Source organism: Novosphingobium sp. KA1 (assembly GCF_017309955.1).
Lineage (GTDB): Bacteria > Pseudomonadota > Alphaproteobacteria > Sphingomonadales > Sphingomonadaceae > Novosphingobium.
The window spans coordinates 1,082,736-1,140,406 of sequence record NZ_CP021247.1 but is presented as its reverse complement, the minus strand read 5'-3'; the positions used below and the strand labels follow the sequence as shown (position 1 = coordinate 1,140,406).

Here is a 57,671-nt window from a genome sequence, read left to right as displayed (position 1 = left end):
CTTGAAGCGTTCTTTCATGCCCTCGACGTCGCCCTGCTTGGTGGGGATCGCTTCGGTCAGCGCGGCGTAGAGCGGCTGCTTGGCTTCGCCGGTGACGTCCGCCTTGGTGAAGAGCGGGAACGAGACTCCGTAGTTGAGCTGGCAGAACTCGACGATCTCCTCGTCGCTGCCGGGTTCCTGGGCGCCGAAGTCGTTGGCCGGGAAGCCCAGCACTTCGAAACCCCTGGCCTTGTAGTCTTCGTAGAGCTTTTCGAGGCCTTCGTACTGCGGCGTTAGCCCGCACTTGGAGGCGACGTTGACCACCAGCAGCACTTTGCCTGCGTGGTTGGCGAGCGTGTCGGCGCTGCCGTCGATGCGGGTGAGGGGAATGGCGGCGATATCGGTCATCGGGAGCAGTCTCCTTGTGAATCGGGGCGGAGACTGCCCCTGCTTGCCGGTGCGGGCAAGGCGGCGCGATCAGATGGTTTGTCCCAGAACGGGTGAACTCCATTCGGGATCATGGGCATAGGGCAGCGGATCGCCCTGGCGAAGGGCGGCGAGAACGGCCGCGAAGTCGCTCCGGGCGCGCCAGCCCAGCAAGCGCTCGGCCTTGGCCGGATCGTAGACGCGCTCGATCCGCTCGGGAAGCACCCAGCCTTGCCGGGGGTAGAGTTCGTTCGCGTCGGGGAAATGGCGCAGGATCACACTGCGGGCATCGCGGGCCAGTTCCGCTGCATCCTCGCGCGTGAAGGGCGGCGGGGCGGAGAGCACGAACGTCTCGCAGCCCTCGATCCGTTCCAGCGCGGCGAGATGGGCAAGCGCGGCGTCTTCCACGGTCAGGCGGCGATGGAGCAGTTCGTTGGCCTTGAGATTGGGGCCGGACGGCACCGCAAGGCTATCGTCGTCCTCCGGGAAGAATCGGCCGGTGGGCAGGATCGCCGCCGCCATGCCGCTGCCGCGCGAGACAACGCGGCAGAGGTTTTCGGCGGCGAGCTTGGTGGCGCCATAGATGTTGCGCGGCTCCAGCGGGCCGAATGCCTCGTCCATCCACCAAGCCCCCTTGTCGCCTGCCCCGGCCCGCACATCGGCGCGCACCATCAGCGAAGTGGTGGAGGTGAACAGAAACCGTGCGTGGCCCGCCAGCGCCGCGGCTTCCAGCAGGTTGAGCGTGCCGGTGACGTTGGTGTCGATGAAGGCCTGTCGCGGGAAACGGACGATGTCGGGCTTGTGCAGCGCGCCTGCGTGGATGACCGCCTCGATGCCGTAATGGGCAACCGTCTGGAACACGAGGCTGCGGTTCGCCACCGAGCCGAGTACGCGGGTATGCGCGCCGGGCGCGACATCGAGCCCGGTCACGTCATGCCCGCGCGAGGCTAGCAGCGGAGCGAGATGGCGGCCGAGCCAGCCCGAGGAGCCGGTCAGCAGCACCCGCATCGGGTCAGTCCTGCGAGCGGTAGTCGGCGATCACGTCGCCGCACTCGGCGAGTTCCGCCTCGTGGCCTTCCTCGCGCCAGGTTTCGGCCAACGCTTCGGTTTCCCACTGCTTCATGGCCGGGTGGTCCAGTACGGTGTCGACCCAGACCTGGCAGGTGCCGACGTCGAGACCATACGTGCGGATGCGGAAGGCGACCGGGGCAAAGAAGGCGTCGATCGCGGTGAACTTTTCGCCCGCCAGCCAGGGACCGCCGAAACGGGAGAGGCCTTCGCTGAAGATCTCCCTCAGACGGGCAACGTCGCGTACCAGCGCAGGCCGCATGGCCCTCGGTCGTACGCGCGTGCCGACGTTCATCGTGCAGTCGTTGCGCAAGGCGGAGAAGCCGCCATGCATTTCGGTGACCGCGCATTGTGCAAAGGCACGGGCGGCTTCGTCGCTGGGCCATACGCCGGGGTGACGGTCGGCCAGATAGAGCGTGATGCCCAGCGAATCCCAGACCGTCCGCTCTCCGTCGATCAGGGCAGGGACTTGCCCGGTGGGGGAAAAGCTGCGGAACGCGTCGTAATTGGCAGGCGCCGTGAAGGGCTCGATCCGATCGGCAAAATCGATGCCGAGCGCCTTCATCAGCATCCAGGGCCTGAGCGACCAGCTGGAGTAGTTCCGATTGGCGGTGATCAAAGAGTAGGCCATCCGGAACTCTCCTTTGTTTGAAAATCCGCCGCAGGCGGATTTTGCTGCACCGGCCCACTCCCCACCCGACCTCCCATCAGGATACACTCGTGGGAGGTCGGCCCCCTCAGCGAAAAGGTCCCCCGGACCTTTTCGTGTTCTTCGGGACGGGAGTGGGCCGGTGCGGCGACTCTCACGTCAAATAATGCGCCGTGGTCTTAGCGGCGACTTCTTCCGCCGTCACGCCCGGAGCCAGTTCGATCAGCTTGAACGGGCTTTGGTGGTCGGGGCGCTGGAACACGGCAAGGTCGGTGACGATCATGTCGACCACGTTCTTGCCGGTGAGCGGCAGGGTGCAGGCCGGGATGAACTTGGGATCGCCGTTCTTGGCGTTGTGCTCCATGACCACGATGATCTTCTTCACGCCGGCCACGAGGTCCATCGCGCCGCCCATGCCCTTGATCATCTTGCCGGGGATCATCCAGTTGGCGATGTCGCCGTTCTCGGCGATCTCCATGGCGCCCAGCACGGCCAGGTCGATGTGGCCGCCGCGGATCATGCCGAAGCTGGTGGCGCTGTCGAAATAGGCCGATTGCGGCAGTTCGCTGACGGTCTGCTTGCCGGCGTTGATGAGGTCGGCGTCGACTTCGTCGGGATAAGGGAAGGGCCCGATGCCGAGCATGCCGTTTTCCGACTGGAGCGTCACCGTCATGCCGCCGGGAACATGGTTGGCGACCAGCGTCGGGATGCCGATGCCGAGGTTCACGTAGAACCCGTCCTGAAGCTCCTTTGCCGCGCGGGCGGCCATTTCGTCACGAGTCCAGCTCATCAGGCGGTCTCCCTTTCGCGGGTAGTCGTGAATTCGATCTTCTTGTCGTATGGCGCGCCCAGCACCAGACGCTGGACAAAGACACCCGGCAGATGGATGCCATCCGGGTCGAGCGAGCCGGTGGGGACGATCTCTTCCACTTCGACGACGCAGATCTTACCGCACGTGGCGGCAGGCACGTTGAAGTTGCGCGCGGTCTTGCGGAACACGACGTTGCCGCTTTCGTCCGCCTTCCATGCCTTCACCAGCGACAGGTCGGCGAAAATGCCTTCCTCGAGGATATATTCCTCGCCCCGGAAGACTTTCACTTCCTTGCCCTCGGCGATCTGCGTGCCGACGCCGGTCTTGGTATAGAAGCCGGGGATGCCGGCGCCGCCGGCGCGCATGCGTTCGGCCAGCGTGCCTTGCGGGCAGAATTCGACTTCGAGTTCGCCCGAGAGGAACTGGCGTTCGAACTCCTTGTTCTCGCCCACGTAGGACGAGATCATCTTGGCCACCTGCTTGGTGCGCAGCAGCTTGCCGATGCCTTCGTTATCGATGCCGGCGTTGTTGGAAGCGAACGTCAGGCCCTTGACGCCCGAATCGCGCACCGCGTCCAGCAGGCGTTCGGGGATGCCGCAAAGGCCGAAGCCCCCGGCGACGATGAGCAGGCCATCCTTCAGCAGTCCGTCCAGCGCGGCAGAAGCGCTGGGGTAGATCTTGTTCATGCTGTTCTCCCGTTTGGAGCGAACCTAGACAGCCAATCCCATTACGAATAGCGATTGTTTTTTATCGGAATCGATAAGTCAAAATTATGAAGCGCATCGCCCTTTTCCATCTCGAAACGTTGATGTGGATCGACCGGCTCGGCACGTTCGCAGCTGCGGCACAAAGACTCAATACCACCCAGCCCGCGATCTCGGCGCGCGTGCGCGAGATCGAGGACCAACTCGGCGTGCCGCTGTTCCAGCGCGACGGACGGCGCATGGTGTTGACGGCGCGCGGGCGGCGGCTGGTGGAGACGGCGGAACCCCTGCGGCAGGGGCTGGAGCAGGTCCTGCTGGAAGCCAGCGACTTTGCCGGGGCTACCGGCAACGTGCGCATCGGTTCTGGCGAGATCGCGGCGGCAACCTGCCTGCCCGGCTACATCGCGGCTATCGAGCGCGAGCGGCCGGGGGTGACGGTGGAGATCGAAATCGACCTCACGGCGCGTCTGCTCCAGCACTTGCTGGCGGGAACTTGCGATATCGTTTTCCTGGCCGGGCCGGTGGTGAGCCCGGGCATCCGCACGGCGCCGATCGGCGCGGTCGAACTGGTCTGGGCGGCCAGCCCTGCTGTGGCCGCCGCCGGGGGCTTCGCGAGACCGCTTCCGGTCTGGTCACTGCCGGACCATTCGCCGCTGCATGCCGTGACGCTCGATGCCTTCGAGGGTGGCGCCCTTGCGGCGCGCTCGCTTGGCACCTGCAACAATGTGCGGACCCTGATCGAAATCGTAGCCTGCGGGCAGGGGGCGGCGGTATTGCCCGAGACGATGGTGCGCGGTGAACTGGCGGCAGGGGCGCTGGTCGAAGTCCTGCCCCGACCATCCCGGCGTATTCATTTCGAGGCGGCGATCCGCTCTCGCGAGCGCGAGGCGGTTGTGCTCGACCTGTTTGAACGCGCGGGGCAACTCTCCATCGACCAGGGGAGTGCCTGAAAGCCGGCAGCATGCCGGAAAGCGCCCGCGCCAATCGGCGCTTTGATCTCGGTCATGGTGGCGGCATACCCATGGGCTATGCAGGACCGGAAAAACGGAGAAATGCCATGCGCTCGATACTCGTGAACGCCGACCGCAAGCCCGCCAGCGATGCCCGTCTCGATACGGCGCTGGAACTGGCGCGCCATCTTGATGGCCACGTCACCGTGCTCGTCGATACACCGGTGTCGCGCTACATCGCGATGGACCCGATGGGCGGCAGCTATGTGATCAGCGAAGCGCTCGACCGTGCCCGGTCCGACGATGATGCTGCAGCGGATGCGGTGGAAACCCGCCTTGCCCGCGGCGACGTGCCTTTCGAAGTGGTTCGCAGCGAAGACGATCCGGTGCCCGCGCTGGCGGCCGCCGCGCGGCTGGCGGATCTTGTCGTGCTCACGCGGTCGGGCGGAATGGTGGGCCCGGTGGCGCTGTCTGCCCGCGCTCCCGTGCTGGCGCTGCCCGATGATGGCCGTCTCAGCCTGCCGATCCGCCGAGCAGTGATCGCCTGGGACGGTGGAGAGCAGTCCGCTGCCGCGCTCAAGGCTGCGATTCCGCTGCTGGGAAGCTGTGAACTGGTCAAGGTCGTCTCGGTGATCGAGAAGGTGGGCGGTTTCCCCGCGACCGATGCACTGCGTTATCTGTCGCGCAACGGCATCCACGCCGAGTTCGAGGAACTGGAGCGTCGGGGATCGACGGAGGAGACATTGGCCGTCGCGGTGGGCCAGGCCCAGGCAGACCTGCTGGTCATGGGCGCTTACGGCAAGAGCCGCATGCGCGAATTCCTGTTCGGCGGGGTCACTGCCTATTTCCTGAGCGACAAGGGCGCGCCGGCACTGCTTTTTGCGCATTGAGCGCACGGGGATGGCCGGAGAAGGCCGGGCTCGCGACTGCGAGCCCGGCCTTTCGTGTTTCCGGTTGATGGCGTTTGGTGTCCAGTCTGGAGCGGCGTCTGGCGTGGCATTGCCGCCGAATCGGTTCCTACCCGTTCTTTCGCGGAACTGTTGGGTGGGGAAGTGCTAAATAAGGTTAGGAAATTTCGCGTCGCAGCAGACAACGCTGGTCAGCGGGCACGAATCCATCGCCCTGCCGATTGCGCTGCGTTCAATCATGAGGCGTGATTCACTTTTCAATGCACTGGATTTGCACGATCTTTGCCGAATTACGCGGTGTAGTTCGATACTTCGCAACTTAAATTGCATATATTGCAACATTGCGCTGGCTATTTCGCACTTGCACAATTGGTCGCCGGGAGGCATACAGATCCTGCCTTTCAGGCATCCTCTCCCAAAACTTCCACGGCCCGGTCGGTAACGTCCGGGCCTTTTTTTGTGCCCGCGAGACGCGCCCTAATCCGGCAAAATGGATGTGCTTTGCATCGCGCGCCCGGCCCGTTCGGAGCAATCCGGCCTTTCGTCCGTTTGAAATCCCTCAGGCGCATACCTAGTTCCTTGAGCACGTTCCCATCGTCTCTGCCTTGCCCGTTCGGGGAGGCCGAAGCGCAGAACCAGCATCGGGAACTTGAAAGGACAGTCATGGCGGAAGTCCCAACCCAGGTGGACGAACGGGTGGTCAAGCTGCAGGTCGCGGCGGCCCGGCAGGAAGAAAGCGGACAGGGCATTGCCCGCCTGTCGCGCGCCTCGCTCTCGGCGATCGGCGCGATGGAAGGCGACGTGCTGGAAGTGACCGGAAAAACCGTGACGGTGGCCCGTGCCGTGTTGGCCTATCCGGAAGACGAAGGGCTCTCGGTGATCCGGCTCGATGGTCTTCAGCGCGTCAATGCCGAAGTCGGCTCGGGCGAGCATGTCAGCGTGCGCAAGGCGGAATCGCGCCCCGCGCAGCGGGTGGTCTTTGCACCCGCGCAGAAGGACATGCGCCTGCAAGGGCCGTCCGGCGCGCTCAAGCGCAACTTCTTCGGCCGTCCGATGGTGCAGGGCGATATCGTCGCGACCACCGGCCAGCAGCAGGTTGCCGACATTCCGCCCGAACTGCGCCGCATGTTTAATGCGCCGGCCTTCGCGCTGACCCAGATCCGCCTCAATGTCGTCTCGACGACGCCGCGCGGCATCGTCCATATCGACGAGAATACCGAAGTCGAACTGCGCGAGCTGTTCGAGGAAGCTGATACCACCCGCGGTGACGTCAACTACGACGACGTTGGCGGCATGGCCGACACCATCCGCCAGTTGCGCGAGATGGTGGAACTGCCGCTGCGCTATCCCGAACTGTTCACCCGTCTGGGTGTCGCGCCGCCCAAGGGCGTGCTGCTGCATGGCCCGCCGGGCACCGGCAAGACGCGTCTTGCCCAGGCCGTCGCCAACGAGAGCGAGGCGAGCTTCTTCTCGATCAACGGGCCCGAGATCATGGGCTCGGGCTATGGCGAGAGCGAGAAGGCGCTGCGCGAAGTGTTCGAGGAAGCGGCGAAGGCGGCGCCCGCGATCATTTTCATCGACGAGATCGATTCCATCGCCCCCAAGCGCGACCAGGTCCACGGGGAGGCGGAAAAGCGCCTTGTCGCGCAGCTGCTAACGCTGATGGACGGGCTCAACAGCCGTGCCCATGTGGTGGTCATCGCCGCGACCAACCGGCCCGATGCGATCGACGAGGCACTGCGCCGTCCCGGCCGGTTCGACCGCGAGATCGTGATCGGGGTGCCGGACGAGAACGGACGCCGCGAAATCCTCGGCATCCACACCCGCGGCATGCCGCTGGGCGACCAGGTGGACCTCAAGGAACTCGCCCGCACGACGCATGGCTTTGTCGGCGCCGATATCGCCGCGCTCGCGCGGGAAGCTGCGATCGAGGCGGTGCGCCGGATCATGCCGCAGCTCGATCTGGAAGCGCGCACGATCCCGGCCGAAGTGCTCGAAAGCCTGCAGGTGATCCGTGAGGACTTTGTCGAGGCGCTGCGGCGCGTCCAGCCTTCGGCCATGCGCGAGGTCATGGTCCAGGTACCCGACATCGGCTGGTCCGACATCGGCGGGCTCGACGAGGCGCAGCAGAAGCTGCAGGAAGGCATTGAACTGCCGCTGAAGAACCCCGAGGCGTTCCGCAAGCTGGGGATCCGGCCAGCCAAGGGATTCCTGCTCTATGGGCCGCCCGGAACCGGCAAGACACTGCTCGCCAAGGCCGTGGCCAAGGAGGCGGAGGCGAACTTCATCTCGATCAAGTCGTCCGATCTCCTGTCCAAGTGGTACGGCGAGAGCGAGCAGCAGATCGCCCGCCTCTTTGCCCGCGCGCGGCAAGTGGCACCCTGCGTGATCTTCATCGACGAGATCGACAGCCTCGTGCCCGCACGCGGCGGCAGCGCTATGGGCGAACCGCAAGTGACGGCGCGGGTGGTCAACACCATCCTTGCCGAGATGGACGGCATGGAGGAACTTCAGTCGGTGGTGCTGGTCGGCGCGACCAACCGGCCGACGCTGGTCGATCCGGCGCTGCTGCGTCCCGGCCGGTTCGATGAACTGGTCTACGTCGGCACGCCGGACGAGGGCGGGCGCGCGCATATCCTCGGTATCCATACCGCGAAGATGCCGCTGGCGGACGACGTATCGCTGGCGGATATCGCCGCGCGGACGGCGCGCTTCACCGGTGCCGATCTCGAGGACGTGGTGCGCCGGGCCGGCCTCATTGCCATCCGCAAGCGCGGGGCCGATGTGGAAACCGTTACGATGGCGGATTTCGACGAGGCGCTGGAAGACAGCCGCGCCACGGTGACCGAGGAAATGGAATCCGAATATGCGCGGATGAAGGGCGAACTGAAGAAGCGCGCCTTGGAAGTCGCGCCGCTCGGTTTCATTGCCCCGGGCATGGTCGAACCGACCCGGCCGAAAAAGCACGGCGAGTAATCACGGTTGAGAGCCGTGCCTGCCCTCCCTGGAAAGGGGGGCAGGCGCGGCTTCACGGACAGACCGGGGTTATCTGGTAGATCCCGAACCAGTTCTTGCCGGTCACGAAGATGCGCTTGCCCTTGGCATCCCAGGCAATGCCGTTGAGCACCGCGTCCATGCCCGAGGCCCCGTCGCCCCGGCGCAGGCCCGAAAGATCGAGCCAGGCCTTCACCTTTCCGCTGGCCGGATCGATCCGGGCGATGCGCTCGGTGAGCCAGACGTTGGCCCAGATCTCGCCGTCGATCCATTCCAGCTCGTTGAGATTGTCCACCGGCTTGCCCTCGGCGGTTACGGCGAGACTGCCGGTCTGGCGCATGGTGGCGGGATCACGCAGGCGCAGGCTGGTGCTGCCGTCGCTCTGGTAGATCACCTCGCCGCTGCGCGTCATGCCCCAGCCTTCGCCTTCGTAGTGGAAGCTGCCGACGGGCTTCAGCGTCTTGCGGTCCCAGCGAAAGCCCTGGCCGCCGCGCCAGGTGAGGCTGATGATCTGGTCCTTCCAGTCGATGATGCCTTCCCCGAACAGGCTGGGATCGATCTCGGCCTGGGTCAGCGGGGTGGGATCTTCCAGCTTGCGCACCACGATGCGCGAGGCGCCTTCGCGGCCGGTGCTCTCGTAGAGCAGGCCGTTCGCGTAGAAGAGCCCCTCGGTGAAGGCGGTGGGATCGTGGGGGAAGCTTGCTTCGACGCGGTAGCTGCAGACCGGGATCCCGGCATGGGCGGGGACCGCTGCGGCAGGCGCGAGCAGCAGGGCGAGGACGGCGGCACAAGCACGGATCATGCGCCTGCGAGTGCCGCAGTCGGGCGCCGGCCGCAAGTGCTTTAGCGGGAGGCGCGCCGCGCGCCAAGATCGGCGACGGCTTCGGAGATCGAGGGCCCGGCGGCCAGTTCGACTGGTGCCACTTGCAGCGTGCGGCGCCGCACCAGGGCTTCAGGCATCTCGCGGCGGATCCAGTCGAGCATGTGTTCACGCATCGCGCAGCGCAAGTCAAACAGCGTCGGCCCGTCGCGCGCGCTCATCAGCAGGCGTACTTCCATGGCCTGGGCGCTGTGGTCGGTGACCTGCAGCACCTGTGCGCGGCCGTCGAACAGCCTATGGGCGGTGACGGCGCGGGTATATTCTTCTCGCAGCGGCGTGATGTCTGTGGCGGGATCGAGATAGAGCATCACCGTGCCGAGCAACTGGGAGGTCGTCTTGGTCCAGTTCTGGAAGGTATCCTCGAGGAAGCGCGTGGTGGGCACGACCAGCCGGCGCTGGTCCCAGAGATTGACGACGACGTAGGTCGTGCGGATTTCCTCGATCCGGCCCCATTCGCCGTCGATGATGACGACGTCGTCGATCGAGATCGGTTCGGTCAATGCCATCTGGAAACCGCCGATCAGCGCCTTCAGGGCAGGCTGGGCGGCGGCACCGACGGCAAGCGCGGCAAGACCGGCCGAGGCCATCAACGTGGCGCCCACCTTCATCACGCCGGGAATCGAGAACAGCATCAGCGAGACCACCAGGAACACGATCACGAAAGTCGCGATGCGGCTGAGGATGGCAAGGCGGGTGCGGCGGCGGCGGGCGCTGCGGTTGTCCTCCACCGATATGTCGGCGCGCAGGGTCATGGCATCGACCAGCGCGTGGAGGATGGCAATGGCGATCCAGCCGGTCAGCAGCGGCATCACGAAACCGGCGACGCGTTCCCAGAAATCACTGAGCGCCGGGGTCTGCCGGGCGGCCAGCACGATACCCATGGCCATGAAGGCCCAGCGCGTCGGGCGGGCGAGACGGGCGACGAGAATGTCGTCGGACTGGCTGGTACTGGACGTGACGATGCGGCGCAGTATGCGGAACAGCACGAAGTGTGCCGCAAGGGCGATGGCCGCGCCCAAGGCGCCTGCAATCACCGCGATAAGGACTTGCGCGGCCCAGTCTGGCAGCACGCCGACGTAGCGTTCGATCAGCTTGGTCATGAGGGGGGAACGATGCTGCGGCGCAGCAAGTTCCCCTTGGTCCTCGTTTTAGCGGAGTTTACGACCTAGTGCGCCGCGCCCCAGCTCAGCCCGTGGCCGATCTCCACGCCCAGCGGCACGTCCAGCTTCACCGCCGGTTCCGCCGCCGTCGCCATGACCCTGCGGATCACTTCTGAGGCGGCAGCCACGTCGGCTTCGGGCAATTCGAACACGAGTTCGTCGTGCACCTGCAGCAGCATGCGGACATGGCCGAGCCCGGCCTCGGCCAGTGCCGGGTTCATGCGGGCCATCGCGCGCTTGATGATGTCGGCGCTGGTGCCCTGGATCGGCGCGTTGATTGCCGCGCGTTCGCTGCCCTGACGCTCGGCGCCGTTCTTGGAATTGATGCGCGGGAACCAGGTCTTGCGGCCGAACAGGGTCTCCGAATAGCCCTTGGCGCGCACGGTCTCGAGCGTTTCGTGGATATAGCGCTGGATACCCGGGAAGCGTTCGAAATAGCGGTCGATCATCGCTTGCGCCTCGTCGGCCTCGGTGCCGAGACGGCCGGCAAGGCCCCAGCGCGAGATGCCGTAGAGGATCGCGAAGTTGATCGTCTTGGCCCGCCCGCGGGTGTCGCGGTCGACGTGGCCGAACATCTCCATCGCCGTGCGGGCGTGGATGTCCTCGCCATTGGCGAAGGCTTCCTTGAGGCTGGGCACGTCGGCCATGTGCGCGGCAAGGCGCAGTTCGATCTGCGAATAGTCGGCAGCGAGCAGGACATGGCCGGGCTCGGCCACGAAGCAGTCGCGGATCTGGCGGCCGATCTCGGTGCGGATGGGGATGTTCTGCAGGTTCGGATCGGTCGAGGACAGGCGTCCGGTCTGGGCGCCGACCAGGCTGTAGCTGGTATGGACACGCTGCGTCTTCGGATTGATCGCGGCTTGCAGTGCCTCGGTATACGTCGAGCGCAGCTTGGACAGCTGGCGCCATTCGAGCACCTTGGTGGCGACGTCGGCGCCTTCGCCGGCCAGCTTTTCGAGCACCGACTGGTCGGTCGAATACTGGCCGCTCTTGCCCTTCTTGCCGCCCTTGTAGCCGAGCTTGTCGAACAGGATCTCGCCCAGCTGCTTGGGGCTGCCGATGGTGAATTCCTGCCCGACCCTGGCATGGATCTCGGCCTCCAGGGCGCCGATGGCTTCGGCGAACTGGCTGGAAAGCTCGGCCAGCTTTTCACGGTCGACCTTGACGCCGTGGCGCTCCATCTGCGCGACGACCGGGATCAGCGGGCGGTCGACCCGCTCGTAGATGCGCGTGCCGCCTTCATCGGACAGGCGCGGCTTGAGCAGGGCGTGCAGGCGCCAGGTGACGTCGGCATCTTCCGCGGCATATTCGGTGGCGCGCGAAAGCGGCACTTCGCCGAAGGGGATCGCCTTCTTGCCGGTGCCGCAGACGTCCTTGAACGCGATCGGCGTGTGCAGCAGGTGGCGCTGGGACAGTTCGTCCATGCCGTGGCCGCCGCCGATTCCGTCGACCGAGCGGCCCGCATCGAGGCAGAAGCTGACGATCATGGTGTCGTCGATCGGTGCGACAGCGATACCGTAGCGCGCCAGCACGTTGAGGTCGTACTTGATGTTCTGGCCGATCTTGAGGACGGCATCGCTTTCCAGCAGCGGTCTCAGCAGCGCGATCGCGGTATCGAGCGGAACCTGTTCGGGCTTTTCGGCGAACATGTCCGAGCCGCCATGGCCGAGCGGGATGTAGCAGGCCTGGTTGGGGCCGATGGCGAGGCTGACGCCGGTAAGGTCGGCCTGCATCGAATCGAGCATCGAGGTCTCGGTATCGACGGCCACGACGTGGGCGGCGGCGGCCTTGGCGATCCAGCGTTCCAGCGCTTCCACCGTCTGCACGCATTCGTAGCCGGCATGGTCGATGGCGGGCCATTCGGGCAGCGGCTGGCGGGCGGCGCCTTCGGTCGGGCCGCCAGCGGCGGTCACCGGCTTGGCGGGATTGAGCTGGGTCGCGCGTTCGGGGCTGCCGTGGCCGCCGTCGAGGCGCTTCAGCAGGCTGGTGAAACCGTGCCTGCCGAGGAATTCGGCCAGCGGGGCGGGCGGAATGGCGTCGAGCTTGAAGTCCTCCAGCGCCATCGGCAGCGTGCAGTCTTCCTTGAGCGTGACCAGCACCTTCGACAGGCGCGCCTGCTCGGCCTGTTCGATCAGGCGTTCCTGCAGCTTCGACTTCTTCATCGCGGGCGCGGCGGCGAGCGCGGATTCGAGGTCGCCGTAGTCCTGGATCAGCTTGGTCGCGGTCTTGGGGCCGACGCCGAAGACGCCCGGCACGTTATCGACCGAGTCGCCCATCAGTGCCAGTACGTCACCCACTTTTTCCGGCGGTACGCCGAACTTCTCGATCACTTCGGGAATATCGATGCGCTGGTTCTTCATGGTGTCCAGCATGTCGACGCAGCCGCCGCCGATGCCGCACTTGCCGACCAGCTGCATGAGGTCCTTGTCGGACGAGACGATAGTCACGTCCCAGCCCTGCGCGGTGGCGGTGCGGGCGTAGGAGGCGATCAGGTCGTCCGCCTCGAAGCCCACTTCCTCGATGCAGGGCAGCGAGAAGGCACGGGTGGCGTCGCGGATCAGCGGGAACTGGGGGACGAGATCCTCAGGCGGCGGGGGCCGGTTGGCCTTGTAGTCCTCGTAGATGTCGTTGCGGAACGAATGGCTGCCGGCATCGAGGATCACCGCGAGGTGGGTCGGTCCGTCGGCCTTGTTGAGGTCTTCGGCCAGCTTCCACAGCATCGTCGTATAGCCGTAGACCGCGCCCACGGGCGTTCCTTCCGGGTTGGTCAGCGGCGGCAGGCGGTGATAGGCGCGGAAGATGTAGGCCGAGCCGTCGACGAGATAGAGATGCTGCTTGGAATCCATGGCACGATCCGTAGCAGCGCCCGCGCGGCGCGTCAGCACCGCTCTCGAAAAAGGGAATGGGCATAATTCGCTATCCACCGGGAACCGGATCGCCTGTCCGCCGTTTGGGAGCGCATGCTTGAAACGCACGCGCACGAGGCCTAATCCTTGCGCGACCTGTCAGGAAGCGGAACCGGCCCCCCAGGCAGCTGCGTGCGGCCACCGGCGACGACTTCAGCAAAGAGGGAAGACTGAACACATGCGCAAGACCATGATCGCCGTGACTGTCGCTGCCGCGGCGCTTTCGCTCGCCGCCTGCTCGCAGAAGACCGAGGATGCCGCCAGCGACACCGCGACCTCGGCTGCCGAGGACGTCTCGCAGGCCGCTGACGACATGGGCGATGCGGTTGACGCCGCGGGTGACAAGGCCGCGCAGGCTGCCGACGACACCAAGGATGCCGCCAGCGAAGCCGCCAAGTCTGCCGAGAAGACCCTCGACGACACCGCTGCCGATGCTGCCGCCGCTGCGGCCGATGTCACCAATGCGGAGAACGAACCGCATGATTCCTCGGCCCAGCACTGAGGGTTAAGGCACTGAGGTGACAAGCCCGGGCTTCGGTCCGGGCAGCCAGCCCCAAACGAAAAGGCCCGCCGGAGCGATCCGGCGGGCCTTTTCGTTTGGGAATATCTACTCTCAGCGCGCCGAGGCGGTGCGGCGGTAGCTGCCGGCGTCGGCCAGGTAACCTTCGTAGAGTGTGCGGGCGATGCTGGCGATGCGTGCTTCGCGGGCCGGGCGGCTGCCCTGGCCCGTGACGTAGATGGCCACAGCATAGGCGCGGCCGTCCGCGGTCTCGATGAAGCCGATGTCGCTTGAGGTGTTGTTGAGCGAGCCGGTCTTGTGCGAGACGGTGACACCGCTGGGCAGGCCGGCGCGGATGCGGTTGCGTCCGGTGACGCAGCGGCCCATCGCGCCCATCAGCACACTGCGGCTGCTTGGGGTCAGCCACTTGCCCTGGTAGATGCCGGTCAGGAGTTCGACCATGGCCAGCGGGGTGGCGCTGTCACGCTTGTCGACTACCTTGGCGGGATTGATGGCGCCGTCGTCGCGTACCAGCGTGGCGATGTCATGGTCGATGTGCCAGTCCTCGATCCCGGCGCGGCGGACCCAGGCATTGACGGCGGCGGGGCCGCCGACGACCTTGAGCAGGGCATCGGTCGCATAGTTGTTCGACCGGGTGATCATCAGTTCGAGGAGTTGCCGGGCCGACATGTAGGCGCCGGGACGGACCGGGGCGATCGGGCTGGAGAACGGCGCCGAGGCGACCGGGATCATCAGCGGATATTCGCTCGACAGGCTCCACTTGCCTTTGTCCACGCCGTCCAGGAAAGTGGCGGCGATGGCAACCTTGCTGGTGCTGGCCATCGGGAAGCGCTGGCTGCCCAGCACATCGACGGTGCGGCCGGTGGAGAGGTCCACCGCGGCCACGCCGATGCGTCCCTGCGAGGCTTCGGCAACGCCGGCCAGACGCCGCTCGAAATCGTTCGAGAACGTTCGCGGCGCACGTTGTTCGGTGCCGAACACCGAATCAAAGGATTCCTGGAATTCGTCGATGTTGCCCGCATGGGCAGGCGCGAGCGAAACCGCGCCGGCAGCGACAAGTGTTGCGACCTTCAAGAAGCGCTGCGTGCCGGCAAGGCACCGCGCAACGAGTTTGTCTGCCCCGATCATGCAGAACTACCCTAGCTTTTTATCCGTTCCCCAAGAGTTAATACGGATTCGGCAAAACGCCAGAGCCACGCGACGAACTGCATGGTCCATGCGGGCAATTGCGGGAACCGGCATGATCCTGTCGGTTTCGCGATGGATTCGGATTCGCGTGGGCAGGATTGCAAGTCCTTCTCGGGCCTCGCCAGGCTTCGTCAGGCATCGTCGGGCGGGCGGCAAACGAAAAGGGCCGGAGAGATCGCTCTCTCCGGCCCCAATTCGCGTCGGTGACGTGGTTGGCTTAGAAGCCGCCCCTTAGAAACCGCCCATGCCGCCCATGCCGCCCATGTCGGGCATCGCCGGCATGGCGGGCTTGTCGTCGGCCTTTTCGCTGATCGCCGCTTCGGTGGTGATCAGGAGACCGGCGACCGAAGCCGCATCCTGCAGCGCGGTGCGCACGACCTTGGTCGGGTCGATGACGCCGGCGGCGACGAGGTTTTCATAAACGTCGGTCGCGGCGTTGAAGCCGAGCGATTCGTCCGAACCGTCGAGCAGCTTGCCGGCGACGACGGCGCCGTCGTGGCCCGCGTTCTCGGCGATCTGCTTCAGCGGAGCGGTGATCGCCTTGCGGACGATGTCGACGCCGCGGGTCTGGTCGTCGTTGGCGCCGGTCAGGCCATCGAGGGCGCGCGTTGCGTAGAGCAGCGCGGTGCCGCCACCGGGGACGATGCCTTCTTCGACGGCAGCGCGGGTCGCGTGGAGAGCGTCGTCGACGCGGTCCTTGCGTTCCTTCACTTCGACTTCGGTCGCGCCGCCGACCTTGATGACGGCCACGCCGCCAGCCAGCTTGGCGAGACGCTCCTGGAGCTTTTCGCGGTCGTAGTCGCTGGTGGTGACTTCGATCTGGGCACGGATCTGCTCGACGCGGCCCTTGATGTCGTCAGCGGCACCCGAACCGTCGACAATGACGGTGTTGTCCTTGTCGATGGTGACCTTCTTGGCCTGGCCAAGCATGCCGAGCGTGACGCTCTCGAGCTTGATGCCGAGGTCTTCCGAGATCATCTCGCCGGCGGTCAGCGTGGCGATGTCGCCCAGCATGGCCTTGCGGCGATCGCCGAAGCCCGGAGCCTTGACGGCAGCGATCTTCAGGCCGCCACGCAGCTTGTTGACGACGAGCGTGGCAAGGGCTTCACCCTCGATGTCCTCGGCGATGATGAGGAGCGGACGGCCCGACTGCACCACGGCTTCAAGGATCGGCAGCAGCGCCTGGAGCGACGACAGCTTCTTCTCGTGGATGAGGATGTACGGGTTCTCGAGCTCGACCGTCATCTTCTCGGGGTTGGTGACGAAGTAGGGCGAGAGGTAGCCGCGGTCGAACTGCATGCCTTCGACGACATCGAGTTCGAATTCGAGACCCTTGGCCTCCTCGACGGTGATGACGCCTTCCTTGCCGACCTTTTCCATGGCCTCGGCGATCTTTTCGCCGACTTCGGTGTCACCGTTGGCCGAGATCACGCCGACCTGGGCGATTTCCGAGGAACCGGCAACGGCCTTCGAGCGGCCCTTGATGTTCTCGATGACCTTGCCGACAGCGAGGTCGATGCCGCGCTTGAGGTCCATCGGGTTCATGCCGGCGGCAACCGACTTCATGCCTTCACGCACGATCGCCTGGGCGAGAACGGTCGCGGTGGTGGTGCCGTCACCGGCTGCGTCGTTGGCCTTCGAGGCCACTTCGCGCAGCATCTGGGCGCCCATGTTCTCGAACTTGTCCTTGAGTTCGATTTCCTTGGCGACCGAAACACCGTCCTTGGTGATGCGGGGAGCGCCGAAGCTCTTCTCGATCACGACGTTGCGGCCCTTGGGGCCCAGGGTCACCTTGACGGCGTTGGCGAGGGTGTCGACGCCGGCGAGAATGCGTTCACGCGCGTCGCGGCCGAACTTTACGTCCTTGGCTGCCATGTTTTAAATCCTTCCAGAAAATATGAAAAACGCGGAAATTCGGGTGATCAGCCGATCACGCCCAGAATGTCCGATTCCTTCATGATCAGCAGGTCTTCACCGCCGACCTTGACTTCGGTGCCCGACCACTTGCCGAACAGCACGCGGTCGCCAACCTTGACGTCGAGGGGAGTGATGGTGCCGTTTTCAGCGCGGGCGCCGGTGCCGACGGCGACGATTTCGCCTTCAGCCGGCTTTTCCTTGGCGCTGTCGGGGATGATGATGCCACCGGCCGTCTTTTCTTCGGCCTCGACGCGGCGCACGAGAACACGGTCGTGCAGCGGGCGGAAAGTCATGGGATTCTCCCTTATCCTACGAACTAAAAGGGCAAGAAACTGGAATTGGCACTCTGGCATGCAGAGTGCCAACGGCCGCGGATATGGTTCGGCCTCGGGGTCTCGTCAAGCGATGACCCGTCAAAAAATTTCAGGTCGGTGTAAGTGCGGGATGAGACGAGTGCATGACGGTCTCGCTTCCAGCCTCATAGCGGCGCGAGGTGAAACCGCTCGCGCCAGTGCCAGCGCACCAGCAGCAGGATGGCCGCGGCGGTCAGGCCGACGGCAAGGCCGATCCACACACCAACGCCTTCCAGCGGGGTGAACAGGCCAAGCGCGGCAGAGGTCGCGAAGCCCGCCACCCAGTAGCCGAACAGGGCAATCATCATCGGCACGCGGGTATCCTGAATGCCGCGCAGGGCGCCGGCGACGACGGCCTGCAAGCCATCGGTCAGCTGGAATATCGCTGCCACGAACAGGAACTGCAGGGCAAAGGCGACCAGCACCGCGTTCTCGGGGGCGCTCACGTCGACATAGGCCGAGAGGATGAAGCGCGGGAACACCAGCATGGTCGAGGCCGAGACGATCATGAACGCCATCGAGATCGCGATCGCTGCGCTGCCGGCATGGCCGACGCCGTGCCTGTTGCCCGCGCCGTAGTGATAGCCGACGCGGATCGTTGCGGCCTGGCCGACGCCGAACGGCACCTGGAAGGCGAAGGCGGCGATCTGCAGGGCGACGGTGTGCGCGGCCAGCTGCGCCTCGCCGATCCGGCCCATCAGGAAGGCGGCGCCCGAAAACAGGCCGCCCTCGGCGATCAGCGTGGCGGCGATCGGCAGACCGAGCGCGAGGATCTGGCGCATGCGTTCGGTCTCGATCCGCCACATCCGGCCGAACACGTGGTAGCGGCGCAGCTTGCGGTCGGCCGAGATGGCCAGGGCATAGGCGATGACGGTCATGCAGGCGGTAAGAATGCTCGACAGCGCCGAGCCGGTCAGGCCCAGTGCCGGGAAGCCGAAGTGGCCGAAGACCAGCGTGTAGTTGCCCAGCACGTTGACGAGGATGGACAAGGCAGTAATCGCCGTGGCGAAGAACGGCCGTCCCAGCGCGGAGACAAACGTGCGCAACACGTTGGCCACCGCCATGGGCACGATCGCGATCGCGATCACCCGGATGAAGTGGCCGGACAGTGCGACCACTTCGGGTGCCTGCCCGGTCAGCCGCATGAAGGCGCCGCCGAAAAAGCACAGGCCGATGCAGGCCGCACCGATCAGCACCGCGATCCACAGCGCCATGCGGGTAGAGCGACGCACCTCCCGCACCGAGTTGTGGCGGCGGCCGATTTCTGCGGCGATCAGCGGGGCGACCGCGCCGGTAACGCCGTTGAGGCCCATCGCCAGCAGCGCAACGATGGCAACGGCAAGGCTCGAGGCGGCCAGTGCCAGTTGGCCAAGCCGGGCGACAAAGATCACGTCGGTGGCGAAGACCGCCATCTGCAGCAGGTTGGCAAGCGCCAGCGGTCCGGCGAGGCGCAGGGTGGCCGCCAGTTCGGTGCGGAAGGTCGAGGGCAGGTCACGTGTCGCCATGGTCGCCGGGCGATAGGCGTTTGGGACCATGAACGAAAGCGGATTTGCGCTGGATCAGTCACTTCCCTTCAAGGTCCCGACATAATACGGAACGTCGCCGAAAAGGACCGACAGGTCAGGCCAGGTTTTGGAGCTTCCGCATGAAACTGAAGTCGATGATCACCATCGCGCCGCTTGCGCTGCTAGCGGCCTGTGGAGGATCGGGCGGGGATTCCGCCAGCCAATCCGGCAGCGCGTCGGGGAACGAAAAGCCGTCGGCGGCGTCTGCCACGACGACGCAGCCCGAACCTGCAGCGACCAGCAGCGCGGAGACGGCGCCCCCGGCATTCGCGATCTGCCGGTCGTGCCACTCGGTGGAGGCCGGGCGCAACGGCGTCGGGCCGACGCTGCACGGCATCGTTGGCAGCAAGGCCGGCGATGTCGCCGGTTTCCCGTTCAGTTCGGCGCTGCGCCAGTCCGGCATAACCTGGGATCGCCAGGCGCTCGATACGTGGCTGCAGGGGCCGATGAAGATGGTGCCGGGCACACGCATGGTGATCGCGGTTCCCGATCCCGTGAAGCGCGCCGAGATCATCGATTACCTCGAAAAGCAGAAGTAGTCGGGCTGCATAGGAAAAGGGCGCCGCCGCGGGGGGGATGCGGTGGCGCCCTCTCTTCCGGACCTCATCGGGGGTAGGGGATGGCGAGGCCGGGGATGATTTCGGGTTTCAGATCGTGGTGGCGGGCATGGCCTGTCTGGGTGGTTCCGCCGGCCTTTCGACCTTGGCCGGGATTGTCCTGGTAGAGGGGCTGACCGCCTCGCACCTATCCGACGCCGCCTGTGTGATCTTTGGTGCGGTGCCCGAACCGTCGGAGCTGTAGGACACCGCGCGGGTGCAGCCGTTGGCGTCGGTGCTTGTCGAATAGTACGTCACCTGCGCGCCTTTCGGCATGTCGCCGGTCATGACGCCGGTCATGACGAGGGGTGATCCGCCCGAGGGGGCGTCCTGGGCGGCGGCCTGTTGTTGCATCCTGGCCGCATGGGCCTGCATCATTGCCGCCTGTTGCATCATGTCATTCATGCGCGCGTCCATGATTGCCGCGATGGCGTCCATGGCGGCGAAGGGATCGGCCATGTCCGGCATGGCTGCGGACTGGACCCGGTCGGCGGGAACGACCTCGACTTTGGGAGCGACCTCACCGGAATACTGGACCTGCACGATCGAGCCGTCAGGGGCATTGACGTTCATCGTGTGCAGTCTTGCGGCGGCGGATTCGGCTTCGGCTGCGCCGGCGCCCAGAATGACCAGAGCGGCAGCGCCCAGCAGGTACTTTCTCGCCTGAAACCCCTTCGTCCGCATCTTGCTCGAACGCATTCGCATGAGAGGGCAAGCTCCTTTGTGACTCGTCCTTTACCGGACGCAAGCTGCGACCGGGAAGCTGAACGCCGGATGACCCGTTTCACAGCGGATGGATCATCGCGACGTTGCAGCGTTCGTAGCGCGCTCCGTAACGCTCCATGATTCCGGCATCGTGGCGGAAGCCCAGTTTTTCATAGAGATGGATCGCCGCTTCGCATTTCCTGTTGGTGAGCAGGTAGAGCGGATCGGCGCCCATCTCGCGGGCCCGGGCGATCATTGCGCCCAGCAGGAACTCGCCCGCCTTCAGGCCGCGCGCGGAGGAGCGCACACCCATCTTGGTCAGTTCGAAGGCATGCGCGCCGGTTTTCTGGAGCGCGCAAGTGCCGACGATACCCAGCCCCTCTGCCTCGACGAACAGGATCGTGCCCCCCGGATCAAGGATGCGCGCGCGAGGGTTTTCCAGTACCTCGCGGTCGGTGGGTTCGAGGCGGAACATCGCCTCGATCCATTCGGCATTGATGTCGTGGAATTCGGGGGCGAGCTGGTCGGAGAATTCGCGAACCGTCAGGCGCGGTTGGCCGAGGCGGGCATGGCGTTCCACCATCGAGGATTCGCTCAAGGCCATCTCGATCCGGGTGATGTGCTGCAGCAGTTCGGAGGTGCGTCCCTCGCACATCTCGTCCACGGCGCGGCCGATGCCGGGCCAGACCTGCAGCTTGACCCGCGCCATCGCGGACTTCCCGGCCGGGGTTAGCGAGAGAAGCCGCTGGCGCAGGTCCGCGCCCGACCTGGCTTCGACCAGGCCGAGTTCGACAAGCTGGCCAATCGCGCGTGTCACTCCGGGCTGGCTGGAGCCGACCGCGTCGGCCAGTTGTCCCACCGTCATGTCGCCGTCGTCGAGCGCGGTCAGCAGCGGGACCTGGCTGGGCTGGATGCCGAGGCCGGTGTCCTCGATGATCCGCGCCGCATCGCCTTGCAGGCGTTCGGCCAGGCGCTTCATGCGGCTGCCGAGAAGAATACCGCCCAACCGGGCCACGACGTCGGTCATGAGAATCTCCATATCAAGTTATATATCGAGTTATGGAAATGGTCGTGCCGGGTCAAGCGGACATGATCATGCGCGGATGGGCAGCTCCGCACGCCACAAACGAAAAGGGCGGCCCCGAGAGGCCGCCCTTTCCTTTTTCTGCTCGGAAGAACCCGAGAAGAAGATTACTTGAGCTCGACGGTGCCGCCGGCTTCTTCGATCTTCTTCTTGATTTCTTCGGCTTCAGCCTTCGAAGCGCCTTCCTTGACGGCCTTCGGGGCGCCTTCGACGAGAGCCTTGGCTTCAGCCAGGCCCAGACCGGTGATGGCGCGGACTTCCTTGATGACGTTGATCTTCTTGCCACCGTCGCCGGTGAGGATCACGTCGAATTCGGTCTTTTCTTCAACAGCGGCGGCTTCGCCGGCCGGGGCAGCAGCCACGGCAACGGCAGCAGCGGCGGAAACGCCCCATGCTTCTTCGAGAGCCTTGGCGAGGTCAGCGGCCTCGAGGACGGTCAGCTGCGACAGTTCTTCAACAAGCTTGGCGATATCGGCCATGATAATAACTCCTGATCTGTGGTCCCGGGGTGCTGGATGCGGTCCGCCGGGATAAATCGTTACGAAATGAATTGCTTAAGCTTGAACTCAAGCAGCCTTGTCGGCGTAGGCAGCGAAGACGCGCGCCAGCTTGGCCGCCGGAGCGGTCTGCAGCTGGGCGATCTTGGTCGCCGGAGCCTGAACGAGGCCGATGAGCTTGGCGCGCAGTTCGTCGAGCGAGGGCATCGAGGCGAGAGCCTTGACACCAGCCGCATCCAGAACCTGCGAACCCATCGAGCCGCCGACGATCTCGATCTTGTCGGTCGTCTTGGCGAAGTCGACGACGGCCTTGGCAGCTGCGACGGGGTCCACCGAAGTGGCGATGGCCGTCGGGCCGGTCAGGAAGTCGCCGATACCGACGTAGTCGGTGTCCGCGATGGCAAGCTTGGCAAGACTGTTCTTTGCAACCTTGTAGGTAGCACCGGCTTCACGGATCTTGCCGCGCAGGGCGGTGGACTGGGCCACCGACATGCCGAGGTTGCGGGTGATGACCACCACGCCGACCTCGTTGAAGACCGCGTTGAGCTGGGCGACCGAATCGGCTTTCTGCAAACGATCCATGCCTTACTCCTTCACATGTGACCGTTTGGAACTTGCGTTCCGCACGGCCGGCTACGTTTGTCCGAAGCGCTGATGCGCTTCGAGCGGGTCCGTTGGCGATGGGGAAGGAGTTCTTCGGGGTGAAACCCGAATAGGGCACCACGCTTCATAAGGAGCGAGGGCCGGAAAATTTCCTGTTCCCCGTCTAGGCTGGAAATTAAGCACCCGCAAAATCGGGAGCACCAACTGTCTCGGACGGATGAACGAAGGGCCGGGGCCCAACGGTTCGAGGGCGCCTTTGCCGCAAAGCGCCCTCGGAGTCAAGTGAGTCGGTCCCGGCTCTCAGGCCCGGCTTTCGGGCCAGCTTTCAGGCCAGCTTTCAGGCCTCTGCGGGCGCGGCGGCCGGTTGCTCGCTGGCGTAGCCCAGCAGGTCACCCGGTTGGCAATCGAGTTCCCGGCAGATCGCTTCGAGGGTGGAGAAGCGGATCGCCTTGGCCTTGCCGGTCTTGAGGATCGACAGGTTTGCCAGGGTGATGCCGATGCGCTCGGCCAGTTCGGTCAGCGTCATGCGGCGGGCGTAGAGCAGGTCGTCGAGCTTGACCACGATATTGCCTCCTTCGTTGCTGTCATCGCCCATCACACGGTTCCTTCGAGGTCAGCGCGCATCTCCGCCCCCTTGCGGAAGACGCGGGCGAGGATGAACAGGATCAGCATCAGCAGCAGGCCGTTGCCGGAAATGCCGCCGATCGTGTCGATGCGGGTATGGCCCTCGCCGATCCTGTTGATCATCGCGCCAAGGCCTGCAAGCGGGGCGCCGAGCAACTGCACGGCCAGCGTCAGCCACGCCATCTGGGTAAGGCGCCGGGCGTTGTCCGGCACGAAGGGGTCGCCCTCGCCGACGGTGCCGACGATGCGCTTCAGAAGCTGGAACACCCGGAACAGGATGCCGCACAGGAGTGCGGCGAAAACCAGGATCGCGCTGACCACCCAGAAGAACTGCGGCATCACGAGGGGCATGTCCTTGGCGATCTGTGCCGAGATGTCGTCCTGGAACAGCAGCATTAGTGGAATGGCCAGGAGGCAGGCGGCGACGGCGATGATCATGCTGGCCATCAGGAACCACAGGAGCCCCTTGGCGACGGCCAGCAGCGGGTCGCGGGTGATCGATTGCATGGTGGAGGTCATGTTTGCTTGCCCCTCTTTCGGCAGGATTACATCAGTGCCGGCGCGGAAGGCGCGGCGATGACGATGGTGACGTGGGTGCCCGTTTCGGCGGCGATCGGCCGGTGGTCCGCGGCTTCGGCCGGGGCTGAGACGGTCGGCAGCCAGAAGGCGGTGGTCAGGAGTGCGGCCAGCCCCGCGGCGAGCGGGCGGGAGGCCTTGTGCATCTGCGACTGGGTCATTGGTCGTTCTCCGATATGTTCGATATCGATATTCAATAAGTCGATTCGCGCTTATCGTCAATCGATAATATTGAAAAACGATATGTTCATGATTGTTTCCCGGTAAGGCGGCGTTGGCAGCAGGGCTGTGTACTGCGGCGGGAGGTGGCGGATCCCGGTGGGCCAAATTGACAGTGGGTGGCCCGGCCCCTATATGGTCGCCTCGCTCGATGGCCTCGAGCAAGGCTGCCCATGCGCGGGGGCATGCCCGGGAAGGAGGCCTTCGGGATTTCATCCGATGCATCAGGCTGCTGGCCGCAATGGGCATTCCGTCAGGGATTCCGCGCGTGCCGGGCGGCCTTTTGGCGTTTCGGGTGCCCTGCTTTTGCAGCAGGGATTACGTCCTCGCAGACGAGATTTTCAAGGGGTCGTTCATCGCGAATCGGCCCCGAACCGAAGAGGCAAAAAGACCAGCTCATGGCCACCAAGCCCGCACACGTACGCTCTGCAAAGAAGCGCATCCGCAAGATCTTCGGCGACATCCACGAAGTCGTCCAGATGCCCAACCTCATCGAGGTGCAGCGCGAGAGCTACGAACAGTTCCTGCGTTCGAACCCGGCGACCGGTTATGTTTCCGGCCTCGAGAAGACCCTGCGCTCGGTCTTCCCGATCCGTGACTTTGCGGGCACCAGCGAACTCGACTTCGTGCACTACGAGCTGGAAGAGCCGAAGTACGACGTGACCGAGTGCCGCCAGCGCGGCATCACTTACGCGGCCCCGATGAAGGTCACGCTGCGCCTGATCGTGTTCGAAGTCGATGCCGAGACCGAGACCCGTTCGGTCCTCGATATCAAGGAGCAGGACGTCTACATGGGCGACATGCCGCTCATGACCGAGAACGGCACCTTCTTCATCAACGGCACCGAGCGCGTCATCGTATCGCAGATGCACCGTTCGCCGGGCGTCCTGTTCGACCACGACCGCGGCAAGACGCACTCCTCGGGCAAGTATCTTTTCGCTGCCCGCGTTATTCCGTACCGTGGTTCCTGGCTGGACTTCGAGTTCGACGCCAAGGACATCGTCAACGTGCGTATCGACCGCAAGCGCAAGCTGCCGGTCACCTCGCTGCTGTTCGGTCTGGGTCTCGACAGCGAAGCGATCCTCAACCACTTCTACGAGACCGTGACCTGGAAGCGTGGTTCGGGCGGCTGGCAGCTGCCGTACCAGGCCGAAGCCTGGCGCGGTGCCAAGCCGGCATTCGACATCGTCGACGCCAAGTCGGGCGAAGTCGTGTTCCCCGCCGGACAGAAGATCAGCCCGCGTGCCGCCAACAAGGCGCAGAAGGACGGTCTTGAGGAACTGCTGATCCCGACCGAGGAAATCTTCGGCCGCTATTCGGCCAAGGACCTGATCGACGAGTCGACCGGCCGCATCTACATCGAGGCCGGCGACGAGGTGTCGCCCGAAAACCTCGACGCGCTCGACCGCGCCGGCATCGACCAGATCGACCTGCTCGACATCGACGACATCAACACCGGTCCCTGGATCCGCAACACGCTCAAGGCCGACAAGGCCGAGAACCGCGACATGGGTCTGGAAGCGATCTACAAGGTCATGCGTCCGGGCGAACCGCCGACGAAGGAAACCGCCGAAGCGCTGTTCGAAGGCCTGTTCTTCGACGCCGACCGCTACGACCTTTCGGCCGTCGGCCGCGTCAAGATGAACATGCGCCTCGGCCTCGATGCCGAGGACACCGTGACCACCCTGCGCGTCGAGGACATCCTCGCCGTGGTCAAGGAACTGGTGAACCTCAAGGACGGCAAGGGCGAAATCGACGACATCGACAATCTCGGCAACCGCCGTGTGCGTTCGGTGGGCGAGCTGCTCGAGAACCAGTACCGCGTCGGCCTGCTCCGCATGGAGCGCGCCGTGAAGGAGCGCATGAGCTCGGTCGACGTGTCGACCGTGATGCCGAACGACCTCATCAACGCCAAGCCCGCCGTGGCCGCCGTTCGCGAGTTCTTCGGTTCCTCGCAGCTCTCGCAGTTCATGGACCAGACCAACCCGCTGTCGGAAGTCACCCACAAGCGCCGCGTTTCGGCGCTCGGGCCGGGTGGTCTTACCCGTGAGCGCGCCGGCTTCGAAGTCCGCGACGTTCACCCGACCCACTATGGCCGTATCTGCCCGATTGAAACGCCGGAAGGCCCGAACATCGGTCTGATCAACTCGCTGTCGACCTTCGCCCGCGTCAACAAGTACGGCTTCATCGAAACCCCGTACCGCAAGGTGAACGACGGTCACGTCACCAAGGACGTGGTCTACCTGTCGGCGATGGAAGAGCAGAAGCACACCGTCGCGCAGGCGTCGGCCGAGCTGAACGCCGACGGCTCGTTCGTCGAGGAACTCGTCTCGGCTCGCCAGAACGGCGAATTCGTGATGAGCCCGCGCGATCAGGTCACGCTGATGGACGTTTCGCCCAAGCAGCTCGTCTCGGTGGCCGCCTCGCTCATTCCGTTCCTGGAAAACGACGACGCCAACCGTGCGCTCATGGGCTCGAACATGCAGCGTCAGGCCGTGCCGCTCGTGAAGGCGGACGCTCCGTTCGTCGGCACCGGCATGGAAGAGACGGTTGCACGCGATTCGGGCGCGGCGATCTCGGCGCTGCGCGCCGGTATCGTCGACCAGGTTGACGCGACCCGTATCGTTATCCGCGCCTCGGGCGATATCGAACCCGGCAAGTCGGGCGTCGATATCTACCGTCTGCAGAAGTTCGAGCGTTCGAACCAGTCGACCTGCATCAACCAGCGTCCGCTGGTGAAGGTGGGCGAAGTCGTGCAGGCCGGCGATACCATCGCCGACGGCCCGTCGACCGAGTTCGGCGAACTGGCCCTGGGCCGCAACGTGCTCGTCGCGTTCATGCCCTGGAACGGTTACAACTACGAAGACTCCATCCTGATCTCCGAGCGCATCGTGAAGGACGACGTGTTCACGTCGATCCACATCGACGAGTTCGAAGTGATGGCCCGCGACACCAAGCTGGGGCCGGAAGACATCACGCGCGACATCCCGAACGTCGGCGAGGAAGCCCTGCGCAACCTCGACGAGGCGGGCATCGTCTACATCGGTGCCGAAGTGCACCCGGGCGACATCCTGGTCGGCAAGATCACCCCCAAGGGCGAAAGCCCGATGACGCCGGAAGAAAAGCTCCTGCGCGCCATCTTCGGTGAAAAGGCCTCGGATGTCCGTGACACCTCGCTGCGTCTGCCGCCGGGCGTTTCGGGCACGATCGTCGACGTGCGCGTGTTCAACCGTCACGGCATCGAGGTCGACGACCGTACCCGCGCGATCCAGAACGAGGAAATCGAACGCCTCGCCAAGGACCGCGAGGACGAACGTGCGATCCTCAACCGCGCCACCTACAACCGTCTGAAGGACATGCTCCTCGGCCAGGTTGCCGCTTCGGCGCCCAAGGGCCTCAAGAAGGGCGTGGAGATCACCGAGGACGTGCTGGCCGAGGTCGAGCGTCACGAGTGGTGGAAGTTCGCGGTTGCGGACGATCACATGCAGTCGCAGCTCGAAGCGGTGAAGACCCAGTACGACATCACCGTCAAGGCGATCCAGGAGAAGTTCGAGGACCGCAAGGAGAAGCTGGAACGCGGTGACGAACTCGCGCCCGGCGTACTCAAGATGGTCAAGGTCTTTGTTGCCGTGAAGCGCAAGCTTCAGCCGGGCGACAAGATGGCAGGCCGTCACGGCAACAAGGGTATCATCAGCCGCATCCTGCCGCTGGAAGACATGCCCTTCCTCGAGGACGGCACGCCCGTCGACTTCGTGATGAACCCGCTCGGCGTGCCTTCGCGCATGAACGTCGGCCAGATCTTCGAAACGCACCTTGGCTGGGCCGCCCGCGGTCTGGGCGCGCGTATCGGCGAGGCGCTGGATGCATGGCGCGTGGCCAACCCGAACCCGGTTGCCGGCCAGCCGCCGGAAGCCGTTCGCGAGCTGCTCAAGGAGATCTACGGCGACAACTACACCGCCGATATCGACTCGCGCAGCGACGAGCAGATCGTCGAGTTCGCCCAGTCCGTCCGCAAGGGCGTGCCGATGGGCTCGCCGGTGTTCGACGGCGCGGTCGAGAAGGATGTCTCCGACATGCTCAAGCTCGCCGGTCTCGACGAGTCGGGCCAGGTGAACCTCTACGACGGCCGTACCGGTGACTGCTTCGACCGCAAGGTCACGGTGGGCATGAAGTACGTGCTCAAGCTGCACCACCTTGTCGACGACAAGATCCACGCCCGTTCGATCGGTCCGTACTCGCTCGTCACCCAGCAGCCGCTGGGCGGTAAGGCGCAGTTCGGCGGCCAGCGCTTCGGTGAAATGGAGGTCTGGGCCCTCCAGGCCTACGGCGCCGCCTACACCCTGCAGGAAATGCTGACGGTGAAGTCGGACGACGTGGTCGGCCGTACCAAGGTCTACGAAGCGATCGTCAAGGGCGACGACACCTTCGAAGCCGGCATTCCGGAGAGCTTCAACGTTCTCGTCAAGGAAATGCGCTCGCTGGGCCTCAACGTCGAGCTTACGAGCCACGACGACATCGAGGACGACGGCACGGCGCTGGCGGCGGAATAACGGGATCACGGGCGGAGCCGCCGCGCTCCGCCCGCCCCAGTTTCCGTCCGATTAGAGAATTCACCCCCAGAGGGATTGAACCATGAACGACCTGACCAAGTTCACCAACCAGATGGCGAAGCCCGAGACCTTCGATCAGATCCAGATCGGTCTCGCGAGCCCCGAGCGTATTCGCTCCTGGTCCTTCGGCGAGATCAAGAAGCCGGAAACCATCAACTACCGTACGTTCAAGCCCGAGCGTGACGGCCTCTTCTGCGCCCGCATCTTCGGTCCGGTGAAGGACTACGAATGCCTTTGCGGCAAGTACAAGCGCATGAAGTACAAGGGCGTCGTCTGCGAGAAGTGCGGCGTCGAAGTCACCGTGACCAAGGTGCGCCGCGAGCGCATGGGCCACATCGAGCTGGCCGCTCCGGTCGCGCACATCTGGTTCCTCAAGTCGCTGCCCTCGCGCATCGGCCTGCTGCTCGACATGCAGCTCAAGCAGCTTGAGCGTGTCCTCTACTTCGAGAGCTACATCGTCATCGAGCCGGGCCTGACCCCGCTCGAGAAGTACCAGCTGCTCACCGAAGACGAACTGCTCGACGCCCAGGACGAGTATGGCGAAGACGCCTTCTCGGCCGGCATCGGCGCCGAGGCGGTGAAGCACATGCTCATCAACCTCGACCTCGAGCAGGAGCGTGCGGACCTTCTCCAGGAACTTGAGACGACCAAGTCGGAACTCAAGCCCAAGAAGATCATCAAGCGCCTCAAGGTCGTGGAATCGTTCATCGATTCGGGTAACCGTCCCGAATGGATGATCCTTGAAGTCGTCCCGGTCATTCCGCCCGAACTGCGCCCGCTGGTGCCGCTGGACGGTGGCCGTTTCGCGACGTCGGACCTCAACGACCTCTATCGCCGCGTCATCAACCGCAACAACCGCCTGAAGCGCCTGATCGAGCTGCGTGCGCCGGACATCATCGTCCGCAACGAAAAGCGCATGCTGCAGGAAGCCGTCGACGCCCTGTTCGACAACGGCCGCCGCGGCCGCGTCATCACCGGTGCCAACAAGCGTCCGCTCAAGTCGCTGTCCGACATGCTGAAGGGCAAGCAGGGCCGCTTCCGTCAGAACCTGCTCGGCAAGCGCGTCGACTATTCGGGCCGTTCGGTCATCGTGACCGGTCCGGAACTCAAGCTGCACCAGTGCGGTCTTCCCAAGAAGATGGCGCTCGAGCTGTTCAAGCCGTTCATCTACGCGCGCCTTGACGCCAAGGGTCTGTCGATGACCCTGAAGCAGGCCAAGAAGTGGGTCGAGAAGGAGCGCAAGGAAGTCTGGGACATCCTCGACGAAGTCATTCGCGAGCACCCGGTCATGCTGAACCGCGCGCCGACGCTCCACCGTCTGGGCATCCAGGCGTTCGAGCCGGTGCTGATCGAAGGCAAGGCGATCCAGCTGCACCCGCTCGTCTGCTCGGCCTTCAACGCCGACTTCGACGGTGACCAGATGGCCGTCCACGTGCCGCTCTCGCTGGAAGCCCAGCTGGAAGCCCGCGTGCTGATGATGTCGACCAACAACATCCTCTCGCCCGCCAACGGCAAGCCGATCATCGTTCCTTCGCAGGACATGGTTCTCGGCCTCTACTACCTGTCGATGGACCGCACCGGTGAACCGGGCGAAGGCATGAAGTTCGCGGACATGGCCGAAGTGCACCAGGCGCTTCACGTCGGCGCCGTGACCCTGCACTCGAAGATCGAGGCCCGCGTGCCGCAGACCGACGAGAACGGTCAGCAGTACATGAAGCGCTTCGAGACCACGCCGGGCCGCATGCTGCTGGGCGAATGCCTGCCGAAGTCGCACACGGTGCCCTTCGACGTCGTCAACCGCCTTCTCACCAAGAAGGAAATCGGTGACGTCATCGACCAGGTGTATCGTCACACCGGCCAGAAGGACACGGTGCTGTTCGCCGACGCGATCATGTCGCTCGGCTTCCGCAACGCGTTCAAGGCGGGCATCTCCTTCGGCAAGGATGACATGATCATCCCGGATTCGAAGGAAGCCCTGGTGAACGAGACCAAGGAACTGGTTGCCGACTACGAGCAGCAGTACCAGGACGGCCTCATCACCCAGCAGGAAAAGTACAACAAGGTGATCGACGCCTGGAGCCGTTGCGGCGACCAGGTGGCAAACGCCATGATGGAAGAGCTCAAGGCTCAGCCGATCGATCCCGAGACCGGCCGCATGGCGCAGATCAACTCGATCTACATGATGAGCCACTCCGGTGCGCGTGGTAGCCCGGCGCAGATGAAGCAGCTGGGCGGTATGCGCGGCCTTATGGCCAAGCCGTCGGGCGAGATCATCGAAACGCCGATCATCTCGAACTTCAAGGAAGGTCTGACCGTTCTTGAATACTTCAACTCGACCCACGGCGCCCGTAAGGGTCTGGCCGACACCGCGCTCAAGACGGCGAACTCGGGTTACCTGACCCGCCGTCTGGTCGACGTGTCGCAGGACTGCGTTGTCGTGATCGAGGATTGCGGTACCGAGCGTGCGCTGGAAATGCGTTCGATCGTGCAGGGTGGTTCGACCATCGCCTCGCTGGCCGAGCGTATCCTGGGCCGTACCCTGGCCGAGGACATCCTCGACAAGGAAGGCAACACGGTTGCCGCCAAGGGCCAGCTCCTCGACGAAGCCGCTGTGGCCGCGATTGAGGCGACCGGCCTGCAGGCTGCCCGCATCCGTTCGCCGCTGGTCTGCGAAGCTCAGCAGGGCGTCTGCGGCAAGTGCTACGGCCGTGACCTGGCCCGCGGTACTCCGGTCAACATCGGTGAAGCTGTCGGCGTCATCGCCGCACAGTCGATCGGTGAACCGGGCACCCAGCTCACCATGCGTACCTTCCACATTGGCGGTGCCGCGCAGCTCAACGAAACCAGCCACCTGGAATCGATCTGCGACGGCCGTGTCGAGTATCGTGACATCCCGACCATCGTCGACAAGCGCGGTCGCCGCCTGTCGCTGGCCCGCAACGGCGAGATCGTGGTGTTCGACAGCGAAGGCCGCGAACGTGCGATCAGCCGCGTGCCTTACGGTACCGTGCTGCTCCACACCGACGGCGCTTCGGTGAAGGAAGGCGAACGCCTGGCCGAGTGGGATCCGTTCTCGCTGCCGATCATCACCGAAACCTCGGGCGTGGTGAAGTATCAGGACCTGATCGACACCCGCACGCTGACCGAGCACGTCGACGATGCAACCGGCATGACCAGCCGCGTCGTCACCGAAGACCGTTCGTCGCGCACCGCGAAGAAGAAGGAAGACCTGCGTCCGCGCATCACCCTTCTGGACGATTCGTCGGGCGAGACCGCGCGCTACATGATGGCGCCGGGCACCACGCTGTCGGTCGAGGACGGCCAGGCGGTCGAAGCGGGCGACATCATCGCCCGTGCCAGCCGCGAAGCCGCCAAGACCCGCGACATCACCGGTGGTCTGCCGCGCGTTGCCGAACTGTTCGAGGCCCGCAAGCCGAAGGACAACTCGATCATCGCCAAGGTTTCCGGCCGCATCGAGTTCGTGCGCGACTACAAGGCCAAGCGCAAGATCGCGATCATTCCGGAAGAGGGTGATCCGATCGAGTACCTGATCCCGAAGAGCCGCGTGATCGACGTGCAGGAAGGCGACTTCGTCAAGAAGGGCGACAACCTGATCTCGGGTTCGCCCGATCCGCACGACATTCTGGAAGTCCTCGGTGTCGAGGCGCTGGCGGAATACCTCGTGGCGGAAATCCAGGAAGTCTACCGCTTGCAGGGCGTGAAGATCAACGACAAGCACATCGAGACGATCGTTCGTCAGATGCTGCAGAAGGTCGAGATCACCGCGGGTGGCGACACCACCCTGCTGCCGGGCGAACAGGTCGACTACGAAGAGATGTTCGAGATCAACAGCAAGCTTCCCGAGGGCAAGATGCCCGCGGAAGGCAAGCCGGTGCTGCTCGGCATCACCAAGGCTTCGCTGCAGACCCGTTCGTTCATTTCGGCCGCGTCCTTCCAGGAAACCACCCGCGTGCTCACGCAGGCGGCGGTCGAAGGCAAGAAGGACACCCTGATCGGCCTGAAGGAAAACGTCATCGTTGGCCGCCTGATCCCGGCGGGTACCGGTGCCGGCATGAACCGCATGCGCGTCGCCGCGTCGAGCAGGGACGCTGCCCTGCGCGCTTCGTACCGCCGCATGCAGGAAGCTCTGATCGCTGCCAACTCGGCGGAAGAAGAGCATGCCGCCGAACTGGCCCAGGGTCCGGAAGCGGCGATCGGCAACGATCCGCTGGCGATCGTCGAGGGTGAAACCCATGGTCTGGACGCCGATGCCGGCGATTACCTGATCAAGGGTGACGATCAGGCCGAAGGTGAAGGCGAAGCGTAAGCTTGCCTTCCCCCGGCTTCGCAGCCCCATGAAAAACCCCGCCGGAGCGATCCGGCGGGGTTTTTTCTTGGATTTGGCCTTTTGGGCGCCTTGTCATGGTTACGGGAAAGTAACCTTCGAGCGACTAAGCACTTGTCCTGAGATGCTGGCAGGACAGGGTCGATGGCCTGGAATTTCGGACGTTCAGACAGGTTGGCCGCGCGCGCGGCGTCCCGGCAGGCCCCGCTGCTGGGAGCGGAAGAAGCGCAGAGCTTCTGCCGGGCGGTGGAAGGCATCGACGGTATCGGCTTCTGGGCATCCGACGCGCAGGGCGCGATCCGCTATCTGTCGGACAAGGCGCTCGTCCGGCTGCCCTCGCCCGATGCCGTGCTTGGCCAGCCGCTGACCGATGTTTTTGATACGCGCGATGACGGTGCCGGATCGGGACGCAGTCTGCGCTTCGTGCTTTCGCGCCGCTCGCGTTTCGAGAAGCTGACCGTCTGCACTGGTGATGGCGGTCAGCGCCGCTGGTGGCAGCTGTCGGGCGAGGCACAGTTCGGGCCAGGCGGCGGGTTCGAGGGCTTCTGCGGGCTCTGCGCGGAGATCACCGACGAACGCCGGGTCGCCGAGGAGAACTCGCGCGATGCGATGCACGATCCGCTGACCGGGCTGATCAATCGGCGCGAGATGGCGCGGGCGCTGGAACGCACGCTCTCGGCCTACCGCGTGCAGGAACGCCCCTGTGCGACGCTGCTGATCGATCTGGACCGTTTCAAGCAAGTCAACGATACACTGGGCCATTCGACCGGCGATGCCCTGCTGCGGCAGGTTGCCGATCGTCTGGTGACGATCGTCGGCCAGGCCGAGCGGATCTGCCGGCTCGGCGGCGACGAATTCCAGATCCTAGTCCCCGATGTCGAGGATCGGGGCGATCTCGGTAATCTCGCCGAGCGGATTATCGCCATGCTTTCGCAGCCCTATTCGGTGGAGGGCAATCGCTGCATCATCGGCGCCTCGGTGGGTATTGCCGTGGCCCCGTTCGACGGCCAGGATGTTGATGAACTGGTGCGCAACGCCGATCTTGCGCTCTATGCCGCCAAGCACGGTGGGCGAGGGCGGTTCCGCTTCTTCTCACGCGATCTGCTGACGGCGGCGGAAGACCGCCGGATGCTGGAGGAACACCTCCACGATGCGCTGGCTCGCGGCGAACTGGAACTTCATTACCAGCCGATCGTCGCGGCGGGCAGCGATGCGGTTTCCGGCGCCGAGGCGTTGATGCGCTGGAACCACCCCGGCAAAGGGGTGATCAGCCCGGCCCAGTTCATCCCCATCGCCGAGGAATCGCCGATGATCTGCCAGATCGGCGAATGGGCGCTGCGCCAGGCCTGCCAGGATGCGGCGCAGTGGCCGGGGGACTTGCGCGTGGCGGTGAACGTCTCGCCGCGCCAGTTCACCGATCCGGGGTTCCCCGCGGTGGTGGCAAGCGCGCTGGCGGCCTCGGGGTTGGCGGCGGAGCGCCTCGAGCTGGAGATCACCGAAGGCGTGTTCCTGGCCGAAGGGGCGGATACCGATGCCCGCTTCCACACGCTCAAGGCACTGGGGGTGCGGCTTGCCCTCGACGATTTCGGCACCGGCTATTCCTCGCTCGGCTACTTGCGTACGGCTCCCTTCGACAAGATCAAGATCGACCAGAGCTTCGTGCGCGGCACCGCCGAGGCGGGCACACGCAACAAGGCACTGATCAGCGCGATCGTCGCCATGGCCAAGGCCATCGGCATGGAAACCACCGCCGAGGGCATCGAGACGCTCGATCAGCTGGCGATGATGCGCGAACTCGGCGTCAGTCATGTTCAGGGCTTTGTCTATGCCCAGGCGATGCCGGCAGCGGAATTCCTCGCTGCCGCCGCCCAGCCGCACTGGGGCATCGTGCCGAGCGGACCTGCCCGCCAGCGCGGCGAGCGTATTTCGATGTTCCGCTGGATCGGCGCGATCCACGAGGATCATTACTATCCGGCCGTGCTGCGCAATCTCTCGGCCACCGGCGCGCTGATCGACGGGCTGGAGGACGTTCCGGTGGGCACGCGCTTCGTGCTCTATTTCGGCGAGGGCCAGTTGGAGGTGGCGACGGTGCGGCGCACGATCGGCGAGCAACTGGGGGTGGCCTTCGAGAAGAGCCTGGTCAACGACGGTAACGGGGGGCTTTGCACCCGCACGCGAATTTCGCCTTACGATCTCGTCAATGCCGGGTTGCCGCCCGATTTCGAGGTCAGCACGATCCGCACGCCGATCGCGCCGCGCGACGGTCGGATCGCGATCCCGGCCTTCACCTCGACCGTCGGGCGCAAGGCGATACAGGGAACAGGCGTCTCGACTGGCGGCTGACGCACGCCGACCGGCGACATGGCCTCGCGCGGCGGAACGGGCGATAGAGGGGGTACCCCCCGTTCCCGCAAGGCCATACGCTCATGGACTCCCCTGTATCAAAAGTCGTCCGGGCCTCTTACCTCTCGGCTGCCGTGATGACGGCTTTTGTGGTCTGGTATGGTCTTGCGGGATTTGGGACCGGACCATGGGACGGGGCGGTCTGAGCCCTCAGGGTTTGGGGCTGCCGAGCGTCATGCGCTGACCCTCTATCCGGACATCCCCTATTTGCGAGAGGAACGACTGGCCGAGCAGCGAGACGTCGAGCCCTTCGGGGATGATGGCCGCCGGCACGTCGCGCGCCGTCATGCCGCCCAGTTCGACGCGGGAGAGTCTGACCGGCACGCCGTAGACGGGGCCTGTGGCGCCGCGTCCGATCGGGGCGACGTCATTATCGCTCCAGCTCAGTCCGACGGCACGGGCATCGCTGCCAGTCAGCACCACGAGGGAGGCTCCGGTATCGATCAGGAAATGGGTGCTGTGCTGCTCGACGCTGGCATCGGCGTAGAAGTGGCCGTCGGCGGCGCGGGGTAGTTCGATCTCTCCGGCCAGCCATGCCGTCCGGGTGCGGCCTTCATCACCGGGGGTGACCGAGGCAGGGCCTGATGGAGCGGAGCCGGTTCCCGCATCGAGGTGCGGGGCGAGCCAGGCCACGCCGCCCAGTGCGGCAACCAGCAGGAAAAGAGGGCCCGAACGCATGGGGTCTGACCCTAGGCGTAAAGGTTTAACGATTCCGTGCAGGCGTCTTCGCCGCGGTAGCCGTGGTGGAGACCGGTGGCGGCAAGCGATGCCATCTGCCCCACCACCAGCGCATCGAGCAGCATGAGCAGCCAGACCAGCCAGATCGGGCGGTCCAGCGCGGCAATATGGTCGGCGCGGTGCAGCACCTGCAGCAGCAGCCAGACCGGGCCGATGTGGAGCAGGATCCGCAGGGCCTTGGTCCAGCCGCTGCGGTAGATCGCCAGCAGCCCGGTCTCGCGATCACCCAGCAGTCCGCCAACCATCAGCACCAGCCCCGGCAGACTGGCGAGCGTGAGCACCAGGCTCATCGTCAGCTGAACCACCGGCGCCACGCGCAGATCGAGCAAGGCCGGAAGCGAGGCGACTATCTGGACGCCGAGCCCCAGCAGGACCTGCTTCCAGGCAATCCCGGCAAGGCTCCAGCCGCGCAGACCGGCGGCACGATTGGCCCAGAACCGCGCGCCCGCGAGCACCGCCAGCACTAGCGCGGCGATCTTGACCCCGCCGAACGCCAGGCGCTGCGGATCCAGCGCCAGGCTGGTGAAAGCCTCCTGGCTGGCGAACATGCCCAGACGGATCTCGACGGCATGCTGCGCCAGTTCCGGCAGCACCGCGATGAGCGGAACCAGCGGGGCAAGCGCCCAGAGCCGCACCGAATCGCGCAGCGTCGCGCCCAGCCCGCCGAGTTCGCGCTTGAGGCGGCTCATTCGGCGGCCTGGGCCTCCGCCGCGGCATTGGCGGCTTCGATCTCGGCGGCCTTGGCCTCGACCAGCTTGACGATATGGTCGAGCATGTCTTCCGATTGCACGACATGGTCGGTCACCCCCGAAAGGTAGACCATGTGCTTGCCGTTGCCGCCTCCGGTCAGGCCGATGTCGGTCTCGCGCGCCTCTCCCGGCCCGTTCACGACGCAGCCGAGCACCGAGAGCGAAAGCGGCGTCTTGATGTGCTGGAGACGGTCTTCCAGCGCTTCCACCGTGCGGATCACGTCGAAGCCCTGGCGAGCGCAACTGGGGCAGGAGACAACACGCACGCCGCGCGTGCGCAGGCCGAGGGCCTTCAGCATCTCGAAACCGACACGCACTTCCTCTTCCGGCTCGGCCGAGAGCGAGACACGCAGGGTGTCGCCGATGCCGGACCACAGCAGCATGCCCATGCCGATCGAGGACTTGACGGTACCGCCGATGAGCCCGCCCGCTTCGGTGATGCCGAGGTGCAGCGGGCAGTCCACCGCCTCGGCCAGCCCCTGGTAGGCGGCGACGGCGAGGAACACGTCGCTGGCCTTCACGGCCACCTTGTATTCGTGGAAATCGTGGTCCTGCAGCAGCTTGATATGGTCTAGCGCGGATTCGACCAGCGCCTCTGGGCAAGGCTCGCCGTACTTTTCGAGCAGGTCCTTCTCGAGGCTCCCGGCGTTGACGCCGATGCGGATCGCACAGCCGTTGGCCTTGGCTGCGCGCACCACTTCGGCGACGCGGTCGTTCGAGCCGATGTTGCCGGGGTTGATGCGCAGGCAGGCGGCACCGGCATCGGCGGCTTCGAGCGCGCGCTTGTAGTGGAAATGGATGTCGGCGATCAGCGGCACGCGGGCGGCGCGTACGATCTCCTTCATCGCCGCGGTGCTTTCCACGTCCGGGCAGGAAACGCGGATGAGGTCGGCGCCGGCATCCTCGCAGCGGCGGATCTGGTCGATCGTCGCCTTGGCGTCGGACGTCAGCGTGTTCGTCATGGTCTGGACCGTGATCGGGGCATCGCCGCCGACGGGGACATTGCCGACCATGATCTGGCGGCTCTTGCGGCGCTCGATGTCGCGCCAGGGACGTACGGAAGACATGGCGCTCCCTATAGGCGTTCCATGTCTGGGTTTGAAGCGCGATTACGGTCGAGATGGATCGATGGAGCGCAAAACGCAGAAAAGGGGCGAGGCCTTGCGGCCTCGCCCCTTCAATTCTTCAGGCCTTGAGGCGCGTTCAGGCGACGGCAGTCGCCAGCGCGGCCTTGAGGTCCTCGACCAGGTCGGTGCGCTCCCAGGGGAACAGGTCGCCCTCGGGCTTGCGGCCGAAGTGACCATAGGCGGCGGTCGGGCCGTAGATCGGCTTGTTGAGGCCGAGGCCGACGCGAATGCCGCGCGGGGTCAGGCCGCCGAGCTTGTCGGCCGCGACCTTGGCAATCGCCACTTCGAGGTCGGCGTCCGCAACGGTGCCGGTGCCATGGGTGTCGACGTAGAGCGAAAGCGGCTCGGACACGCCGATGGCGTAGGAGACCTGGATCGTGCAACGCTTGGCAAGGCCGGCCGCGACCACGTTCTTGGCGAGGTAGCGGGTGACGTAGGCCGCCGAACGGTCGACCTTGGTGGGATCCTTGCCCGAGAAGGCGCCGCCGCCGTGCGGCGAAGCGCCGCCGTAGGTGTCGACGATGATCTTGCGGCCGGTCAGGCCGGCGTCGCCGTCAGGGCCGCCGATCTCGAACTTGCCGGTCGGGTTGATGTGGAACTTGGTGGCCTCGGTCACGAAACCGTCGGGCAGAAGCTCGCTCACGACCTTCTTCACGTAGGCCTTGAGTTCGGCGTCCTTGGTGCCTTCGTGGTAACCGGGCTTGTGCTGGGTCGACACGACGATGGCAGTCGCTTCGACCGGCACGCCGTTCTCGAAGCGCAGGGTGACCTGGCTCTTGGCGTCGGGTTCGAGGAAAGGCGCGGCGCCCGAGTGACGGTCGGCGGCGAGGCGTTCGAGGATCTTGTGGCTGTAGTCGAGCGTGGCGGGCATGAGGTCCGGCGTCTCGTCGCAGGCGAAGCCGAACATGATGCCCTGGTCGCCGGCGCCTTCATCCTTGTTGCCGCTCGAATCGACGCCCTGGGCGATGTCCGCACTCTGCGGGTGCAGATGGTTCTCGAAGACGAGGTCCTGCCAGTGGAAACCGGCCTGTTCGTAGCCGATGCGCTTCACGGTCTCGCGCACCACGGTCTGGATTTCCTCCTGCGCGCCCTGTTCCCAGTGGCCGGCGGTATCGATCATGCCCTTGCCGCGCACTTCGCCAGCCAGCACGACGCGCTGGGTGGTGGTGAGCGTTTCGCACGCGACGCGTGCTTCCGGGTCCTTCGACAGGAACAGGTCGACGATGGCATCGGAAATCTGGTCCGAAACCTTGTCGGGATGACCTTCGGAGACGCTCTCGGAGGTGAAGACGTAGTTATTGCGCATCGGGACACCACATATAAAGAAATCTTTATGTGGGTCCGCGTCTACTCCCCCCGGCGGCGGAGCGCAATGCCAGAAACCGCAATCACCAGCAGAAGTGCGGCAAATGCAAGCGGCAGCAGGTTGCCCCAGCGTGCGAAAAGGGTGGGATGATGGGATGGCGGGATCAGTCCGTCGAGCCGTCCGGCCTGGTGCCAGGGCACATGGGCACGCACGATGCCGTTGGCATCGATCACCGCGCTGATGCCGGTGGTGGTGGAGCGCATGACCGGCAGGCCTTCCTCGATCGCGCGCAGGCGGGCCTGCGCCAGATGCTGCGGCGGGCCCCAGGCGCCGAACCAGCCGTCGTTCGACGGATTGAAGATGTAGTCCGGGCGCAGGCGCGGATCGACCACTTCGCCGCTGAAGACGATCTCGTAGCAGATCTGTACCCCTGCCTTGCCCCAGTCGCCGAAGTCGATCGTCCGGGGGCCGGGGCCGGGCAGGAAGTCCAGCGCACCGGGGACGAGGCGGGTCGCGCCCAGCGGCTCCAGCAGCCAGCGCAGCGCGAGGTATTCGCCGTAAGGCACGAGGTGGGCCTTGGAATAGGAGGCGATGAGGTTGCCGTCGCCATCGATCGCGCTGACCGAATTGCGGGCCGCGATTTCCTCCTCGTCCTTCATCACCACGTCGACGGCGCCGGTCATCAGCAGCCCGTAGGGGCCGATCACCCGGCCGATCCGACGGCGGGCGAGTACCGGGTCGCCGGCATAGGTATAGATGCGGTAGAGGTAGGGCGGATAGCCGTCGCGGACATAGTCGCCAAGGCCTGATTCCGGCCAGAACACCAGGCGCTTCTCGCCCGGGCGCCGCGGCAGCGAGAGGCGGGCGAGGGTGATGAAATTGGTCTCGAAATTGCGCGGATCGTCGATGAATTCCTGGCGGATGTCGGGCTGGACGAGGGTGAAGCGTACGGCGCCTTCCTCGCGCTGGGCCCAGGGGTCGGGCAGGAGCATCACTGCGGTCAGCGCGGCGTAGATCGCCAGCATCGGCAGCGCCCAGGCCCAACGCCGGGCGCGTTGGCGCTTTGGCGGCGCGGCTTGGCTCAGCCGCAGGCACAGTCCGGGCAGGGCGGCGAGCAGCACCAGCAGGCCGGAAAGGCCATAAGTGCCGATCCAGGGCGCCGCCAGTGCCAGTCCGCGGGTCTCGAAACCCCCGAGCAGGGCGATGCCGAGCGGGTTCCAGGCAAATCCGGTGAAGACCCAGGCTCGCAGCCATTCCGCGACGATCCAGCACCCCGCCGTGGCCAGGGCTAGCGCTGCGAACACGGCGGGGCCGCCTGGCTGGCGGGCTCGGTGCAGCACCAGCCAGCCACCGAGTGCGGCCAGCGCGGGATAGATCGCAAGGTAGAGCGAAAGCAGCACCACTGCGACCATGCCCAGCCATGCCGGCATGTTGGCCTGATAGGTGAAGGCCGTCGCGATCCAGTTGTTGCCGAGCGTGAAGTGGCCGAGCCCGAAGCACCAGCCGATCAGGAACGTTCGCTGCCAGCCCGGTGCGCGGGCGACGAGTTCGAGCAGGACCGCCACGCCGATGAGCGTTAGCGGCCAGAGCGAGAGCGGCTGGAATCCGCAGGCTGCTGCGGCGCCGGCGAGAATGGCTAGGGCGCCGCTGGCAAGGCGGGGGTGCCGGGACAGGACGGTGCGGCCGGGAAGGGCCGGTTCGGATTTCACGGCGCGGATGTCACGGCAGGGCCTCGCGGGGCAAAGGAATCGTCCTGCGCGGCTATGTCGGCAAGCCTTTCGAGACGCAAGCGGGAAGCTGGAAACGAAACGGCCCGCATACTGCCTCGAGAGGCGGTATGCGGGCCGTTGCGATTACGGGCTTGCGGCCCGTTCTTAGGAGTTCACTGCCTCCAGCGTGCTGTCACCGGCTTCGTCGGCTGGCGGAGCGGCCTTGCGGGTGCGGCGACGGCGGGGCTTTTCCTCGCCGGTCGCTTCGTCGACGGGCGCGGCGGCGGCAGGCTTCTTTTCCTTCTTCTCCGGTTTGGCGGAGATGGCGGGCGGAAGCGAGGCGGGGTCGAGGACGGCCTCGGTCGGTGCGGCTTGGGCGGCAGGTGCCGTCTCGGCGCCGTCGGCGTCCTCGTGACGATCGCGGCGCGGCTTGCGCGGCTTCAGGCCACGGTTGCTGCGGGCGTCGCGCACGAAGGGGTTTTCGGCCGGTTCGTAGACCGAACGGTTGCCGTCGGCTTCGACCTGGTCGCTCTCGGCTGCGGCCTCGGATTCGGCAAATTCGTCGGCCGGCGCTTCGACGCGGGGTGCGCGTTCGTGGCGCGGCTGGCGCTCCTGACGGTCATAGCCGCGTTCAGAACGGTCCTGACGCTCGGCTCGTTCCTGGCGCTCGGGACGTTCCTGGCGCTCGGGACGTTCCTGACGTTCCTGGCTGCGTTCGGGCACGGCGTCGTAGTCGCCGTAATCGTCGCCATAATCGTCCGAATAATCAGGCGAGCGGTCGTCGCGGCGGGGCTGGCGAGCCTCGTCCTGACGCTGCTTCTGGTCGGCGATCACGCGGAAATAGTGGTCTGCGAACTGGAGGTAGTATTCCTCCGTCACACGGTCCCCGTTGAGATGCGCGTCATGGGCCAGCTTCTTGTACTTCTCCAGCAGCTGCGGAGCGTTGCCGCGAGCCCTGCTGTCGATCCGGTTGGTCTGCTGGCCGCCCTGCTGGCGATTGTTACCGCGGCCGCGCCGACGGTTGTTACCACGATTATTATTCAAGGATTTATTTCCTCAAAACCCAGGGCATCGGCCGGATCCTTTCGGGCCGATCTGCCACACGTCACATGATCACGGATCGCCCCCGAGTGCCGTGATCTCCATCGTTGCCGAGTCGTAGCGCGTTTTCGCCGCGACGGTCATGCAAATGATGGAGATGAAGCGTCCGCATGGGAAATTCCATCCATGTGCCGCTTCGCGTTAATCCTTAGGCATTCCGGAGCGGGATTCCAAGAGGAATCTTACGCAATTGTTGAAAACTCGAGCACGCGTGGACGATTTCCAAGGTCGCGATGCAAGCGACTGGAAAGGCCTGCTTCTTGTCCGATCGCGGCAACCGACTCGGCCTGGCGATAGCCGATCTCGACCAGCGCGACTCCGCCCGGAGCCAGCAGCCGGGGCAGTTGCGGCACCAGTACCCGGTAGTCGTCTAGGCCTTCCTCACCGGCATAGAGCGCGCTGGCCGGCTCGAACGCGGCGACCGAGCGATCGAGGGTGACGGTCGTCTCGACATAGGGTGGATTGGCCAGAACAAGGTCGAACGGGCCGCCGAGCGGCTCGTCCCAGCAGGGGCTGTGCCAGTCGGCCTCGGCGATGCGGGCGCGGTCGGCCAGGCCCAGCGCCTGCGCATTGGCGGCAGCGACGGCACGGGCACCGGGCGAGCTGTCAATGCCGACTCCGGTAGCCCGGGGCAGGTTGGCGAGCACTGCCAGCAAGAGGGCGCCGGACCCGGTGCCGCAGTCGAGCACCCTGCGGGCCTCGATTCCTGCCCGTGGAGGGACCGCGAGCGCGGTTTCGACCAGAACTTCGGAATCGCCGCGCGGGATCAGCACTTCGGGGCTGACCATGAAGGGCATTCCGAAGAATTCCTGATGGCCGGTGATATAGGAGACCGGTTCATGCTTCCCGCGGCGCTCCACCAGCGCCGCGAAACCCGCCGGCGCGGGATCACGCATGCGCGCCAGCAGCATCGCAGAGCGCGAGCAGCCCAGCGCATGGGCCATCAGCACTTCTGCGTCGAGCCGGGCGGTATCGCTGGTTGCGCAGAGGCGTTCCGCCGCCTCGCGGATCGCTTCGCCGACAGTCCGGTCAGGCATCCATGGCGGCAAGGCGCTTGGCCTCGTCCTCGGCGATCAGGGCATCGACCAGTTCGGCCAGGCCAGGGCCTTCGAGAATCTCGGGGAGGCGGTGCAGGGTCAGGTTGATGCGGTGATCGGTGACGCGACCTTGCGGGAAATTGTAGGTGCGGATGCGCTCCGAGCGGTCGCCCGAGCCGACCATGGCCTTGCGGGCCTCGGCCTCGGCGCCGTGGGCTTCCTCGCGCATCTTCTCGTAGAGGCGCGCGCGCAGGACCTGCATGGCCTTGGCCTTGTTCTTGTGCTGGCTGCGCTCGTCCTGGCAGATCACCACGAGGTTGGTCGGCAAGTGGGTGATGCGCACGGCCGAATCGGTGGTGTTGACGTGCTGGCCGCCCGCGCCCGATGCGCGGAAGATGTCGATCTTGAGGTCCTTGTCCTCGATCTGCACATCGACTTCGCTGGGTTCGGGCAGCACCGCCACGGTGGCCGCCGAGGTGTGGATGCGCCCGCCCGATTCGGTGACCGGCACCCGCTGTACGCGGTGGACGCCGCTCTCGAACTTCAGCTTGGCAAAGACGCCCGCGCCCGCGACGTTGGCGACGACTTCCTTGAAGCCGCCGAGGTCGTTGGCGTTGACGCTGATCATCTCGACCCGCCAGCCTTGCTCGGCGGCATAGCGTTCGTACATCCGGTAGAGATCGGCGGCGAACAGCGCGGCCTCGTCACCGCCGGTGCCGGCGCGGATTTCCAGCATGGCCGGGCGCACGTCGGCCGCATCGCGCGGCAGCATGGCCACGGCGAGCTGGCGCTCGGCCTCGGGCAGGTCGGCCTTGAGGCGGAGCACCTCCTCTTCGGCCAGTGCGCGCATGTCGGGGTCCGGGTCTTCCAGCGTCTGGAGCATGTCCAGTTCGCCGCGCATCGACACGACTTCGGCGGCGACACGCGCCACCGGTTCCAGCTCGGCATAGTCGCGACTGGCGGTGACAAAGGCGTCGCCTTCCAGCGTTCCAGAGGCAAGGCGTGCCTCAAGCTCGGAGAAACGCGCGGCGATCTGCGCCAGACGGGTGTCGGATATGCTCACGGATGGACCGACTGGAGAACCTGCTCGACCGCGAGATACTCGGCGGTCGGCTCGGCCGCACGCAAGTTGGCGACGGGGGCGCCGTCCTTGCTGCCGAACGAGACGAGCACCTTGGCGCCCATCTTCACGGCCTTGTCGAAGCGCTTGCGGGCCGATCCGGTGGCGACCATCTCGGCGTCGAGGCCCTGGAAGCGCAGTGCGGTGATGACTTTCTGGGCATAGGCCAGCGCGGCGTCGTCCTCGACTGCGAGAACCACGGTCAGCGGCGCTTCGACCAGTACGCCGGCATCGGCGACGAGCATCGACAGGCGCTCGATCCCTGCCGCCCAGCCCACCGCCGGGGTGGCGGGGCCGCCGAGGCTTTCCATGAGCCCATCATAACGGCCGCCGCCAAGGACAGTGCCCTGCGCGCCGAGGCGGGTGGTGACGAATTCGAAGGCGGTGTGGCGATAATAGTCGAGCCCGCGCACCAGCGAGGGCGCACGCTCGTAGGCGACACCGGCGGCATCGAGGCCGGCCGTGACCGCCGCGAAGAAGTCCTGCGCCTCGCCCGAGAGGAAGTCGTCGATCTTCGGGGCATCGCTGACAAAGACCTTGTCGCGCGGGTCCTTGGAATCGAGGATGCGCAGCGGATTGCGCTCCAGCCGATCCTGCGAATCTTCCGAAAGCTCGGCTTTGTGGGCACGGAAGTATTCGACCAGCGCGGCGCGCCAGGCGTCGCGGCTCTCGGCATCGCCCAGGGTGTTGAGCTGCAGCGTCACCCCGTCCGAAATGCCCAGTTCCTTGAGCAACTGGTCGGCCATGACCAGCAGTTCCACATCGGCAATCGGCTCGGGCGAACCGATCAGTTCGGCGTCGATCTGGTGGAACTGGCGATAGCGGCCCTTCTGCGGGCGCTCGTAGCGGAACAGCGGGCCGTGCGTGGCGATCTTGACCGGCGCGAACTGCTTCCAGCCATTGGTGAGGTAGGCGCGGGCGATGCCGGCGGTGAATTCGGGGCGCAGGGTCAGCGATTCGCCGCCGCGGTCCTCGAACGAGTACATTTCCTTGGAGACGACGTCGGTGGTTTCGCCGATCGAGCGCGAGAACACTTCGGTCTTTTCGAAGACCGGCATCTCGGCGCGGCGGAAGCGATACAGCTTGCGGACACGTTCGAAGGTTTCGACGACATGTGCGAACGCCTCGGCGTCGGGGCCGAAGATATCCTGGGTTCCGCGGATCGCCTGAGGCGTTTTGGTCGATGTCGTGCTCATAACGCGCGCGCTTAGCCCGATTGCGTCGGCGGGGAAAGTGGCTGCGGTGCGCTCCCGGTCATGGCCGTGCATCATGTCTGTCGGGAATGATCGAAAATTGCCCCGACCTCGGGGCCAGCGCGCCTGCGTGAATTGGATGGTTGCCAAACCCGGCAACAGCCGCAAAGAATGCCGAAATGAAATATCGTAACGCGGTCGTCACGCTCCTCGCCCTTCTTTCCGTCTCCACTCCGGCGCTTGCATCGGCCCAGGAGTCGAATACGCGCACGACGCCGATGGCGCCCGCGTTGCCCGCGCCGCTGCCCGCAGCGCAGGACAAGCCCTATGCGGGCACCATCGCGCTCGACATCGATGCCACCGACACGGTGCACGGCGTCTACCGCGTGACCCAGCAGGTTCCGGTCGCGCCCGGCACCACCAAGCTCACTCTGATCCAGCCGAGCTGGCTGCCCGGCAACCACTCGCCCACCGGTCCTTTCGCGCTGCTGGCGCAGATCCACTTCTTTGCCGATGGCAAGGAGATCAAGTGGGAGCGTGACACCGTTGCCGTGAATGCCTTCCATCTCGCGCTGCCCGCGGGCACGACGATGGTCACCGCGCAGTTCGTCCACACTTCGCCGGTGCAGTCGAGGGAAGGCCGCATCAGCATGACGCAGGAAATGCTGAACCTGCAGTGGGAAAAGATGAGCCTCTACCCGGCGGGCTATTACACCCGCGGCATCACCTACAAGCCGACCGTGAAGTTCCCGGCGGGCTGGACCGTCTACACCGCGCTCGACGGCAAGAGCCAGCAGGGCGACACGGTGACGTGGAACCCGATCGACTACGAACGTCTCGTCGATTCGCCGATCTTTGCAGGCAAGTACGCGCAGCGCTGGGATCTCGGCCACGGCGTCAGCATGGACGTGGTCGCGGATGAGCCCAAGCTGCTCGGCATCAAGCCCGAGAACATGGAGACCTACCGCAATCTCGTCTCGCAGGCCTTGTTCACCTTCGGCGCGCGCCACTTCGACCACTACGACTTCCTGCTGGGCCTGACCGACCGCATGGGCGGCATCGGCCTCGAACATCACCGTTCGAGCGAGAACCAGATGGAGCCCAAGGTCTGGACCGACTGGGACAAGATGGAATGGGATCGCAACGTGATCCCGCACGAGTTCACGCATAGCTGGAACGGCAAGTACCGCCGCCCCGCCGACCTGTGGACGCCGGACTACCAGCAGCCGATGCAGAACACGCTGCTCTGGGTCTACGAAGGCCAGACCCAGTTCTGGGGCTATATCCTCGCCGCGCGCTCGGGTGTGCAGTCCAAGCAGACCATCCTCGACACGCTGGCCGGCGCCGTCGCGCGCTATGCCGAGGCGACGCCGGGCCGCGGCTGGCGTTCGGTGGAAGACACCACGCATGCGCCGATCCTCAACATGCGCCGTCCGCTGCCGTACAGCTCTGTCACCCGCAACGAGGACTATTACGTCGAAGGCGCGCTGACCTGGCTCGAAGCGGACCAGATCATCCGTCAGGGCACGAAGGGCGCAAAGGGGCTCGACGACTTCGCCAAGGCCTTCTTCGGCGTGCGTGACGGCGACTGGGGCGAACTGACCTACGATTTCGACGAAGTCGTGAAGACGCTGAACGGTGTCTACCCCTATGACTGGGCCACTTTCCTCAAGACCCGCATTTACGACACCAATCAGCCCGCGCCCACCAAGGGTATCGAGATGGCCGGTTACAAGCTGGTCTGGAAGGATACGCAGAACGGCTACGAAAAGGGCATCGGCGATTCGCGCAAGTCGCTCGACCTCAGCTATTCGCTGGGCGTGTCGCTCGACAACGAGGGCACCGTCACCGCTTCGGTGTGGGATAGCGTGGGCTACAACGCCGGTCTCGTTGGCGGCGTGAAGGTCGTGGCGGTGAACGGCAAGGCCTACAGCGGCGAAGCGATCAAGGACGCGATCACCGCGGCCAAGTCGGCAAAGGAGCCGATCAGCCTGCTCGTGAAGCGTGGCGATGCTTTCAACACCGTCGCCGTCGATTACCACGGCGGCCTGCGGTTCCCCTGGCTGGAAAGCACCACGCCGGGCAAGGCCAACGGGCTCGACCGCCTGCTGGCGCCGCGCACCAGGTAAGCCTGCATCTGGCATGATTGCGAGCGGGGCCGGACTTCACAGTCCGGCCCCGTTTTTGTGACCGTAAAGGACCAAACGGCTCGTCTGGACCGTGGACATGGCCGAGGCAAGTCCGACCAATGTCGTGTATCGCGGCCGCAGCGGAGCCGCGATCCTTCCATTGCACGTGCGAGAAGGCGGTTGCGATGAATTAACCGTACCGCTAAGCCCCGCCGTCAAAGTTCTACGCGGCGCGCGTTCTGTGACGCCGCTCAAATCGTGCCCGTTGAAAAGGACCAACATGCGCATCGACATGATCCCTGTCGGCAAGAACCCGCCGGAGAGCCTGAACGTCATCATCGAGGTTCCCGTTGGCGGTGAGCCGGTAAAGTACGAATTCGACAAGGATTCGGGCGCGCTGTTCGTGGATCGCATCCTGCACACGCCGATGCGCTATCCGGCCAACTACGGCTTCGTGCCGCACACCCTCTCGCCCGATGGCGACCCGCTCGACGCACTGGTCGTTGCCCGCTCGCCCTTCGTGCCCGGCTCGGTGGTGCGCGTGCGCCCGATCGCGGTGCTGAACCTGGAAGACGAGCACGGCGGCGACGAGAAGCTGGTCTGCGTGCCCGATGACAAGACTTTCCCGTACTACTCGGACGTGTCGGAAAAGGGCGACCTGCCCCCGATCGTGTTCAGCCAGATCGAACACTTCTTTACCCACTACAAGGACCTCGAGGCCGAAAAGTGGGTGCGCATCGGCACCTGGGGCGGCGCTGAGGAAGCCCGCCAGATCGTGATCGAGGCGATCGAGCGCTACGAGGCGGACAAGGCCGCGAAGGCCTGAGCCACTACAAGTTCACACCCCATGTGAAGGAAGGGCCGGTGGAGCGATCCGCCGGCCCTTTTCCATGGGCCCGAGAGCTGATTCTCCTCAGTACGGTGAAGGCCGGGATCAGCTCACCACGCGGCCGCCGTTGACGCCGATGGTCTGCCCGGTGACGTACTGGCTGCGTTCGTCGCAGAGCCAGGCGCAGGCATTGGCGATGTCGTCGGGCTCGCCCATGCGGCGCACCGGGATGGCCTGGATCAGCACTTCGGTGGGGACCTGGAAACGCTCGCGATTGGCCTCGGACATGATCGTGCCCATCACCGACCCAGGCGGGATGTTGTTCACGGTGATGCCGTAGGGTCCGAATTCCTGCGCCATCGAGCGGGTCATGGTCACCACGGCGCCCTTCGAGGACGAATAGGGGATCATGTTCACTGCACCGGTCTGCGCGCTGGAGGACGAGATGTTGACGATGCGGCCCCAGCCGGCGTTCTTCATGTCGGGCAGGCATTCCTGCGTCATGATGAACAGGCCGCGCACGTTGACGGCGTAGATGAAGTCCCAGCGCTCGTCGGTCAGTTCCTCGAACGGGGTGAAATCGGTGACGCCGGCGTTGTTGACCAGGATCGAGACCGGGCCCAGCGCCTCGCGCACCTGCTCCACGGCGGCCTTGACGGATGAGCGGCTGGAGACGTCCGCGCCCAGCGCGATGGCGGTGCCGCCGCCTTCGCGAATGGCCTTGACGGTATCGGCGCAGCGCTCGGCATCGAGGTCGAGCACGCCCACGGCTACCCCTTCCTTCGCCAACCGCTTCGCGCATGCCGCGCCGATCCCGGCGGCGGCGCCAGTGACGATGGCAACCTTGTAGGACATTGCTTTCTCCCATGCGGCGCATGGCGCGCCTCGTTGGGAACAGGGCTAAACGGAAAGGGGGCTTGACGGGAAGAGTGAGTTTGAACGTTTGTTCAAATTTCGCGGGGGCGTAGGGGAAGAGAAGAAAGAGAAGGATTCTGGGGGATGATCCCCCAGACCCGCAAAGCGTCTTCGTTGGGCCTCGCCTATCCGTAGTGCGCTCCTTGCGGCGCAGCCAATGCGTCTTCCGACGCAGCCATGGGCGCACAACGCTGTTGGCCCGCGTGACCTAGACGGTATCTGGGGGGGGCAGTGGGGCTATGCTCCCCTGCTTTATCCTTCGTTCTTCAAGCCGGCTTGATACCCATGCAGAGGTATTTCACCTCCATGTAGTCATCGAGGCCGTAGTGCGAACCCTCACGCCCGAGGCCGGACTGCTTGACCCCGCCGAACGGCGCCACTTCGGTGGAGATCAGCCCGGTGTTGATGCCCACCATGCCTGCCTCCAGCGCTTCGGCCACCCGCCAGACGCGGCTGAGGTCGCGGGCGTAGAAGTAGCTCGCCAGGCCGAACTCGGTATCGTTGGCCATGCGGATGGCATCGGCTTCGTCGGTGAAGCGGATCACGCCCGCCAGCGGCCCGAAAGTCTCCTCGCGCGCCAGCTTCATGTCCGGCTTCACGCCCGCCACCACGGTGGGGTTGAAGAACGAGCCGCCGCGTTCGTTGCGCTGGCCGCCCGCCAGTACCTTGGCCCCTCCGGCGATGGCGTCCTGAAGGTGCTCCTCGACCTTCTCGACCGCCTTCTCGTCGATCAGCGGGCCGACTTCGGTGCCCGCGTCCATGCCGTAGCCGACTTTCATGGCCGAGACGCGCTTGGCCAGCTTCTCGACGAATGCGTCGTAGACGCCGTCCTGCACGTAGAAGCGGTTGGTGCACACGCACGTCTGGCCGCCGTTGCGGAACTTGGAGATCATCGCCCCATCGATCGCGGCATCGACATCGGCATCGTCGAACACCAGGAACGGCGCATTCCCGCCCAGTTCCATCGAGGTCTTCTTGATCGTCTCGGCGCATTCGCGCAGCAGGTCGCGGCCGATCTCGGTGGAGCCGGTGAAGGTCAGCTTGGCGACCTTGGGGCTCTGCGTCAGCGCCGAGCCGATCTGCCCGGCGCTGCCGGTCACGACATTGACGACGCCCGCCGGAATGCCCGCCAGTTCGCACAGATGCGCGATGGCGAGCGCGGAATAAGGCGTGGCCGAAGCGGGCTTGATGACGATCGTGCAGCCCGCCGCCAGCGCGGGGCCGAGCTTGCGGGTGATCATCGCATTGGGGAAGTTCCAGGGCGTGATCGCGGCAACGACGCCGACACCCTGCTTGATGACGACGATGCGGCGGTCTGCCGCATGGCCCGGGATGGTGTCGCCATAAGCGCGCTTGGCCTCTTCGGCGAACCATTCGATGAAGCTGGCGCCATAGGCGATCTCGCCGCGCCCTTCGGCCAGCGGCTTGCCCTGTTCGCGGGTGAGCAGTTCGCCGAGGTCGTCCTGATGCTGGATCATCAGGTCGAACAGCCTGCGCATCAGTTTCGAGCGTTCGCCCGCGGTCCTGGCGCGCCATGCGGGAAGCGCGCGCTCGGCAGCCTCGATGGCGCGACCCGTCTCGTCCGCACCCATCTTCGGCACCGTGCCCAGCACCGCGCCGGAGCCGGGGTCGGTCACTTCGAACGTCGCCCCGCTATCGGCATCGCACCACTGGCCGTCGATGTAGCACTGCTGACGGAGAAAATCGGTGAAAGCCATGGTCGTGCAGGTCCTTGCTGGTTGCGTGCGCGCCACATTCCTGAGGCTGCGGGCTGCCGCGGAGATAGGCAGCACGGGATAGCGAGGCAACCGCCGGCGGGCCGTCCGGTTCCAGCCAGCGCCCTCGCGATTGACGCGGCCCATTTGCGCCGACAGTCTTTTTTCGAAAAGAAATTCGCAAAAGTGAATTATCTCGGAGTGGGCCGCAGGATGACGCAGGTTTCATTGACGGCGCGTTCGTGGCCCGGCAGGGCTCGGCGTTCAAGGTGCTCGGTCCGTCCGAAGAGAGCGTCGCCGCGCGGATCACCGGGCTTTCCCTTGGACAGCTGGAGCAGGCTATCGAGATCGCGGATTGGGGCATTCGCGTGCATCCGCTCATCCGCTTCGCCCTCGACGAAAAGCGCCTCTCCGGTGTGACCCAAGTTCACCTCGGCGAGGTCATATACGGGCTGACGGTCAGCGAAGTCGTCGGCTCCAATCACCCCAATTACGTGGTGGGGAGGCTTGTTGATGACCGCACCGGCTGGCGCGAATGTGCCGTTGTCGCGCCGGACAAGGCCGATGGGCGACGGGCGCATCCGTTGTCCTGAAGCCGAGGTCGAAGGGCTGGGTGCTGCCGCCGGGGCTTTCGCCGGGGTGTTTTCTGGCAACACCCATCTAGGCAAGCTGCTGGTGAAGGTGTCAGGCTGACCGGCGAAAACACAATCGCAGGATGCCACCATGACGGTTCATTACCCGCCGCCGCCGCGCCAGACCGCCAATCCCGCTCCGCTGCGCTCGGCGAACTCGCTGCGCCGTACTTCCAGCATAGATGTCGCCTGGCCCGATGGCGTGGATGGGCAGCGCCTCTTTGTCGGCCGCGCGCGCGATTATCTGACCGGGCCGGACGGGCACGGCTGCACGCTCGCCACGGGCGAATTCTCGCTGCGGATGAGCGAGGACAAGACGATCACCCGGATTGCCGCCGAGCCTGCGCCGACGAGCATCGGTCAGCTTGTCGGCGCGCGGGCGGGCGGGCACTTGCGCATGGCGCTGCGCGAGATCATGCCCGAACTGATTGTCCGGGCTGATCCGCTCTACCTCGTGCTCGACGACCTTTCGGGCACCGCGCTGGTTTCGTCGTTTGCCTGGGGCCAATGGTTTCCCGAGCGGATGGAACTGCTCAAGAAGCGGCTGGGCGGGAGCGGCGAGGACAACCCGGTGCTGGCCCAGCGCGTCAATGTCTGTTGGGGGCTTACCGAGGGCAACAGCGGGGTTACCGGAGGCGCGGCGCTGGAAAACGTGACGGACGCGGACGCCGGGCATCTGCGCAATCCGGCCGATCCTGAAGGCTGGCACGCGTTTCTTGAACACGATGGCCCCGGGTTTCGCCGCGCTCGTCGCATCGATGTGACGCTGGACAGGAGCGGAGGGAACGGCGGCCTGATCCGTATCGCCTCTGCCTTTCAGGACAGCGCTAGGCTGCGCGACGGCGGCCGCGTCGCCATCCATGAATACAACCTTGGCGCGACCGTCGATGCGGAAACACTGGAAGTGCTGGCCCTCGAGCCCGAAGCGCGGATTCTCCCGTTCCGTGAGTGTCCCGGTGCGGTTCGTAACGTTGCGCGCCTTGTCGGGCGTAACCTTGGCCAGGTTCGCGAGGATGTGCTTGAAATGCTGCGTGGCCCGGAAGGCTGCACCCACCTCAACGACGCCCTGCGCGCACTGGCGGATGTGCCAAGGCTGGTCGAGGCACTGCGCCAGTCGGCGTGAAGGGCAGGGAAAGGTGCCGGTGCCGTTCGACAAGCTCAGGGGATTCCCCGGGCCCGCAAAATGTCTTTGTCGCGCTCAAACCATCCGTGACGGGCTCCCCTGCCTGAGTCCTATCCTCGCCCCCAACCGCACCCCCAATTGACCCCGACTGCGCACCGTGCGCTCCCTGCTTGCACCCCCGCGCGCCATCTGGAAGGCCGCGAGAAAGAACAGGACAGCCGGGGATTCAAGTGACCAGGACGGTCGTTACGCTGGAAGACAAGTACAGGCAGGCCGATGGGCAGGTGGTGCTCGCGGCGCTGCAGGGCGTGGTGCGCCTGCTGATCGATCAAGCGCGACGGGACCGTGCACGGGGCCTCAACACGGCGGGCTATGTCACCGGCTATCGCGGCTCCCCGATCACCACGCTCGATGCGCAGCTCTGGGCCTGCGAAAAGCTGCTGAGCGAACATCGCGTGCGTTTCGAGCCCGGCCTGAACGAGGAACTGGCAGCGACCTCGCTGCGCGGCACCCAGCAGCTGGGTTGGTACGGCAAGCCCCATGTCGATGGGGTCTTTGCGCTCTGGTACGCGAAGGGCGTCGGCGTCGAGCGTGCGGGCGAGGCGATCAAGGCGGCGAACCTGGAAGGCACGCACCCCCGCGGCGGCGCGCTGCTGCTCTGCGGGGACGACCATGCGGCCAAGTCCTCGCTGACCGCCCACCAGTCCGAACACGTGCTGATCACGGCGATGGTCCCGGTGCTTTACCCGGCGACGACCGACGAGATTCTCAGCTTCGGCCAGTTCGGCTGGGCGCTGTCGCGGGCCAGCGGGCTCTATGTGGCGATGAAGGCGGTGACCGACACGCTGGATCTGACCACGACCGTCACGCTGCCTGGGCATGACTTTCCGATCGTCCTGCCGGAGATCGCCGCCGGACCTTCGCCGAACTTGCGCATTGCAATGTCGGCGTTGGAGCAGGAGCGCACGGTGATCGAGCGGCGGCTGCCGATCGTGCCGATGTTCACCGCACTCAACCCGGTCGACCGCGTCAGTCATGCTGCATCCGGAGCGCGGCTGACGGTGGTGAGTGCGGGCAAGGCCTGGCTCGATCTCTGCCAGGCGCTGGCAGATCTGGGGCTGGACGAGGAGGGATGTGCGGCGCTGGGGCTCAGGGTCGTCAAGCTTGGTCTTGTCTGGCCGCTCGATGCCGTGTTTGTGCGGCAGGCCTGCAGGGGCAGCGCCGAGGTCATGGTGGTGGAGGAAAAGCGGCCCGTCATCGAGGATCAGGTCGCCCGCCTGTTCTATGGCCGTGCCGATGCCCCGGCGCTTTCGGGCAAGACCGCGCCTGATGGCGCTGCGCTGCTCTCGCAAGTGGGCGTGCTTGATGCCTCGGCGGTGCGCCGCGCGCTGCTGGTGCGCATGACGGCGCTCGGCATGCTGCAGCCTCATCTGGCCACGCGCGATGCCATGCTGCGCGTGCGGGAGGACTCCGCCGCAGCGCTCGAACGCACCGCGATCCGCCCCGCCTTCTTCTGCTCGGGGTGTCCTCACAATACCTCGACGCTGGTCCCGGAAGGTTCTGCGGCAATGGGGGCGACCGGATGCCATGGCCTTGCCCATTACATGCCGGAACGCCGTACGATGCAGACGGTGTCGATGGGGCAGGAAGGCATGCCTTGGATTGGCGCGCAGCATTTTGTCGATACACCGCACATGTTCCAGAACCTGGGCGATGGGACTTATACCCATTCCGGACTGCTGACGATCCGCGCGGCGGTGGCGGCAAAGAGCCGGGTGACCTTCAAGATCCTCTACAACGATGCCGTCGCCATGACTGGCGGACAGCCCGCCGAAGGCGCGCTCAGTCCCGAGCAGATCGTGCGTGAACTGGTGGTGGAGGGTGTCCATCCGGTGGTGCTGGTGAGCGAGGACCCGGCGCGCTTTGCTGCATCCGACCTGCCCGCCGGAACCCGGGTGCTGCACCGCGACGAACTGGACGCGGTGCAGCGCAGCTTGCGCGAAATGCCGGGAACCAGTGCCCTCGTTTACGAGCAGACGTGCGCCAACGAGAAGCGCCGCCGCCGCAAGAAGGGGGCCTATCCCGATCCCGACAAGCGTCTCTGGATCAACCCGGCGGTCTGTGAGGGCTGCGGTGACTGTTCGGTGCAGTCGAACTGCCTCTCGGTCGTGCCGGTCGAGACCGAGTTCGGCCGCAAGCGGGCCGTCGACCAGTCGAGCTGCAACAAGGATTTTTCCTGCATCAAGGGTTTTTGCCCGAGCTTTGTCGAGGTCGCGGGCGGTTCGCTCAGAAAGCGCGGCATCGATGATGCTGCACTCACGCGCATGGTGGCGGCCCTGCCCGAACCGGCGGTTGCGGCCATGCCGGGCGGGGCCTCGGCCATCGTGGTGGCGGGGATCGGCGGGACGGGGGTGCTGACGGTCGGCGCGGTGCTGGCGATGGCGGCGCAGCTTGAGGGCAAGGCCGCCAAAGTGCTGGACCAGACCGGCATGGCGCAAAAAGGCGGCGCGGTGGCGAGCCATGTCCGTATCGGCACCGCTGCTGCGGCGATCCCCTCCGCAAGACTGGGGGCGGGCATGGCGGACCTGGTGGTTGCGTGTGATCTGGTCGTGGCTTCCTCGCCCGAAGTGCTGTCGCTGGCGCGGCCCGATACGCGGGTGCTGGCGAACGAGGACGTGGTGCCGACCGGCGAATTCCAGCGTGACCGCAATCTCGATCTTACCGCCAGCCGCTTTCTGCGCGCCATCGGCAAGCGGGTCGATCCGGCGATGATCGCCTCGCTGCGCGCCGGTTCGCTGGCGACGCGGCTCCTTGGGGATTCGATCTTCACCAACCTGATGATGCTGGGTTTCGCCGCGCAGAAAGGGCTTCTGCCGGTACGACTGGCCTCGGTGGCGGAAGCGGTGCGGTTGAACGGTGTGGCGGTGGGCGCGAACCTGGCCGCGCTGTCGCTGGGAAGGCTGGCGGCAGCGGGCGGGGAGGACCTGTTCGCACTCGCCGATGCGGCGCCCCGGGTGAGCGAATCGCCCCGCGATCTGGCGGCCGTGACGGCCAGCTATGCACGCCTGCTGACCGATTGGCAGAACGCGGCCCACGCTGCGGACTATCTCCGGTTTCTTGACGAAATTGCAGACGTGCTGGCGGCGCGGGGGCTGGCGCAGAGTGAGCCTCTGCTGCGCGAGATCGCATGCCAGCTGGGCCGGCTGATGAGCTACAAGGACGAATACGAAGTGGCCCGCCTCTACAGCGCACCGGCCTTCCGCGCGGGGCTGGCGGACACGTTCGATGGCAAGCTTCGCCTCAGGCTGCACCTTGCCCCGCCGCTTCTGGCCTTGCGCAAGGACCGCAAGACCGGGCGCCCGCGCAAGATCGCCTTTGGCAGCTGGATCCTGCCGGTCTTTGCCTTGCTTGCCAGGGCCAGGCGCCTGCGCGGCACCTGGCTCGATCCCTTCGGTCATACTGCCGAACGCCGCACCGAGCGTGCGCTGATCGGCGAGTACCGTGATCTCGTGCGCGAGATTGCCGCCAAAGTGAGCGTCGTGACCATGCCGCTTGCGATCGAACTGGCGGCAAGGCCTTCGCTGATCGCGGGCTATGGTCCGGTCAAGGAGGCAGGGGTCGCGGCCTATCGTGCAGAAGTCGCGGTGCTGCGGGCGAAGTTGGATGGCGCCCGGCAGGCGCCGCAGCGGGCCTTCGCCTGATGTGACGCCGTGGCGGTATGTACCGCTGAGGATTTGCGCCACATCGCGTTTTCCCGCACCGTTTCGAGGCTTGATGAATGCAGGCCCGCGCCTGCGGGCGGGGAGGATGGATGGAGGCAAAAGAGTTCGCGGCGCGCTACGGCCCCTGGGCACTGGTCGCCGGGGCTTCGGAGGGCACGGGTGCCGAGTTTGCCCGTCAATTGGCTGCCGCCGGCCTGAACCTGATCCTTGTCGCTCGGCGTGAAGCTCCGCTCGAAGCGCTTGCCGATGCGCTTCGGCTTGCCCATGGCATCGCGTGCGTGACGGCTTCGATCGACCTCGCGCGCGAGGATGCCGCCGATGCGCTCATGACGCTGGCGGAAGGGCGCGAAACCGGACTGCTGGTGCTGAATGCCGGGGCCGATCCCAATGGCGCGCTGTTCCTCGATACGCCGCTGGACAACTGGAACCTGCTCGCTGCGCGCAATGTCATGACAACGATGCAGGCACTCTACCGGTTTGCCGGGCCGATGCGTGCGCGCCGGCGCGGCGGATTGCTCGTGGTGGGCTCCGGGGCCTGCTACGGCGGCTTGCCGGGGATTGGCGTCTATGCGGCGAGCAAGGCGTTCGACCTGGTGCTGTGCGAGGCGCTCTGGGCGGAACTGGAGCCATACGGCGTCGACGTCCTGAGTTATGTGATCGGCCGTACCGACACGCCTGCTCACCGCGAACTCATGGCTGCGCGCGGCATGGCGATGCCGGAAGGCCTGGCGGACCCGGCGAACGTCGCGCGCCTCGGTCTGGAGCGCCTGCCCCACGGGCCGGTCTGCAATTGGGGCGAGGCCGATGATGCTGCGGGCATGTCCGCGACATCGGCGGCGCAGCGGCGCGAGCGGATCCGGCATGTCGCGGCAATCTCTGCTGCTTATGCGGGCGCCGCGCGGTGAAGGAATTGCTGGAAGAACTGGCGGATCGGCAGGCGATTGCCGACCAGATCCATCGCTATTGCCGCAGCGTGGACCGCCTCGATGTCGCGCTCGGGTATACGGTGTTTCACGAGGATGCAGAGGCCGACTACAGCGAGCAGGGCTATCGCGGCAGCGGACGCGGTGCGATCGACTGGATCTGCGCGGCACACGCGGACCTGCTCCACCATATGCATCAGGCTGGCAACGTGCTGATCGAACTCGACGGAGATCGTGCCGGCAGCGAGACCTACGTCACCGCCACGCTGCGCATGGCACGTGAGGGCAAGGTCATGCAGATCGAGATCCATGCGCGCTACTGCGACCGTTGGTCGAAGCGCGGTGGCCACTGGGCGATCGATC

The 57,671-nt window shown here is 65.4% G+C and carries 45 protein-coding genes (2 of these 45 cut by a window edge); 15 read left to right on the top strand and 30 right to left on the bottom strand.

Annotated elements, in window-relative coordinates:
* The 5 genes from CA833_RS05665 to CA833_RS05645 all read right to left on the bottom strand — a co-directional run.
* Positions 1–387 carry the 5' portion of a glutathione peroxidase gene (locus CA833_RS05665; protein ID WP_142637015.1) on the bottom strand. 159 nt of this gene lie to the left of the window's left edge, so only the first 387 of its 546 coding nucleotides appear in the window; it begins with the start codon at positions 385–387; the stop codon falls past the left edge of the window.
* A gap of 69 nt (positions 388–456) precedes the next feature.
* Positions 457–1,413 carry an NAD(P)-dependent oxidoreductase gene (locus tag CA833_RS05660; RefSeq protein WP_207079492.1) on the bottom strand — a complete coding sequence of 319 codons (957 nt, stop codon included), beginning with the start codon at positions 1,411–1,413 and terminating at the stop codon, positions 457–459.
* Positions 1,414–1,417: 4 nt separating this feature from the next.
* Positions 1,418–2,104: a glutathione S-transferase family protein gene (locus CA833_RS05655; protein WP_207079491.1), complete on the bottom strand. Its 687-nt coding sequence runs from the start codon at positions 2,102–2,104 to the stop codon at positions 1,418–1,420.
* Positions 2,105–2,276: 172 nt separating this feature from the next.
* Positions 2,277–2,912, bottom strand: a complete 636-nt coding sequence (locus CA833_RS05650; protein WP_142637021.1) for a CoA transferase subunit B — start codon at positions 2,910–2,912, stop codon at positions 2,277–2,279.
* Positions 2,912–3,619, bottom strand: a complete 708-nt coding sequence (locus CA833_RS05645; protein ID WP_207079490.1) for a CoA transferase subunit A — start codon at positions 3,617–3,619, stop codon at positions 2,912–2,914. Before CA833_RS05645 ends, CA833_RS05650 begins: the two co-directional genes overlap by 1 nt.
* Positions 3,620–3,705: 86 nt before the next feature.
* On the opposite strand from CA833_RS05645, the gene CA833_RS05640 reads away from it, so the two are divergent.
* The 3 genes from CA833_RS05640 (at position 3,706) to CA833_RS05630 (ending at position 8,471) form a co-directional block, all read left to right on the top strand.
* Entirely contained in the window at positions 3,706–4,587 is an 882-nt protein-coding gene (locus CA833_RS05640; RefSeq protein WP_207079489.1) for a LysR family transcriptional regulator, read from the top strand.
* A 107-nt stretch (positions 4,588–4,694) separates the two neighbouring features.
* Positions 4,695–5,477: a universal stress protein gene (locus CA833_RS05635; RefSeq protein WP_142637024.1), complete on the top strand. Its 783-nt coding sequence runs from the start codon at positions 4,695–4,697 to the stop codon at positions 5,475–5,477.
* A gap of 681 nt (positions 5,478–6,158) precedes the next feature.
* A complete protein-coding gene (locus CA833_RS05630) occupies positions 6,159–8,471 on the top strand; it encodes a CDC48 family AAA ATPase (protein WP_207079488.1) in 2,313 nt (770 codons plus the stop codon).
* A 52-nt stretch (positions 8,472–8,523) separates the two neighbouring features.
* Here CA833_RS05630 and CA833_RS05625 read toward each other — a convergent pair whose 3' ends face one another.
* The 3 genes from CA833_RS05625 to polA all read right to left on the bottom strand — a co-directional run bounded on the left by CA833_RS05625 (position 8,524) and on the right by polA (position 13,375).
* Positions 8,524–9,291, bottom strand: coding sequence for a glutaminyl-peptide cyclotransferase (locus CA833_RS05625; RefSeq protein WP_207079487.1), 768 nt, complete (start codon positions 9,289–9,291; stop codon positions 8,524–8,526).
* Positions 9,292–9,332: 41 nt separating this feature from the next.
* A complete protein-coding gene (locus CA833_RS05620; protein WP_142637027.1) occupies positions 9,333–10,469 on the bottom strand; it encodes a mechanosensitive ion channel family protein in 1,137 nt (378 codons plus the stop codon).
* A 65-nt stretch (positions 10,470–10,534) separates the two neighbouring features.
* Entirely contained in the window at positions 10,535–13,375 is a 2,841-nt protein-coding gene (gene polA / locus CA833_RS05615) for a DNA polymerase I (protein ID WP_207079486.1), read from the bottom strand.
* Between the two features lie 238 nt (positions 13,376–13,613).
* Here polA and CA833_RS05610 point away from each other — a divergent pair, with 238 nt between their 5' ends.
* On the top strand, positions 13,614–13,937 hold the full coding sequence (locus CA833_RS05610) for a hypothetical protein (protein ID WP_142637029.1): 324 nt from the start codon (positions 13,614–13,616) through the stop codon (positions 13,935–13,937).
* A 111-nt stretch (positions 13,938–14,048) separates the two neighbouring features.
* On the opposite strand, the gene bla is transcribed toward CA833_RS05610, so the two are convergent.
* The 4 genes from bla to CA833_RS05590 form a co-directional block, all read right to left on the bottom strand.
* Positions 14,049–15,083, bottom strand: coding sequence for a class A beta-lactamase (gene bla / locus CA833_RS05605; protein WP_142637030.1), 1,035 nt, complete (start codon positions 15,081–15,083; stop codon positions 14,049–14,051).
* A gap of 291 nt (positions 15,084–15,374) precedes the next feature.
* Positions 15,375–17,018: a chaperonin GroEL gene (groL, locus tag CA833_RS05600; protein ID WP_142637031.1), complete on the bottom strand. Its 1,644-nt coding sequence runs from the start codon at positions 17,016–17,018 to the stop codon at positions 15,375–15,377.
* A 47-nt stretch (positions 17,019–17,065) separates the two neighbouring features.
* Positions 17,066–17,353 (bottom strand): co-chaperone GroES, encoded by a 288-nt coding sequence (gene groES / locus CA833_RS05595; RefSeq protein WP_086492655.1) that lies wholly within the window; start codon positions 17,351–17,353, stop codon positions 17,066–17,068.
* A gap of 185 nt (positions 17,354–17,538) precedes the next feature.
* Positions 17,539–18,918: an MATE family efflux transporter gene (locus CA833_RS05590; RefSeq protein ID WP_207079485.1), complete on the bottom strand. Its 1,380-nt coding sequence runs from the start codon at positions 18,916–18,918 to the stop codon at positions 17,539–17,541.
* 140 nt (positions 18,919–19,058) lie between these two features.
* On the opposite strand from CA833_RS05590, the gene CA833_RS05585 reads away from it, so the two are divergent.
* On the top strand, positions 19,059–19,517 hold the full coding sequence (locus tag CA833_RS05585) for a cytochrome c family protein (RefSeq protein WP_242526286.1): 459 nt from the start codon (positions 19,059–19,061) through the stop codon (positions 19,515–19,517).
* Positions 19,518–19,625: 108 nt separating this feature from the next.
* Here CA833_RS05585 and CA833_RS05580 read toward each other — a convergent pair whose 3' ends face one another.
* The 7 genes from CA833_RS05580 to CA833_RS05550 form a co-directional block, all read right to left on the bottom strand.
* Positions 19,626–20,279, bottom strand: coding sequence for a hypothetical protein (locus tag CA833_RS05580; protein WP_242526285.1), 654 nt, complete (start codon positions 20,277–20,279; stop codon positions 19,626–19,628).
* A gap of 79 nt (positions 20,280–20,358) precedes the next feature.
* Positions 20,359–21,306 carry a bifunctional helix-turn-helix transcriptional regulator/GNAT family N-acetyltransferase gene (locus CA833_RS05575; protein ID WP_207079484.1) on the bottom strand — a complete coding sequence of 316 codons (948 nt, stop codon included), beginning with the start codon at positions 21,304–21,306 and terminating at the stop codon, positions 20,359–20,361.
* A gap of 164 nt (positions 21,307–21,470) precedes the next feature.
* Entirely contained in the window at positions 21,471–21,842 is a 372-nt protein-coding gene (rplL, locus tag CA833_RS05570) for a 50S ribosomal protein L7/L12 (RefSeq protein WP_021232876.1), read from the bottom strand.
* Positions 21,843–21,929: 87 nt separating this feature from the next.
* Positions 21,930–22,442, bottom strand: coding sequence for a 50S ribosomal protein L10 (gene rplJ / locus CA833_RS05565; protein ID WP_142637037.1), 513 nt, complete (start codon positions 22,440–22,442; stop codon positions 21,930–21,932).
* Between the two features lie 358 nt (positions 22,443–22,800).
* Positions 22,801–23,058 (bottom strand): helix-turn-helix transcriptional regulator, encoded by a 258-nt coding sequence (locus tag CA833_RS05560; RefSeq protein WP_207079483.1) that lies wholly within the window; start codon positions 23,056–23,058, stop codon positions 22,801–22,803.
* Positions 23,058–23,606 (bottom strand): DUF2975 domain-containing protein, encoded by a 549-nt coding sequence (locus CA833_RS05555; RefSeq protein ID WP_242526284.1) that lies wholly within the window; start codon positions 23,604–23,606, stop codon positions 23,058–23,060. Before CA833_RS05555 ends, CA833_RS05560 begins: the two co-directional genes overlap by 1 nt.
* A gap of 26 nt (positions 23,607–23,632) precedes the next feature.
* The gene (locus CA833_RS05550) at positions 23,633–23,824 is read right to left on the bottom strand and encodes a hypothetical protein (RefSeq protein ID WP_207079482.1); all 192 of its coding nucleotides are present in this window, start codon (positions 23,822–23,824) and stop codon (positions 23,633–23,635) included.
* A 456-nt stretch (positions 23,825–24,280) separates the two neighbouring features.
* On the opposite strand from CA833_RS05550, the gene rpoB reads away from it, so the two are divergent.
* The 3 genes from rpoB (at position 24,281) to CA833_RS05535 (ending at position 35,180) form a co-directional block, all read left to right on the top strand.
* Positions 24,281–28,432 carry a DNA-directed RNA polymerase subunit beta gene (gene rpoB, locus CA833_RS05545; protein ID WP_142637044.1) on the top strand — a complete coding sequence of 1,384 codons (4,152 nt, stop codon included), beginning with the start codon at positions 24,281–24,283 and terminating at the stop codon, positions 28,430–28,432.
* Positions 28,433–28,514: 82 nt separating this feature from the next.
* Complete coding sequence (gene rpoC, locus CA833_RS05540; protein ID WP_142637046.1) at positions 28,515–32,819, top strand: DNA-directed RNA polymerase subunit beta'; 4,305 nt, start codon at positions 28,515–28,517, stop codon at positions 32,817–32,819.
* 162 nt (positions 32,820–32,981) lie between these two features.
* Positions 32,982–35,180, top strand: coding sequence for a bifunctional diguanylate cyclase/phosphodiesterase (locus CA833_RS05535; RefSeq protein WP_207079481.1), 2,199 nt, complete (start codon positions 32,982–32,984; stop codon positions 35,178–35,180).
* 210 nt (positions 35,181–35,390) lie between these two features.
* Here CA833_RS05535 and CA833_RS05530 read toward each other — a convergent pair whose 3' ends face one another.
* From CA833_RS05530 to hisS, 9 genes are all read right to left on the bottom strand, one after another.
* Positions 35,391–35,918, bottom strand: a complete 528-nt coding sequence (locus CA833_RS05530) for a TIGR02281 family clan AA aspartic protease (protein WP_207079480.1) — start codon at positions 35,916–35,918, stop codon at positions 35,391–35,393.
* Positions 35,919–35,929: 11 nt separating this feature from the next.
* Positions 35,930–36,667: a hypothetical protein gene (locus CA833_RS05525; RefSeq protein ID WP_207079479.1), complete on the bottom strand. Its 738-nt coding sequence runs from the start codon at positions 36,665–36,667 to the stop codon at positions 35,930–35,932.
* The gene (ispG, locus tag CA833_RS05520) at positions 36,664–37,794 is read right to left on the bottom strand and encodes a flavodoxin-dependent (E)-4-hydroxy-3-methylbut-2-enyl-diphosphate synthase (RefSeq protein ID WP_207079478.1); all 1,131 of its coding nucleotides are present in this window, start codon (positions 37,792–37,794) and stop codon (positions 36,664–36,666) included. The genes CA833_RS05525 and ispG overlap by 4 nt, the downstream gene beginning before the upstream one ends.
* A 136-nt stretch (positions 37,795–37,930) precedes the next feature.
* Positions 37,931–39,160, bottom strand: coding sequence for a methionine adenosyltransferase (gene metK, locus CA833_RS05515; RefSeq protein WP_207079477.1), 1,230 nt, complete (start codon positions 39,158–39,160; stop codon positions 37,931–37,933).
* 41 nt (positions 39,161–39,201) lie between these two features.
* Entirely contained in the window at positions 39,202–40,869 is a 1,668-nt protein-coding gene (gene lnt, locus CA833_RS05510) for an apolipoprotein N-acyltransferase (protein ID WP_242526283.1), read from the bottom strand.
* A 165-nt stretch (positions 40,870–41,034) separates the two neighbouring features.
* Positions 41,035–41,913, bottom strand: a complete 879-nt coding sequence (locus CA833_RS05505; RefSeq protein WP_207079476.1) for a DUF4167 domain-containing protein — start codon at positions 41,911–41,913, stop codon at positions 41,035–41,037.
* A 239-nt stretch (positions 41,914–42,152) separates the two neighbouring features.
* Entirely contained in the window at positions 42,153–43,007 is an 855-nt protein-coding gene (prmC, locus tag CA833_RS05500; protein ID WP_207079475.1) for a peptide chain release factor N(5)-glutamine methyltransferase, read from the bottom strand.
* Positions 43,000–44,070, bottom strand: a complete 1,071-nt coding sequence (gene prfA / locus CA833_RS05495) for a peptide chain release factor 1 (protein WP_207079474.1) — start codon at positions 44,068–44,070, stop codon at positions 43,000–43,002. Before prfA ends, prmC begins: the two co-directional genes overlap by 8 nt.
* The gene (gene hisS, locus CA833_RS05490; protein ID WP_207079473.1) at positions 44,067–45,323 is read right to left on the bottom strand and encodes a histidine--tRNA ligase; all 1,257 of its coding nucleotides are present in this window, start codon (positions 45,321–45,323) and stop codon (positions 44,067–44,069) included. Before hisS ends, prfA begins: the two co-directional genes overlap by 4 nt.
* A gap of 176 nt (positions 45,324–45,499) precedes the next feature.
* On the opposite strand from hisS, the gene CA833_RS05485 reads away from it, so the two are divergent.
* Both CA833_RS05485 and ppa read left to right on the top strand, forming a co-directional pair.
* On the top strand, positions 45,500–47,449 hold the full coding sequence (locus tag CA833_RS05485) for a M61 family metallopeptidase (RefSeq protein WP_142637070.1): 1,950 nt from the start codon (positions 45,500–45,502) through the stop codon (positions 47,447–47,449).
* Between the two features lie 280 nt (positions 47,450–47,729).
* A complete protein-coding gene (gene ppa / locus CA833_RS05480) occupies positions 47,730–48,275 on the top strand; it encodes an inorganic diphosphatase (RefSeq protein ID WP_142637072.1) in 546 nt (181 codons plus the stop codon).
* A 108-nt stretch (positions 48,276–48,383) separates the two neighbouring features.
* Here the strand turns inward: ppa and CA833_RS05475 are convergent, their stop codons facing one another.
* Positions 48,384–49,133, bottom strand: a complete 750-nt coding sequence (locus CA833_RS05475) for an SDR family NAD(P)-dependent oxidoreductase (protein ID WP_142637074.1) — start codon at positions 49,131–49,133, stop codon at positions 48,384–48,386.
* 326 nt (positions 49,134–49,459) lie between these two features.
* A complete protein-coding gene (locus CA833_RS05470) occupies positions 49,460–50,911 on the bottom strand; it encodes an NAD-dependent succinate-semialdehyde dehydrogenase (protein WP_142637076.1) in 1,452 nt (483 codons plus the stop codon).
* A gap of 239 nt (positions 50,912–51,150) precedes the next feature.
* On the opposite strand from CA833_RS05470, the gene CA833_RS05465 reads away from it, so the two are divergent.
* From CA833_RS05465 to CA833_RS05445, 5 genes are all read left to right on the top strand, one after another.
* Positions 51,151–51,501, top strand: coding sequence for a hypothetical protein (locus CA833_RS05465; protein ID WP_207079472.1), 351 nt, complete (start codon positions 51,151–51,153; stop codon positions 51,499–51,501).
* Between the two features lie 130 nt (positions 51,502–51,631).
* Positions 51,632–52,663, top strand: a complete 1,032-nt coding sequence (locus tag CA833_RS05460; RefSeq protein ID WP_207079471.1) for a DUF2889 domain-containing protein — start codon at positions 51,632–51,634, stop codon at positions 52,661–52,663.
* Positions 52,664–52,893: 230 nt separating this feature from the next.
* Positions 52,894–56,364, top strand: coding sequence for an indolepyruvate ferredoxin oxidoreductase family protein (locus CA833_RS05455; protein WP_207079470.1), 3,471 nt, complete (start codon positions 52,894–52,896; stop codon positions 56,362–56,364).
* 110 nt (positions 56,365–56,474) lie between these two features.
* Positions 56,475–57,290, top strand: coding sequence for an SDR family oxidoreductase (locus CA833_RS05450; protein WP_142637085.1), 816 nt, complete (start codon positions 56,475–56,477; stop codon positions 57,288–57,290).
* A protein-coding gene (locus tag CA833_RS05445; RefSeq protein WP_242526282.1) for a nuclear transport factor 2 family protein crosses the window boundary here: on the top strand, positions 57,287–57,671 show its 5' portion. It continues 119 nt past the right edge of the window; only the first 385 of its 504 coding nucleotides appear in the window; its start codon is at positions 57,287–57,289; its stop codon lies off the right edge, out of view. The genes CA833_RS05450 and CA833_RS05445 overlap by 4 nt, the downstream gene beginning before the upstream one ends.

Bases quoted from the DNA above. Each gene is read 5' to 3' on its own strand.
- CA833_RS05660 (WP_207079492.1), bottom strand. From the start codon at position 1,413: ATGCGGGTGCTGCTGACCGGCTCCTCGGGCTGGCTCGGCCGCCATCTC.
- CA833_RS05655 (WP_207079491.1), bottom strand. From the start codon at position 2,104: ATGGCCTACTCTTTGATCACCGCCAATCGGAACTACTCCAGCTGGTCG.
- CA833_RS05650 (WP_142637021.1), bottom strand. From the start codon at position 2,912: ATGAGCTGGACTCGTGACGAAATGGCCGCCCGCGCGGCAAAGGAGCTT.
- CA833_RS05645 (WP_207079490.1), bottom strand. From the start codon at position 3,619: ATGAACAAGATCTACCCCAGCGCTTCTGCCGCGCTGGACGGACTGCTG.
- CA833_RS05640 (WP_207079489.1), top strand. From the start codon at position 3,706: ATGAAGCGCATCGCCCTTTTCCATCTCGAAACGTTGATGTGGATCGAC.
- CA833_RS05635 (WP_142637024.1), top strand. From the start codon at position 4,695: ATGCGCTCGATACTCGTGAACGCCGACCGCAAGCCCGCCAGCGATGCC.
- CA833_RS05630 (WP_207079488.1), top strand. From the start codon at position 6,159: ATGGCGGAAGTCCCAACCCAGGTGGACGAACGGGTGGTCAAGCTGCAG.
- CA833_RS05625 (WP_207079487.1), bottom strand. From the start codon at position 9,291: ATGATCCGTGCTTGTGCCGCCGTCCTCGCCCTGCTGCTCGCGCCTGCC.
- CA833_RS05620 (WP_142637027.1), bottom strand. From the start codon at position 10,469: ATGACCAAGCTGATCGAACGCTACGTCGGCGTGCTGCCAGACTGGGCC.
- polA (WP_207079486.1), bottom strand. From the start codon at position 13,375: ATGGATTCCAAGCAGCATCTCTATCTCGTCGACGGCTCGGCCTACATC.
- CA833_RS05610 (WP_142637029.1), top strand. From the start codon at position 13,614: ATGCGCAAGACCATGATCGCCGTGACTGTCGCTGCCGCGGCGCTTTCG.
- bla (WP_142637030.1), bottom strand. From the start codon at position 15,083: ATGATCGGGGCAGACAAACTCGTTGCGCGGTGCCTTGCCGGCACGCAG.
- groL (WP_142637031.1), bottom strand. From the start codon at position 17,018: ATGGCAGCCAAGGACGTAAAGTTCGGCCGCGACGCGCGTGAACGCATT.
- groES (WP_086492655.1), bottom strand. From the start codon at position 17,353: ATGACTTTCCGCCCGCTGCACGACCGTGTTCTCGTGCGCCGCGTCGAG.
- CA833_RS05590 (WP_207079485.1), bottom strand. From the start codon at position 18,918: ATGGCGACACGTGACCTGCCCTCGACCTTCCGCACCGAACTGGCGGCC.
- CA833_RS05585 (WP_242526286.1), top strand. From the start codon at position 19,059: ATGAAACTGAAGTCGATGATCACCATCGCGCCGCTTGCGCTGCTAGCG.
- CA833_RS05580 (WP_242526285.1), bottom strand. From the start codon at position 20,279: ATGCGAATGCGTTCGAGCAAGATGCGGACGAAGGGGTTTCAGGCGAGA.
- CA833_RS05575 (WP_207079484.1), bottom strand. From the start codon at position 21,306: ATGACCGACGTCGTGGCCCGGTTGGGCGGTATTCTTCTCGGCAGCCGC.
- rplL (WP_021232876.1), bottom strand. From the start codon at position 21,842: ATGGCCGATATCGCCAAGCTTGTTGAAGAACTGTCGCAGCTGACCGTC.
- rplJ (WP_142637037.1), bottom strand. From the start codon at position 22,442: ATGGATCGTTTGCAGAAAGCCGATTCGGTCGCCCAGCTCAACGCGGTC.
- CA833_RS05560 (WP_207079483.1), bottom strand. From the start codon at position 23,058: ATGGGCGATGACAGCAACGAAGGAGGCAATATCGTGGTCAAGCTCGAC.
- CA833_RS05555 (WP_242526284.1), bottom strand. From the start codon at position 23,606: ATGACCTCCACCATGCAATCGATCACCCGCGACCCGCTGCTGGCCGTC.
- CA833_RS05550 (WP_207079482.1), bottom strand. From the start codon at position 23,824: ATGACCCAGTCGCAGATGCACAAGGCCTCCCGCCCGCTCGCCGCGGGG.
- rpoB (WP_142637044.1), top strand. From the start codon at position 24,281: ATGGCCACCAAGCCCGCACACGTACGCTCTGCAAAGAAGCGCATCCGC.
- rpoC (WP_142637046.1), top strand. From the start codon at position 28,515: ATGAACGACCTGACCAAGTTCACCAACCAGATGGCGAAGCCCGAGACC.
- CA833_RS05535 (WP_207079481.1), top strand. From the start codon at position 32,982: ATGGCCTGGAATTTCGGACGTTCAGACAGGTTGGCCGCGCGCGCGGCG.
- CA833_RS05530 (WP_207079480.1), bottom strand. From the start codon at position 35,918: ATGCGTTCGGGCCCTCTTTTCCTGCTGGTTGCCGCACTGGGCGGCGTG.
- CA833_RS05525 (WP_207079479.1), bottom strand. From the start codon at position 36,667: ATGAGCCGCCTCAAGCGCGAACTCGGCGGGCTGGGCGCGACGCTGCGC.
- ispG (WP_207079478.1), bottom strand. From the start codon at position 37,794: ATGTCTTCCGTACGTCCCTGGCGCGACATCGAGCGCCGCAAGAGCCGC.
- metK (WP_207079477.1), bottom strand. From the start codon at position 39,160: ATGCGCAATAACTACGTCTTCACCTCCGAGAGCGTCTCCGAAGGTCAT.
- prmC (WP_207079475.1), bottom strand. From the start codon at position 43,007: ATGCCTGACCGGACTGTCGGCGAAGCGATCCGCGAGGCGGCGGAACGC.
- hisS (WP_207079473.1), bottom strand. From the start codon at position 45,323: ATGAGCACGACATCGACCAAAACGCCTCAGGCGATCCGCGGAACCCAG.
- CA833_RS05485 (WP_142637070.1), top strand. From the start codon at position 45,500: ATGAAATATCGTAACGCGGTCGTCACGCTCCTCGCCCTTCTTTCCGTC.
- ppa (WP_142637072.1), top strand. From the start codon at position 47,730: ATGCGCATCGACATGATCCCTGTCGGCAAGAACCCGCCGGAGAGCCTG.
- CA833_RS05475 (WP_142637074.1), bottom strand. From the start codon at position 49,133: ATGTCCTACAAGGTTGCCATCGTCACTGGCGCCGCCGCCGGGATCGGC.
- CA833_RS05470 (WP_142637076.1), bottom strand. From the start codon at position 50,911: ATGGCTTTCACCGATTTTCTCCGTCAGCAGTGCTACATCGACGGCCAG.
- CA833_RS05460 (WP_207079471.1), top strand. From the start codon at position 51,632: ATGACGGTTCATTACCCGCCGCCGCCGCGCCAGACCGCCAATCCCGCT.
- CA833_RS05450 (WP_142637085.1), top strand. From the start codon at position 56,475: ATGGAGGCAAAAGAGTTCGCGGCGCGCTACGGCCCCTGGGCACTGGTC.